The sequence below is a fragment of the Actinoplanes utahensis genome (genome assembly GCF_016862455.1).
GTDB lineage: Bacteria > Actinomycetota > Actinomycetes > Mycobacteriales > Micromonosporaceae > Actinoplanes > Actinoplanes utahensis.
Map to the genome: position 1 here is coordinate 1 of NZ_BOMZ01000084.1, position 55,254 is coordinate 55,254.

Consider the following 55,254-nt stretch of genomic DNA (forward strand, 5'->3'; position numbering starts at 1 on the left):
GGTGACGCCGGCGACGGGTGGCGGAGACCCGCTCAGGGATTGCCGGTGGCGCCGATGTCGTCGCGGGTGAGGACGCCGTCGGCGACCAGGACACGGATCTCCCTGGTGTACGGGACGCCCGGCTCGATCGTGAGGGTGTGGTCGTAGGCGAGCGCGACGCACACGCCGTTGTAGTCGCCGGTGCGGGCGAACCAGCGGTCGTCGCCGGCCAGACCACGGAAGACCAGGGTGTACGCGTCCCGCACGGTCAGGGCCACCCACGGCTCGGCCGAACCGTGCGGTTCCGCGCCGGAGGGGGTGAACGCCACCGCCTCGCCGGCCGTGGCGCGCCAGAAGAAGCCGCCGTAACCCGCTCCGCCGGTGCGGCCGTTCGTCGCGGGGCTGCCGATCACCACCGCGGACTCGCGGGGGGCGCTCAGCTCGTACCGGAAGGAGAGCTCCCAGCCGTGCGGGGCGGGACCGGCCGTGACCGAACGCCGCTCGCGCAGCAGGGTCCGGCCGCCGGCATCGCACCAGCGCAGGCCGTCGCTCAGGCCGCCGGGCAGCGGCGTCCGGCCGTCCGACACGACCCGGCCGTGGTCGTCGCGCCAGATGTAACCCTCGTCACGTACGTAGGTGCGGCCGCCCCAGATGTTGATCCCGTCGACGTCCTGCATGGTCACCGAGGCTCCGAGGTGCCAGGGATGGTCCTGCGGGAACTCGTCGGTGACGACTGTTCCGCCGAGGGTGCGGACCGGGTGCAGGTAGGGCCGTGGCGCCAGCCGGATGTCGACGTCGGGGCTGGTCACGTAGGTGGCGACAGCGATTCCGTCGACCAGCAGTTCGGTCATCCCGCAGACCTTTCTCGGCGTGGCTCCCCACCTGCGGGTAAGCGCTTTCCCGTCGGACGCTAGCCGGGTGCCGGGCAGCTGGCAAGATCACCGCAGGCGATCGGTGACGATTTATTCATGATCATCTCATGGTGAACGAGTGTGCACTGTGGATGCGCCGCGATTCCGCTCGCCGGATCTTGTAGGCGAAAATAGCCCGTGATAAATTCCCCTGGCTCAATGTGCCGTGATCGCACTCGTGAGCTGCTGTTCCCCCCGACAGAGAGAATGTGACTCCGTGGCGACCACCGGCGTGCGCGGTCGACATTGGCTGCGCAAGGCACGGGAATGGTGTTCCCGCTACCTGCCCGCCGAGGCGCTGGGAACCGTGTGCTCAGTCATCGGCGCCTATGCCGCATTCCAGGTCTGGGACAGCCGGGCCGCCGCGGCGCTGGCCGGGACGATCGCCGAGAACGCCGGGTTCTACGGGGTGATGGTGGCCCTGGAGTGGCGGCGCCAGGCCGGCGGCCCGCCCGGCCGGCGCCGGCGCGCGGCACGGACCGCGGGGATGCTGTCGGCCGAGTTCGGACCCGCCGAGGCGTTCGACTCCCTGGCCGTTCGCCCGCTCATGCTCTTCGTCGGCCCCTTCCTGACCGGCGGCATCGTCACCGGCTCCGCGCTCGGCAAGGTCCTCGCCGACGTCGTCTTCTACATCGTGGCGATCATCTGCTACGAGGCCGCTCAGCGGCGCGCCGCGGCCCGGAGGCGCCGGATCGCCGCCGTGGCGATCGCGCCGTCCGGCCCACGCTTCGCCGCCGTGGTCGCCGTCGGCGCGCCACGGCCGCGGCAAGGCAGCACCACCGGCCCGGGCTGAAACGGAGAACATCGTGCGCCGCCAGGAACACACCCCCCGCCTGCTGATGGACCTCGACGCGGTGGCCGCGAGCCACCGGCGGATGACCGCGGCCCTACCCGGCGTCACGCTGCACTACGCCATGAAGTGCAACGACTTCCCGCCCGTGCTGAGCACCCTGAACGATCTCGGCTGCCGGTTCGAGATCGCCTCCGCCCGGGAGCTCGATCTTCTGCTGCCCCTGGGCGTCGACGCTGGTCAGGTGCTGTTCAGCAACCCGGTGAAGGCGCCCGCGCAGATCGCGCGCACCCATGCCCTGGGCGTGCGGCGGTTCGCCTTCGACTCGGTCGCCGAGCTGGACAAGCTGGCGGCCCTGGCTCCGGGCGCCGAGGTGTTCGTCCGGATCGCCGCCCCGGACATCGACAGCGAGGTGCCCAGCGAGGGCAAGTTCGGCGTCGACCCGGGCGCCGCCGCCGCGTTGCTGCTGACGGCTCGCGACCGCGGCCTGCGGCCGTACGGGATCGCCTTCCACGTCGGCTCGCAGATGATGCGCCCGGCCGCCTGGCGGGCCCCGCTGACCGCCGCGGGCGAGATCATGGCGAGGCTCGCCGCGGACGGCATCCGCCTCGAGATGGTCGACCTGGGCGGCGGTTTCCCGGCCCGCTACGACGTGCCACCACCCCCGGCGGCCGAGTACGGCGCGGTGATCGCGGCCGGCCTGTCCACCCTGCCCTATCCGGTACGCGCCGTCGCGGAGCCGGGCCGGGCGCTCGTCGCCGAGGCCGGCACGCTCGTCGCGACGGTGATCGGGACCGCCGAGCGGGCCGGGCGCCGCTGGGTGCACCTCGACGTCGGCGCGTTCAACGGGCTGATGGAGAGCCTGGAGACCGGCAACCGGCTGCACTTCCCGGTGTGGGACTCGCTCGACCGGGACCCGGTGCCGTGCCATCTCACCGGCCCGACCTGTGACAGCCAGGACACGATCCTGTTCGGTGTGCCGCTGTCGCGCGGACTGTCCACCGGTGACCAGGTCTTCATCGGCAGCGCGGGGGCGTACACCTCGGTTTACGCCTCGTCTTTCAACGGCTTCGACACCCCTTTCGTCGAAGCCGTCGGGGGTTCCCGGCCGGATGGGACACACAGGACACTCGCCGTGCACTAAGATCCAGATCGGTCGATTTCGAGGCGTGTTCCCCCTTAATACGCCTATTCGAGTGCCCCCCTATTTTTCTTCACCATTACTCGGTCGACCGCTAAGCATATTTTGACGACGGGATCAGAATTGTGACGCACACCCCGGCCCACGTCGACCAGGCGGACGCGGTCGATCGAGACGAGGGCATCCTCACCAGCAGAATCTTCCGGCAGGCGCGCGTCCTGGTGGCCGGGCTCGGCTTCCTCTACGCGCTCACCACCCTGGCCCCCTTCGCCACCCGCCCGGACCTTCTGGACAACGGCTTCTATCCGGTCGTGCTGATCTGCACCTGCCTGCTGGCGCTGGCCCGCCCACTGCTGGCCCGGCGCAACCGGACCGCCTGGCTGCTGATAGCCCTCGCCGTCACCTCCTGGTCGATCGGCGACATCTACTGGCAGGCGGCGTTCTCCGACGCCGCGGTGATCCCGGTGCCGTCGCTGGCCGACGCGTTCTACGTGGGGATGTACCCGCTCGCCTACCTGGGCCTGATCCTGCTCGCCCGGGCCGGAAGCAAGCGGCTGCCCGCGTCGGTGTGGCTCGACGGCCTGGTCTCGTCGCTGGCCGCCGGCGCGGTGTTCTCCGCGATCGCGCTCGCCGACGTGCTGGCGAAGGCGGACGCCGACAACAGCGCCGCCACGCTGACCAACCTGTCCTACCCGATCGGCGACCTGTTGCTGCTGGTCGTCACGGTGGCCGCGCTGGCGATGGTCCGGTGGCGGCGCGATCCGGCCTGGTGGCTGCTCGGCATCGGCGCCGGGTTCTTCGCCATCGCCGACACCGCCTACCTGTTCAGCCTGGCCAACAACACCTACAGCGACGGCAACTGGGTCGACGGCGTGTGGATGGCCGGGCTGACCCTGATGGCGCTGGCCGGCTCGGCCCGCAGCCGCGGCCCGGTCGAGGAGGCCCGCGCGTTCGCGACCCTGATCGTGCCGATCCTGTTCTCGCTGTGCGCGCTCGGGGTGCTGATCGTCGGCACGTTCGTGGAGATCCACCCGATCTCGATCATCCTGGCCAGTGGCTGCCTGATCGCCGCGGGCGGGCGGACCGCGCTCACCTTCGAGCAGGCACGCGAGCTGGCCCGGACCCAGAAGGCGGCGAACACCGACCTGCTCAGCGGCCTGGGCAACCGGCGGGTCCTCGACGCCGAACTGCCCGCCCTGCTGTCGAAGATCACGCCGGGCAGCCAGCTGGCGCTCACCATCATCACCGTCGACCACCTGCCCGACATCAACGCCATCCTCGGGTACAGCACCGGCGACACGATCATCGACACGGTCGGCGCCCGGCTGCGCGAGAACCTGCCCGAGGACGCGATCCCGGCCCGTCTCGGCGGGGTGGAGATGGCCGTGCTGCGGATGTTCGGGCCGGGCGAGCTCAACAACATCGACGGCCAGACCCGCGCGCTGCTACGCAAACTCGCCACTCCGGTGCCGGTCGGCGAAGGCGCCGTGCAGATCGAGCTGAGCACCGGCATCGCCCTCGCGCCGATGCACGCGAACCGCCCCGCCGACCTGATCCGGTGCGCCGTCGACGCGCTGCGGGTCGCGAAGGAGAACCGCAGCGAGGTGGAGACGTACGGCCGGAGCGCCGACTTCGGCAACGAGTTCGGCCCGTCGGTGTTCCCGGATCTGCTCCGCGCGGTGGAGAAGTCGGAGTTCGCCACCTACTTCCAGCCGAAGATCGACCTGGCGACCGGGCGGCCGATCGCGATGGAGGCGATCCTGCGGTGGCACCACCCGACGCTCGGGGTGATCGACGCCGACCGGGTGCGGCCGCTGGCGGTACGTCTGGGCCTGGCCCGCCAGCTGACCCGGATCCTGCTCGAATCGGCCCTGGCCACCTGCGGCTACTGGCTGCGGCAGGGCATCGAGATGGGCGTGGCGATCGACGTGACGGCCGCCGACGTGCTCGACGCACGACTGCCGTACGAGCTCGGCCCCCTGATCAACAAGTTCGGCCTGCCGTACGGCGCGGTGACCCTGGAGATCTCCGAGGAGGTGCTGCTGATCGACCCGCGGCGCACCTCGAACGCGCTCGGCCAGCTGCGCCACTTCGGGGTCCGGCTCTCGCTGGACCACTACGGCCGGTCGGCGCCGTCGCTGACCCGGCTGCGGTCCACCCCGGTCGAGGAGCTGAAACTCGACCCGGCGTTCGTCACCCCGATCCTGGAGAGCCCGCAGGACGCGGCGGTCGTCCGGTCCACCGTCGAACTGGCGAAATCGCTGAACATCACGACCGTCGTCGAGGGCGTCGACTCCCGTGAGCTGTACGACGCGGTGGTCCAGATCGGCTGCACCGGCGGCCAGGGTTCCGCCCTCGGCCCGATCATGAACGGCGACGAGCTGCACGCCTGGGTCGGTCAGCAGGCCCAGCGGCAGGCCGCGCCCGCCCGGTACTGACCAGCGGCACCGGCCGTGGGCGGGGATCGGTCCCGCCCACGGCCGCGGCCGTCACGGGTGCAGCAGAATCTTGCCGCGAGTGTGGCCGCCGGCCAGCTGCTCGTGCGCCTTGCCCGCGTCGGCCAGCGGGAACGTCTGCGCCACCGTGATCCGCAGGCCCGCGGACGCCAGCTCCGCCAGACCCTCGGCGGTACGGGGACCGTCGGCGGAGAACGGGACGCCGAGCTCCCGCGCGGCCACCCCGTCGGCGATCGTGACGATCCGGTCGGTGCCACCCCGCAGCTCCACCGACACCGGCAGCGCGCCCTGCCCGGCAGCGTCGAAGACCGCGCCGACACCGCGCGGGGCCACCGCACGGACCCGGTCGGCCAGGCCGTCGCCGTACGCCACCGGCACCGCCCCCAGCGACCGCAGATGGTCGTGGTTGGCCGGGGACGCCGTCCCGACGACGGTCGCCCCGCGCGCCACCGCCAGCTGCACGGCCACCCCGCCGACCCCACCGGACGCCCCGTGCAGCAGCAGCGTGTCGCCGGCGCCGACGGCGAGCAGGTCCAGCACCCGCTGCGCGGTCTCACCGGCCACCGGCAGCGCCGCCGCCTCGTCCCAGCCCAGCCCGGCCGGTTTGCGGGCCACCACGGTGGCCAGCGCGTACTCCGCGTAGGCGCCGGTGTCGGTGAACCCGAACACCTCGTCGCCGGCGGCCAGGCCGGTGACGTCCGCGCCGACCGCGTCGACCACACCGGACGCCTCCCAGCCGAGGATCCTCGGGAACGTGGTCGGGAAGACCTGCTCCAGCCAGCCGCTGCGGATCTTGTAATCGACCGGGTTGACCCCGGCGGACCTCACCCGCAGCCGGATCTGGCCCGGTCCCGGCCGCGGCACCTCGGCCTGCGCCACGTGCAGCACCTCGGGTCCGCCGAACCGGTCGAAGACGATCGCCTCCATGACTGCCACCTCTCTCGTCGTCTGGGACGGCACCCACTGTGCGGCGGCGGACGGCCGTTGTGGAGCGGACCGTTCCTCCTGGGATCGGCGGTCCCCCGCCGTCCGGCCAGGACGTTCCCTAGGATCGGCGGTCCCTGGCTCCGGCGCGGCGGCTGCCTCAGGATGGACGGCATGGATCGACGTGAGCTGGCCGACTTCATCCGGCGCTGCCGGGAACGGCTGGGGCCGCAGGAGGTCGGGCTGGCGGCCGGCCCACGCCGGCGCACCCCGGGACTGCGCCGGGAGGAGGTGGCGCTGCTGGCCGGCATGTCCGCCGACTACCTGATGCGCCTGGAGCAGGCGCGCAGCCCGCAGCCGTCCACCCAGCTGCTGCGGTCGCTGGCGCAGGCGCTGCGGCTCGACGACGACGAACGCGACCACCTCTACCTGCTCGCCGGGCACCGGCCGCCGGGCGGGCGGCTGGCCGGCACCCATGTGCGGCCCGGCCTGCTCTACCTGCTGGACCAGCTCACCGGGGTGCCCGCCCAGATCGTCAGCGACCTCGGTGACCTGCTGGCGCAGAACACCATGGCCCAGATCCTGTTCGGCGACATCTGCGTGCCGTTCGACCACGATCACGGCCAGGATCACAACATCGTGTGGCGGTGGTTCAACGACCCGCGGATGCGGGCCGCGTACCCGGCGGAGGAGCACGACTACTGGGCGCGGTTGTACGTGGCCGACCTGCGCGCGGCGGTCGCCCGCCGCGGCTCCGACCCGGTGGCGGCCGCGCTCGTCGCCCGGCTGCGGGCGTCCGGCACCGAGTTCGGCGAGGTGTGGGACCGGCACGAGGTGGCGGTGCGGCGGCACAGCCGGATCCGGTTGCGGCACCCGACGGTCGGGCTGATCGAGTTCGACTGCGAGACCCTGGCGACCCCGGCGGAGGATCAGCGCCTGGAACTGCTCACCGCGCCACCGGGCAGCGACACCGCCGGTCATCTGGAACTGCTGCGGGTGGTGGGCCGGGAGTCCTTCGCCGGATAGCGTCCCCGTGCCGTCGGCTGCTCCTCGGGACGGCGGCCCGGGCGGGTCAGGCGGTCACTTCCCCGATCGGGAACTGGACCTCGGTGCGCAGTTCCTCGGGGGCGACGGTCTCGGGCACGTCCAGGTAGACCTCGCGGGGCGCGCCGTGCGGTCCGGCGCCGTGCTCCTCGATCCACGTCTCCAGGACCTGGTACGCCGGAGAGATCTCCTGGTAGGGGCCGTGGTGGATGGTGGCGGCGACCTTGCCGGCGGGGATCTCGTAATAGCGGACCACACCCTCCGGGAGGGTGGCCCCGGCCGGGACCGGGACGCAGATCTCCACGTCGCCCTCGGTGTCGGCGTCGAGGACCGCGTGGTAGATCACGAACGGCGGCCCGTCCGGGGTGGCGCCGGCCGTGCTGACGGCGCCGATCACCGTGCCGAACCCGTGCTGGATGGCCTCGCCGATGGTGGCCAGGTTCGCCCGCAGGGTCAGGGCGGCCACCGGGCGGATGGCGACCTCCTTGACGGTGACCTCGTACGTCATCGTGTTCCTCCTCGATCGGCGGCGTCCCTTCCAGGGTCAGGCTTCGACCGCCGGAAGAGCCGCCGGTTCGCGAAGTTGACCCGCAAGGAGACACGCCAGACCGGCACGGGAGGGCAGGTGATCCTGTCGTGACCGTGGTGGCACACCGGTGCGGGTGGGCGTCCGCGAGCGCGTTCATCGACGTGTTCCGCCGCGCTCTCGGGCACCCACCCGGCCGGTTCTTCAGGGACGGACGGTGAGCCGGGCGCCGTTGGATCGGGGCGCCGGGATCATGTAGTCACGCTGCGCCTCGCCGGTGGGCGCCGGGCCCTGAAGGGTGGTGAAACCGCAGTTCATGATGGTGTGCTGGCGCACCAGCATGGACGTCGGCACCGGCGCGATCTCCCGCCAGGCGAAGCATTCGCGGATGATCTGCGCGTGCGCGCCCATGGTCAGCTCCCGGTCCGCGTCCAGGATCGCCCGCAGCATGCCGTGGTAGGTCAGGAAGTCCGCCGAGATGCTGCTGTAGGTGATGGCGAGGAGCCGGCCCAGGTAATCGCGGGCCATCAGCAGCGACTCCTTGAACGCCGACTCGTTGCCGGCGTACGCGGTGGCGAACTCGCCCTGGATCTGCCGCAGGTCGGCCTCGTTGCCGGGCAGGTGGGTGGACCGGTTGCGCAGGTCCTCGGTGATCAGTTTCCGATCGACCAGATCCTGCTGGAACACCTCCACCATGGTGTCGAAGATCGCTCCGGTCAGCGGCAGCGACCGCTCGTGCGGCTGGTCGCTGACGTCCGACATGCGCCGCGAGTTCAGCGCCACCCGGATCTCCCGGCTGTTCGACAGCTCACCCACCCGGTCCAGGCCGTTGACGGTGAGCAGGTTGCCCTTGGTGGAGTCGAGCAGCTGGTCGACGAGGGAGTGGAAGTGCAGCGACGCCACGATCGCGACCAGGTCACCGGCCGACTCGTGCATGCCGCCGTAGTCGACGCCCTCGTCGAACGGGCTGGCCGGCACCCCCACCTCGGCGAAGATGATGCTGTGGCCGAGCTCGTGGGCCAGCACGTCGAAGTTCTCACAGAACGGCCGGTCGTGATCGATCGTGCCGTTCTCCTTGCGCCCGAACCCGAATTCCAGGAATCCGTAACCGGACTGGGCGTTGTCCCATTCGATCAACGGGATCAGTTCGAGGCGGGCGAAATCAGACTCGAAATGCCATTGGATGGTACGGCCGAAGTAGTCCTCCCAGATGTCGAGGACCCGGCGGACGGTCGCGTACATCGTGGCCGCCTTGAATTCCCGGCTGTCCGGGTCGAGGTGATCGAAATGGCCGTTCTCGGCCGGCCGGACCGGTGGCCGCGCCGAACCGCGGAAGGGTGGGCGGAAGAAACTGTTGTAGGGCTGCTTGCCGATCGCGTCGACCACGAACATCCGGTCGTCGGCGGGTCCGGGCTGCATGGCAGCCGGTTCGACGGAGAGCACCACGACCTCGGGCTCCGCGAAGAGCGGCTCGTCGGTGCCTTCCTTGGTCAGGAAGCGGGGTTGCGGAAAGATCCGGAATTTGGTGCCGGACTCCGCGAGTCGACGATCCAGTTCCACTGACATGTGACCCTCCGGCCGCCGTTGGAATTGTCAGAACTCCAATGGATGCCTCATGAATGCCGAAGTCAACGCAGCTGTCCAAGAACCATCCGAAAGACACGGGACGGATATGATCGGCAGCCGTCGGCCGGATGATCGGTGGGCGCAGGACCCGGCGGGACGGGGCAGTGTTCTTCGCCCCGCCGGATCCTGCGCCGGCGACAACCGTACAAAAAGGTCGTCCCCTCCTGGGGGTGAAAGTACGGTCAGCTATCCGACGCGGTCAGGACGCCGATCTCGGCCGGGAACCAGCGCGATGCACTCGTTTGTCACTGATAGCCAACATGCCCGCCGTAGGTTCCCGGCTGTCGGAACATCCACGGGAGGTAGTCATGTCCAAGCCGGTCGTCGTCCTGGTGCACGGAGCGTTCGCCGAGTCCGCGAGCTGGAACGGTGTCGTATCGCTGCTGGCCGAGGCGGGTGTCACCACGCTCGCGGTGGCCAACCCGCTGCGCAGCCTCTCCGGTGACGCCACCTACGTCCGGGACGTGGTCGCCTCGCTGAACGGCCCGGTCGTCCTGGTCGGGCACTCCTACGGCGGTCAGGTCATCACCCAGGCCGCCGCCGGGAACGACGCGGTGAAGGCGCTCGTCTACGTCGCCGCGTTCACCCCGGAGGCGGGCGAGAGCGCCCTGCAGCTGTCCGGCAGGTTCGAGGGCAGCACCCTCGGCGGAGCGGTCGTCCCGCGCACGCTCACCGGCGGCGGTGTCGAGCTGTCGATCGAGGCGGGTAAGTTCCCGCAGCAGTTCGCCGCCGATGTCGACCCGGCCACGGCCGCGCTGATGGCCGTCACCCAGCGCCCGGTCACCGAGGCCGCGCTGACCGAGGGCCTGGCCGACGGTGAGCCCGCGTGGCGTACCGTGCCGAGCTTCTTCGTCTGGGGCAGCGCCGACCGCAACATCCCGGCCGAGGCGATGGCGTTCATGGCCGAGCGGGCCGGCGGCCGCGTCCAGCGCGAGATCGAGGGCGCCGGTCACGCCCTGCCGGTCTCCCAGCCGGCCGCCGTCGCCGAGACGATCCTGGCCGCGGTCGCCGCCCTCGGCTGACCCGCGCCGGGGTGCCAGGGCGGGCGCTCCCCGCCCTGGCACCGGCACAATGCCGCGATGAGCTGGTCGATGTACGTGATGGCACTGAGCGACGGCATGCGGGAGTTCGCCGACGGAGTGTCCTTCACGCGCGGGCTCCCGGCGGGCCCGATCCCCGCGAATCCGCCGCCCACGGTCGCCGCGGTGCTCGCCGCGTTCCGCGCGGCCGGCTGTCACGGCACGGCCTGGTTCCGGTTGAGCGACGCCGATCCGGCCGCCCACCTGCCGGAATGCCCGAATCCCAGCGCCTGCGACGGCCTCGACCTGGGCGAGATCAACATCCACGCCGGTCAGGTCATCGACCTCGGCACGCCGGTGGATCACCTGGCGTTCCGGAAACCGCACCCCGCTGCCGTCCTCGCGGCGGCCTGCGCCCTGGCCGGGACCTGCGGACCGCGACTGGTCTTCGACGACTCGTGCGAGGACTTCTTCGCCGTCCACCCCGGCGAGACCGCCGCCGCCTTGCGTGCCGACTGGCCGTGGTGATCCGTCAGACGCCGAGGACCCGCAGGAAGGCGCCGGTCAGATGCTCGGCGGCGTCCTCGACGGTCCAGCCGAGGGTGCCGGTCAGGTCGACCACCACCCGCTCGTCGAAGATCGTCAGCCACATCAGGACCGCGAACCGCACGTCCTGCGCCGGCGCCGCGCCGTCGCGGATCGCCGCCTCGACGAGCCGGTCCAGCCGCTGATAGAGGCCACCGACGAACGGATCACCCCGCCGCGCCAGCACGCCCCGCGGCGACCGGATGTGCACGGCCGCGGCGCCCCAGCGGGACGCCCGCGCCACCCATTCCCGGCACACCGCCTGGATGTCGGCGATCGGATCGGCCCCGGCCGGGAGCCGGTCGAAGGCCTCCATCAGCTCGCCGGTCAGCTCACCGAAGAACGCGTCGACGGCACTCGCCGTGTCGGAGAAGTTCCGGTAGGCGGTCGCCGTGGAGATCCCGGCCAGCTCCGCCGCCTCCGCCAGCGAGAATCCGGGCCCGCGCTCGGCCAGCAACTCCCCCACCGCGGCCAGCAGAGCCGCCCGCCGCAGCCGCGCGTCCCCGCGCCGCTGCCGTTCTCCCGCACCCGCCGCCATCCTCCGGATCTTAGGGACCGGCGTCAGCGGCGGACGTCGAGTGGCAGCTTGTCGACGCTCACCGTCATCCACGGGTTGCGGTGCTCGATCGGTGCGTCGGTGGCGGCGATGTCCCGGTAGCGGTCGAGCAGGAAACGCAGCGCCACCCTGGCCTGGAGCGACCCCGGAGCACCGATGAGTTGCGGGCCGTCGGCCGGTCTACCGGAGAAGCAGACCGACGGAAAGGATCACCATGCCCACCGTTCAAGCAATCGTCAGCACCCCGCACATCGACCGCCAGATCGCCTTCTATCAGGAGCTCCTCGGTGCCGTGGAGACGAATCGGCACCCCGCCGAGGGGCCGGTCTTCTTCGTCAGCCTGCGGCTGGGCGACTCCGAGTTCGGCATCGTCGGCAACGCCGACACCGACGTGTCCCGCCCCTCGCGGACACTGCTGAGCATCGAGGTCGACGACGTCGACGCGCTGCTGCCGCGGGTGGAGGCGGCGGGCGGGCGGCTGCTCGGCCCGCCGAACGACATGCCGTGGGGTCAGCGGGTCGCCCACGTCCACGACCCGGACGGCAACATGGTCAACCTGACATGTCCCGTCCCGGCGCGTGAACCGGCCGCTCAGCAGTAGCCGGAGGGGCACTCCCCGCTGGCGAGCAGCTGGTACTGCCGGCAGGTGGGGCAGATCGCCGGCTCGGGACGGACCGCGGGCTTGGGCTTCGCCGGGGCCGCGGCCTTGCGGGCCGACGGCGCCTTGGTGGCCGTGCTCCGTGCGGCGGCGGGCGGCTTCGGCGCGGCCTGCGTCTCGACCGCTTTGACGGCGGCGTCGAGCAGGGCGTCGTAGTTGACGTCGATCCAGTCGGCGTCGAGGGAGACCAGGCTGGCCGGGTCGTCGGGGTCCTTCAGGTAGGAGCCCTCGACCGACTCCAGGAAGGCGGCTGCGCTCTCCCGGTCGATGGCGACGTCGACGCCGCCGGGGTGGATGTGGACCGCGATCCGGTTGGCGCCCTTCGGCCGGACCTGCAACGTCCGCCCGAAGGGCTTGACGTCGACGTTCGTCCGGCCGCGTAGTTCCAGCAGCAACCGGGCGACTGCCGGGGCAGCCCCGATGGGATCAGGTTCGTAGGTGTCCATCAAACCTCCGCTCCAACGGCGAACAGGGATACTCCGCACGGATCGGCGATCACGCCGATCGTGTGGACGCCGTGCGTCGAGCAAGGCACCCGACGACGATACCGTTCGCGGAGGCGGCACCGGACATCACCGCCGCCTCCCGGTGTTCAACGACCCGGCGGAACGGTCGGCACGACCGTGGCGGGGTGACCGGGACCCCGCCACACCCCGGTGGCCGCGTTCCGGCCGCGGCCGTCGCCCACCTCGCGTGGACTGCCACGGGACGGGTTCACGGTGGGCGGGTGCGGCGCACGGCGTACAAGAAAAAGGTTGTGAAGGGCAGTCTTTGTGATCGATGCCGCGGTTTCCCGCGGCGTAACGAAGCCGAAAAAGATCTCCCGCAGACTGAGAAGTGAGAAAACATTCTCAGTTACTTCGGGAGGCAGGTTCATGTCCACAAGACGGACCCGCGTCGCGGTGATCGGGGCCGGCGCGGTCGGTACGGTGGTCGCCGCGGCTGCGGTGGATGCCGGGCACGACGTGGTGGTCTGCGCGCGGCGGCGGTTGGAACGGCTGGTCGTCGAGCGGGCCGACAGCGTGCGCGAGCTGGACGTCCCGGTGCTGGTCGACCCGACCGAGGCGACCGAGGTCGACTGGGTGCTGCTGGCCACCAAGGCGCAGGACGCGGGTGGCGCGGCGGCCTGGTTCGGGCCGCTGATCGGGCCGAACACGACGGTCGTGGTGCTGCAGAACGGTGTGGATCACGCCGAGCGGATCGGGCCGCTGGTGCCGCACGGGACGCGGGTGCTGCCCGCGCTGGTGTACGTGGCGGCGGAGTCGCTGGCCCCGGGGCACACGCTGCACCGGATGGGCGCGCGGATCACGGTGCCGGGCGCGCCGGGGACGGCCCCGGACGGCGCGCGGGCGACGTTCGACTCGCCGGTCCCGGGCTCCGCGGTGCGGGCGAACGCGACCGCGACGGATCCGGCGGAGCGGTTCGCCGCGCTGCTCGACGGGTCGTGGCTGCACGTCGAGCGGGTCGCCGACTTCCCGACGGCGGCGTGGCGCAAGCTGCTGACCAACGTCGGCGCGAACCCGGTGACGTCGCTGACCATGAAGCGGATGTCCGTCATTCAGCACGATCCGGCGGTCCGGGAGCTGACGAAGGCGCTGCTGGACGAGGCGATCGCGGTCGGCAAGGCGGCCGGAGCGCGCCTCACCGAGGCCGATGTCGATCACACGCTGGAGATCTACGACGGGTTCGCCGGGGACGACGGGACCTCGATGCTCTACGACCGGCTCGCCGGGCGGGCCACCGAGCACGAGCTGATCACCGGCGCGGTGGTGCGCCTCGGCGAGCGGCACGGTGTGCCGGTGCCGCTCAACCGGGCGATCCTCGCGCTGATGCACGGCGTCAACCACAAGTGATCCGCCCGGCGCCGCCGGCCCGCGTCACCGCACCCGCACGGAGAGGGTCGCGGGGATCGGGCCGGCGGTGACCAGGGCGACCTCGCCGGTGTCCAGGTTCCAGCTGATCAGGCCTTCCAGGTCGGTCTGGGCGAGGACGGTCCGCTCGTCGATCCAGTCGAGGACGGCACAGCAGCCCTTGCGGCGGGTGCCGAGGTCGCCGAGGTCGAGGATCCGGTCGACGGAGCCGTCCCGGGTGTCCACCACGGCCATCATCTCGACGCCCTCCATGGACCCGCCGTTCGGGCCGTTCAGCGGCTTGTTGCCCCAGCCGAACGCCGCGACCCGGCCGTTCCCGTCGTACGCCCCCGCGCCGTACCACTCGTTGATGCGGAAACCCCCCGGCAGATCGCTCTCGGTGAGCCCCGCCTGCCGGACCGGTCGCGCCGACCCTGCCTGCCAGACGCGCACGATACGATCACTGCCCAGTTCGGGCAGCTCACCGGCGGCGGTGTCGGTGCCCAGGCCGCTCCAGGCCGAGATCCCGGCCGATTCCGCCGTGACGGTCGCGGCTCGCCAGTCGACCCGGACCACCCCCGGCCCACCCGCGCCGACCAGCACGATGTCGTCGCCCCACCACATGACCTGCTCGTTCAGTCCAGGAACGGGGATCCGGAACGCCTTCCCCGTGGTCAGGTCGATCACCACGAGAGCCTGCGGCTGGGGAACGGCGACGCGACGCCGGTCCGGGGAGAGGGAGGACTCGCGCAGCGGGTCCGCCTGGTTTCCACCCCCGTCATGGGTACGCACCAGAGCGCCCACGTCGACCCGGACCCACCGTCCCGTCGTGTCGAGCACGTGCAGCGGCCGCATCTCCCCCTCGTGATTGTTCTCCTGCGCGACCGCTACCGCCTCGGTCACCGGATTCGCCGAGAGCGCCGGCGCGTCGTCCGGGATGTTCCACGTTCCCGGCAGTCCGGCGACGGGCTGCCGGTGGAGCAGACCGGGGATGCGCGCGACGGGGCCGGCGGAGATCGACGGGGCGACGACCGGGATGGTCCGCTCGGGTCGCTGCTGGAGGATCACCACGGGCGTGGCGGCTGCCACCAGCACGGCGACGCCGGCCGCGACGATCCGCCGGCGGCGGCGCACCCGGCCCGCCTCCGCCCAGGCCGTGGCGGCGAACTGCGGCGGGGTGAGATCCGCCGAGGTCTGCTCGAGGAGTTCCGTGAGCCGGTTGGTTCCCATCGTCATCCCTTCCCCACCATCTCGCCGAGTTCCGGCGCCAGTTCCCGCAGTTTCCGCAGGCCCGCGCTGGCCTGGCTCTTCACCGTCCCGACCGTGACCCCGAGGATCTCCGCGGTCCGAGCCTCGGTGAGGTCGTCGAAGTAGCGCAGCACCAGCACCGCCCGCTGCCGCGGTGGCAGCCGCCGCAGCGCCGCCTCGAACATCAGGCGGCCCGGCACGTCGTCGGCCCGTTCCGGGCGTTCCGGCGGGGCGTCGCGCAGGTCCTCCCGGCGGAACCGGCGCCACCAGGAGATCGCGTCCCGGTACACGACCGTGCGCAGGAACGCCTCGGGGTCGCCCTCGCGGACCCGGTCCCAACGGAGGGCGAGCTTGACCAGCGCGCCCTGTAACAGATCCTCGGCGAGATGATGGTCGCCGCAGACCAGGTACGCCGAGCGCAGCAGCCGATGCTGGCGGGCCTCGACGAAGGCGGCGAACTCGATATCCACATCACTCCAACGCGCGGCCACCCCTGGATGGTTGGGCGGCGCCCCGACAAAGATGTCAGGATGAGAATCGTCGATGCCCGGGTGATCGTCACCTGTCCCGACCGCAACTTCGTCACGCTCAAGATCGTCACTGAGGACGGGGTCAGCGGAGTCGGGGACGCCACGCTCAACGGGCGGGAGCTCGCCGTCGCCTCCTACCTGACCGACCACGTGGCGCCCGCGCTGATCGGGCGGGACGCGTCCCGGATCGAGGACACCTGGCAGTACCTGTACCGGGGCGCGTACTGGCGGCGGGGACCGGTGACGATGACGGCCATCGCGGCGGTGGACACCGCGTTGTGGGACATCAAGGGCAAGGTGGCGGGGCTCCCGGTGTACCAGTTGCTGGGCGGCCGGTCCCGGGACGGGGTGACGGTCTACGGCCACGCCAACGCTCTTACCGTGGACGGCGTCCTGTCGGAGATCTCGACATATCTGGACCTGGGTTATCAGGCGGTTCGGGTGCAGACCGGGATCCCCGGGCTGGAGAGCACGTACGGCGTCGGCAAGGACCGCCTGTTCTACGAGCCGGCCGACGCGGCGATCCCCACCGAGAACGTCTGGTCCACCGCCCACTACCTCGACCACGTGCCGCAGGTGTTCGAGCGAGTCCGCGAGGAGTTCGGGCCGACCCTGAAGCTGCTGCACGACGTGCACCACCGGCTCACCCCGATCGAGGCGGCCCGGCTCGGCAAGAGCCTGGAGCCCTACCACCTGACCTGGATCGAGGACCCGGTGCCGGCCGAACTGCAGGAGGGGTTCCGGCTGATCCGGCAGCACACGACGACGCCGATCGCGGTGGGTGAGGTGTTCAACTCGGTCTGGGACTGCCAGCAGCTGATCACCGAGCAGCTCATCGACTACATCCGGACCACCGTCGTGCACGCGGGCGGCATCACCCACCTGCGCCGGATCTTCGACCTGGCCGCCCTGTACCACGTGCGCAGCGGCTCGCACGGCGCGACCGACCTCTCCCCCGTGTGCATGGCCGCGGCGCTGCACGTCGATCTCGCGATCCCGAACTTCGGGCTGCAGGAGTACATGCGCCACACCGAGGCCACCGACGCGGTGTTCCCGCACGGGTACACCTTCGCCGACGGATATCTGCACCCGTCGGAGGAGCCGGGGCTCGGGGTGGACATCGACGAGGAACTGGCGGCGCGGTACCCGTACCGCGCCGCCTCTCTTCCGGTGAACCGCCTGGCGGACGGCTCCATGCACCACTGGTGATCAGGTCAGATTCCTGCTGGTGACGGTCCACTGCCCGGTGGACCCGAGACCGGTGATCACCGCGCGGGCCGCCTGGTCGCCCTTGAGGTGCCACTTCAGCCAGGCGGCACCGACCCGGCCGTACTCACCGCCGTTGACCTGCGAGAACGTGCCGTAGTGACCGACCGGCAGGTGGGCGAGGTAGGCCGGCAGCCCGGCGGGCAGGCGGGCGTAGTCGTCGACCGCGTTCGGGTACGCGATGTCGTCCGGGCCGCCGGTGATGTAGGCGACCGGGGCGTGCAGCCGGGCGAGCCGGAAGTTCTCCCGGTCACTGAGCAGCCCGCTGTTCCAGAACACGGTCGTGTCGACGCGGGCGTCCGCACCGGCTTCGACGGCCTCCAGGCCGCCGCACGACTGGCCCATCACGGCGACCTTGCCGGTGCCGATGCGGCCCCGGTACTTGCTGCCGGCCCGGGAGTTCTCCGCGACGGCCCAGTCGATGGCCTCGGTCAGCATGCCGGCGTCGGTGCTGCCGGTGCCGCCCGGCCTGCCGTTCGCGATGACCAGGAACCCGTGCGAGGCGAACTCCTTGAGAATGTTCTGGAACCAGGTGCCGTCGGCGCGGCAGGCGCCGTTGCCCCAGACCACGATCGGCAGGGTGAGGCCGGCGGGGATGGTGGACGGGCGGTAGACGGTGTGGTCGTAGAGGCGGATCGTGGTCTCGTAGTCGGCGGGGTACGGTCCGGAGCCGCCGGGCGCGGCCTGCGCGGCGCCGGGATGCACACCGATCGCGACCAGGGCGGCAGCGAGCGCCGTCACGAGGATTCGGTTCCGCATCTCAGATTGCTCCCTTCTCGTCGTTCTCCCGTGGGGGACGGGCTTCCGACGATGCCCGAGCATCGACAGACGTGAATCGGTGAAATCGCCTGCGGTGCTCGCCGGGATCGCTACATGGCCGCCTTCATCGCGTACCCAGATCAGTGCCGGTCATCCGGCCTCCCACCAGGTGGTTCTCCGGGTCGGCGGGATCGGGTTCGCCCACCTCGGCGGCCCACGGCTCGGCGTCGTCGAGAGGGTGATAGCCGATCGCCTGTCCGCCGGCCGCCGACCACCAGCGCCGGGTGTTCGCGGAGACACCCCACACCAGCCGCCAGCCGGTCGCCGTCAGCGATGCCTCCACCAGCCGGGCCGCGTCGTCCGGCGACAGCCACGTCGCCAGGTCCCGGGGCGCCGACGGCTTCTCCGCGCACTTGCCGATGCGCAGGCAGACGACGTGCATCCCGTACCGGTCGTGATAGAGCCGGCCCAGCGACTCCACCGCCGCCTTGCTCCAGCCGTAATAGGTGTCCGGCCGCGCCTCGACATCATCGGGGAGCCCATCCGGCCCGGCCACGTCACGCGACTGCAGCCCGACGGCATGATTACTGGAAGCGATGATCACCCGTGGCACGGCCGCCCGGTGCGCCGCCTCCAGCACCCGCTCCGTTCCGCGTACGTTGACCGCCAGCAACCGCTCGAACGGCGCCTCCGCGGCGATCCCGCCGAGATGCAGAATCGCGTCGGCCCCGCGGGCGGCCCGCTCGACCGCGGCCCCGTCGGTGACGTCGAGAGCCGCCACCTCGTCCCCGCCGTGCAGGTCGGTGAGTCGCAGCTGATGATGCCCGAGCCGCTTGCGCAACATCTGCCCGATCCGCCCCGACGCCCCCGTCATCAGAATCACCGCCATGCCACTGGACCTGCCCATTCCTCAGCCGGATCACACCTGACGGAACTCTTGGCGGTGGGCCGTGCTGCGCCGCCGCGCCGATGCTCGGTTCTCCATACCTGCGCCGGCCCTCAGCCGCTGACCACAGCGGATCGAACGCGCCCCCGCGCCCGACACCGCCCTCGGTCCCTCAGCCACCGACAGCGGGTCCAACGCACTCACGCGCCCGACACCGCCCTCGATCCCTCGATCACCGACAGCAGCGGGTTCAACGCGCTCCCCCACCGACACCGGCCTCGGCCCCTCAACCGCCGACCGCAGCGGGTCGGGCGCCGGAACGTTCGGCGCCGATGCCGGCGGCGACGACCAGACCGATCCCCGCAACCGCTGCCAGGTCCGGCACCTGGGCCAACAGGGCGAACCCGACCAGGACGGCGATGGCCGGTTCCAGACTCATCAGGGTTCCGAAGGCGGCAGTCGTCAACCGGCGCAGCGCCAGGAACTCCAGAACGAACGGAATCACCGGCAACAACACCGCCAGGAACAACCCGCCCACCATGATCTCCGGTGTGAGCCGGCTGAACACCGGCGTCCCGGGAACGACCGCGACGGCCACAGTCGCCACCAGCCCGGCGACCGGCATCGAGATCGCCAGCCCGCGGACACCGCTGCTCTCGTCACCGACCTGTTGAGTGAGCAGGATGTAGCCCGCCCAGCACACGGCGGCGCCGAGCGCGTAGGCCACACCGACCGGATCCGTGCCACCGTGCCACGGCGCGGTCAGCAGCAGCACACCCGCTGCGGCGATCAACGGCCAGCGCAGGGTGCGCCCGCGGACGACCGCCACCGCGAGTGGCCCGAGGAACTCCAGCGCGCTCGCGGTGCCCAGCGGCAGCCGGGCGACAGCGGCCATGAACAGCATGGTCATGGTGCCGGTGACCACCCCGAGCGCCACGGCGGGCAGCAGACCGCCCTTGCGGAAGTCCGAGCGCCGCGGCCGTACCACGACGAACAGGATCACCCCTGCCCACGCCAGCCGGATCCAGGCCGCCCCGGCGGTGCCGATGTGTTCCACGAGCCCTACCGAGACCGCGAGCCCGATCTGCACGCAGGCCATCGCGGCAACCGCGAGGGCGGCGCCGCTGCGGGCGGTCCCACCAGGGGACTTGAAGCGTGGGGGTACGGCGGTGAGCGTCATGCCGCCAGTAGAGACCCACTGACCGCTCGCGTCCACGTAACGATCGTGGACATACCGTTCGCGGTTGCTTAACAATGAACCCGTGGACGTGCGCCGCCTGGAAACTCTCCTCTTGCTGTCTCGACGGGGATCGATGCGTGCCGTCGCCGACGAGACGCACACCACCACGTCCGCGGTGTCCCAGCAGATCGCCGCGCTGGCCCGCGAGGCCGGAATCGCGTTGATCGAGCCGGACGGACGACGGGTCCGGCTCACCCCCGCCGGCCGGCGGCTGGCCGAACACGCGGTGACGATCCTGGCCGCCCTGGAGGCGGCACGTCTCGACCTGGACCCGTCCGCCGAGCCCGCCGGCACGATCCGCGTCGCCGGTTTCGGCACAGCGATCCGCCGCTCCCTCATGCCGGTCCTGTCCCGTCTCGCAGCCGATCACCCGAAGGTCCGCGTCCGCATCCACGAACACGAACCCGCCGAAGCCCTGTCCCTGATCGCCGCCGACGACATCGACCTGGCCCTGACCTACGACTTCAACCTGGCCCCCGCCACACCGGACCGGTCCGTGGTGTCACAGCCGCTCTGGTCCACCGAATGGGCCCTCGGCGTTCCCGCCACCGACCCGGTCTCCGGTGACCCGGAGCACTCCGCGGCGGCCGTCTTCGCCCGCTACCGCGATCACGACTGGATCGTCAACTCCCGCGGCGCCGCCGACGAGCAGGTGGTCCGGACGATCGCTTCCATGGCCGGCTTCGAGCCACTCGTCACGCACCGCGCCGACAGTCTGGCTCTGCTCCAGGACCTGGTCGTCGCCGGCCTCGGTATCGGCCTGCTCCCCGCCGATCAGCCGACCCGCCCCGGCGTGCGCCTCCTCCCTCTGCGGAACCCGTGCCCGATCCTGCGCACCTCCGCGGTGGTCCGCGCCGGCCGAACCGGCTGGCCCCCACTGGCCCTGCTGCTGAGCCTGCTCCAGACCGTCCCGGCCCGCGTCTGACCGGCTGGCGCCTGCCCGCCGGCGTTCCGGTCCGTGTCCTCCGGCAGCCCACCAGACCGGCACCGCGACAACCCGGGCACCCCGCTCGCCCGCCTGACCGACACCGCGACAACCCGGGCGACCCGCTCGCCCGCCTGACCGACACCGCTACGCCCCATGCGTCCCGCTCCAGGGCAGGAGGCTCCGGTCACCGACGTCGAGGATGGCCGGATCACGCTTCGTGACGTAGTCCCGCTGGAACGGCCAGCCCCGGTCGCCTTCGAGCAGGAACCGCACGAAGTGCATCACGTCGCTGCCGACGACATAGGCGTAGTCATCGCCCTCCATGGTGTCGAGGAAGTACACGGCGCCCGACGCCGCGTCGAGGACGTAGTAGTTGCCGTTCCCATCGCCCGCGACCGGAATCCGCCCCCGCGCGGGCCACTGCGGGAAGCGGTCGAGCGTCCGCCCCGCCAGTGCCGTGCCGAACAGACCACCGGGCTCGACCATCGAGCCGTTGCACATCCGCAGCCAGGCCACATGGAGCCGTGGCAACGGCATCGGGAAACGGGCCGCGAGCTCGGTGATCTCATCTCCGGTAGCGCCCCGGATCGGCTCGTCGTCCGAGGATCGTGACGCCCTGGCCAGCAACTCCAGAACCTCGGCGTCGCCGGCGTCGGGAACGCCGAGTTCCCCGAAGGCGAGCGTCGCCGTGTGCGCATGCGCGGCGGCCGGGCCGTATTCCCGCTGACGCAGCAACGCCACCGCCAGTCCGTAGTGTGCCCGCGCCACCTCGGGCAGGTTGTGGACGCGGGCCGCGAGGGCCGCCGCCCGCTCATGTTCCTGGACGGCCGGGGCGGGCCGTCCCGCCGCCACGTGCGCCTCGCCGATCCCGTTGGCCGCGGACGGCTCGTCACTGCGATTGCCCATCGCCCGGTAGAGGTCGCCTGCCTGGCGGTGCCGGACGATCGCCTCATCGGGAAGCCCTTGATGGCACAGCACCGTGCCGATCTGGTCGAGGACCCGCGCCTCACCGAGCGGATTGCCGTCCTTGCGGTGCATGGCGAGGGCGAGGTCGAGATGGCGGCGTGCCTCGTCGTGACGGTCCAGCTGGTCCAGGACCATGCCGAGGTCGCCGAGGACGAACCCTTCGCGTGCCCGGTCACCGGCGATCCGGGCCAGGTCGAGTGCCTCTTTCAGGCATCGCTCGGCCCGGCCGGTCTCGCGTCGGCGCTCGGCGACGTCACCGAGCGCGTGCAGGGCCAGGGCCCTGGGGAATTCGTCGGTGGCGATGTCGAGCGCCTGCCCCGCATGGTCGGAGGCCTGCTCGTAGTCGCCGCGCCGCCAGTACGTCCATGCCAGGTCGGCCAGCGCCCGGCCCTGCACGTCGGCGTCGCCGTTTCGCCGGCTGCGCTCCAGGGCGGTGGAGTGCAGGATGACGGCGTCGTCGTGGTGGGCTTGCCGGTCCAGGTACGGCCGGAGCGCGTGGGCGAGGTGACCGACGCACACCTGTGGGCCGTAGGTGACCGTGGTGATGATGTTGCCGCGCTCCGCGTCGAGCCATCGGATCGCCTCGCCCGGCCCGTCGACCGGCTCGACCGGAGTGAGCATCGGCGGGAGCCCTGGCCGGTCACCGATGTTGCCGGGGTAGAGCTGCCGCACCGCCGCCCGCGACCGGTGCAGGTAATGGACGAGCAGCCGCATCAGCGCGCCGTCCTCCTCGGCCAGCGATCGGGCGTGCTCGCGCAGCAGGTCATGCATCGTGTAGCGGCCCTGCTCCCGTTGCACCAGCATGTGCGCGTCGAGCAGGCTCTCCAGCAGGTCCTCGGCGTCGGGCACCGGGAGGTCGGCGAGCGCCGCGGCGGCATGCGGCTCGATGTCGCGACCGGGAGCCGTCCCGAGCAGCCGGAACATGCGCTGCCCGGCCTCGTCGAGCTGCTCGTAGGAGACGGTGAAGGCGGCCGCGACGCTGCGCTCGGGCGTGGCCAGATCGGCGAGCCGCAGGCGGCCGGCCAGGTAGGCGACCGTCCAGCGGGGGCGGTGCCGCAACCGGGCCGCGGCGATCCGGATGGCGAGTGGCAGGTTGCCACAGATGTCGAGCACGTCCCGGACGGCCGCGGGCTCGGCGGTGGCCCGCTCCCCCACGATGCCGGTGAACAGAGTGGTCGCGTCCCCGGGCGGCAGCGCCTCCATGGACAGCGTGCGGGCTCCGTCGATGTCCATGAGCCTGCGCCTGCTGGTGATCAGCATCAGGCTCTCCGAGACACCGGGCAGCAGCGGCCGCACGTGAGCCTCGCCGGCCACGTTGTCGAGAAGCACCAGCACCCGGCGCCGCTGGAGCTCGGTGCGCCACATCGCGCTGCGCTCGGCCTCCCCGCGAGGGATGTCGGTGAGGCCCGACTGCCGCAACAGGATCTCCAGCGCTGCGGTGGCGGACAACGGCTCCTGGCCCGCGGTGTTCGCCCGCAGATCGATGAAGAGCTGCCCGTCCGGGAACCGGTCGGCGACGCGGTGGGCGGCCCGGACCGCGAAGGTGGTCTTGCCGATCCCGGCCATCCCGTCGATGGTCACGATGTTCCGGGGCGAGCCGGCCAGGATCTCGTCGAGCTCGGTGTCACGGCCCGCGAAGTCGGGGATGTCGTAGGGCAGATGATTCCTGCTCTCGGCCACCGGTGAGCCGGCCAGGACCGTCCTCTCCCACTCGGCGAATTCGCGTCCCGGATCGAGTCCCTGCTCGTCGGCGAGGGCCGTGCGGTATGACCGGGCCACCGCCAGCGCGTCGGCCTGCCGCCCCGAGCGGTGCAGCGCCAGCATCAGCTGCCCGGCGAGCCGCTCGCGCAGCGGGTTGGCGGCCACGAGGCCGGCGAGCTCGTCGACGATCCGGGCATGCTCGCCCGCCTCCAGCGACGAATCCATGAGTCGCTCGACCGCGTTCAGTCGCCGGTCGGTGAGCAACGCGCGGGCGTTCGGCACATAGCTCGCGTGGATGTCGGCCAGGGCGTCTCCGTCCCACAAGTCGAGGGCCTCCCGGAACCGCCCGCCCGACACCAGGTCTTCGAAGGTGTGAACGTCGAGCTGCCCGTCCTGGGGAAGAACCACATAGCCACCCGCCCGGGTCTGCAGGATCTCGTCGCCGGCCGGGCCCGCGCCGCCCCCCGCGCTGCGCAAGGCCCGCCGTAGGGCGGTGATCGTGGCGTGGATCTGCGAGCGGGCCGTCTCCGGCCGGTCGTAGCCCCACATCGCATCGATGAGCCTCTCCATGCCGATCACCCGGCCGGCGTGGAGCAACAGATAGGCCAGGACCGCCCGGTGTCTCGGGGCGATGCCAGGCAGCGGCCGGCCGTCATCGACGACCTGCACCGGGCCCAGGAGCCGGAACCGTAGCGCCACGATGCGAATCTATCGCCTCACGGACGGCGGGGACGATCTCCACGGCCCATCGGCTCAGGGACAGCGGGTCGGGAGCCCCGCCGCTCGGTGAGAACAGCATGAATCCCGACGCGCCGAACTCGAGGACGGCCTCGGTCAACTCCTCCGCCCACTGCCCGGCCGAGCCGCCGATCCACCGGCCGTCGCTGTCGCGTGTGGCGGGCAGCGGACGGTCGGTGATGCGGCCGGGAAGATTGAAGATCGTCCGGATCTGTCCCGGGTGTCGGCCGACGGCTGTCGCCGCCTCGTCGATGACCGGGCGAGACGTGCGATATCGCTCGCTGCGCCAGTCAGCCGCATGACCGGGGATCCAGCCGTCGGCGACCCGGCCGGTCGCGGCGAGCGATCGCCGTCCCACCGAACCGGTCCAGACCGGAGGCGCGGGCACCGGGGCGGGATCGATCCGCTCGACCCGGTAGTGCCGCCCGTGGTGGGTGACGGCCGGGCCACCGCCCGACAGCTTGCGCACCAGGAGGATCGCCTCCTCGAAGGCGTCCACCGCCTCGCGGGGAGCGAGCGGCGCGACGCCCATGTCGGCGATGCGGTCCCACAGGCCGCCGGCGCCCATGCCGAGCACCACACGGCCATCGGACAGCGCCGCCAGCGACGTGACCGTGCGAGCCAGCACCGGGGCCGGCCGGGTGGGCAGGTTGGTGACGTTGGCGAACGCCGCGAGGCGGTGAGTGCGGCCGAGGACGAAGGCGATGGCCGCATACGCGTCAAGACGCGCACCCAGGTAAGGATGGTCGGACAGCGAGAAGACGTCCAGACCGTCCCGGTCGGCCTGCTGCGTCATGCGCAGCAGGTCCGGCCCGTCGCCGATGTCGCTGTGTGCTCCGAAGCCGAAGACGATTCTCTCGTTCACGCTTCGAGAGTGCTCCGGTCACCGGCCTTTGTGGAGACCGTGGTGATGGTGGTACCAGCAGGGACACCTTCACGCCCGGCGGCGGCGTTACGGTCGGATGGTGAGCGACAACGAACTCGGACTCTTCTTGCGGACCCGCCGCGCGGCGATCACTCCGGCTCAGGTCGGGCTGCCCGCCGGCCCACGCCGGCGCGCCCCAGGGCTGCGTCGTTCCGAGGTCGCCGCTCTCGCGGGCGTCAGCGTCGAATACGTGATCCGCCTCGAACAGGGCCGGGACCGCCGGCCCTCCCCCCAGGTCCTGTCCGCGCTCGCCGGAGCGTTGCGGTTGTCCGCCGGCGAGCGGGCCTATCTGCTGCGCCTGACCAAGGCTGCCGACCCTGGTCACAACTGCCTGGGCCGCACCCGCCCGGCCCGCACGGTGCGGCCGACCGTGCGCGCCCTGATCGATCGCCTCGAGCCCTCCTCTGCCGTGTTGCTCAACCGGCTCGGTGACATCCTGGCCCACACCTCCGGCTATGAGCGGCTGATGGGGCCGTTCGGCCTCCTGGAGGCGGCCCATCCCAACCTGCCCCGTTTCATCCTCTCCGACGAGCGCGCACGCGATGCCTTCCCCGATTGGGAGCGGATCGCCGACGACGAGGTCGCCGCGCTCAAGCAGGGCCCGTTCCGGGCGGATCCGCATATCGCCGCCCTCGCCACCGAGCTTTCCGTCACCGCCGGTGAAGCCTTCACCCGCCGGGTCGAGACCGTTCCCGGTCTGCCGCGTTCCAATGGCGTGTTCTCGATGGCCCACCCGGAGGCCGGCCTGCTGCGCCTCGCCTTCGAGGTGCTCGAGTTGCCCGACGACGACGATCAGCGGCTGATCGTCCACCTTCCCGCCGATGCGGCGACCGGCGCCGTCCTCGACCGTCTCCATTCCGAACCTCTGAGACTCCTCGCCGGCTGAGGCCGGCAGGAGCGCATCCGAGCCGGCCGGCCCTTCTGTTCCTTGACAACTCCACAGCGCAACCGCAGGCAGCCGGCGACATCTCCGATGCGGGCGGGGTGCGGTGCATCGTGAACGCATCGCGGATGTATCAACCGGGTCCGGCAACCTCGTGGAAAGGACGACAGGACCTACACGAGGAGTGAGACACGATGGCGCAGCGGATGAAGAATCCAGCGGTTCTGGTGCCGGCCGCGATGCAGCCGATCCAGGAGCTGATCAAGGCGGTCCATGCGCAAGGGATGCCGCAGGAGCTGATGGACCTGGTGCACCTGCGGGTCAGCCAGATCAACGGGTGCGGTTTCTGCGTCGACGGCGGGCTCAAGAGCCTGCGCAAGCTCGGCGTGAGCGACGAGCGGATCGGGCTCGTCACGGCGTGGCGGGAGACGCCGTACTACTCCGAGGACGAACGGGCGGCGCTCGGCCTGGCCGAGGCGGTCACCCGGCTCTCCGACAACACGGACGCTGTTCCGGACGATGTGTGGGACGCGGCCGCGGATCAGTTCACCGAGGAGCAGCTCGCCGCGCTGCTGCTGGGGATCGCGGTGACGAACCTGTTCAACCGTCTGAACGCCCCGATCCGCCAGGCCCCCGGATCGTGGTGACGACGATGACGACGGTCCGCACCCACACGTACATGGTCGAGCCCGCCGATCTCGAGGAGTTCCTGGCACGGCGGGCCTCGCTGATCGGCACGGTCCGGGAGGCGCACCCGGGACTCACGGCGACGGTTCTGATCCGGCTCGACGACGAGACGTACACCGACACGTGGCACTGGGCGAGCGGCCCGCAGATGCAGGCCGCGCTCGCCGCCATCGGCGGATTCCCGGAGGCTCCGCTGGCCATGGCCCTGACGAAGGACCGGACGACACGCGACGGCCTCGTCGTCGACCAGCGCTGACGGGACGGACGACCCCGAGCGAACCATCTGAGACGAGGCATCGATGGCGCAGAACGACGACCACGGAGTGCGGCAGCCGTCGGCACGTCGCACGACGAGGTGGACGACACGGTCCCGATGCGGCTGGGGGCCGTTGATGCCGCCGCCCCGCACCCGACTGTCATAATCGATCATGATGAGTCACGACGCGGTGTACCGGCATCATCGAGAGCACCTCAACAACGCGTTGCGGCGGCCGGGCATGTACAGCCGCGACGAGTCGGCCGAGTTCCTTCTCCTCGAGGCGATGGCCGCGGTGGACGGCGGCGTGGAGCGGTGGCGAGCCGAGTACGCCGCGTTGCGCAGCAGCGGATTGTTCACCGCGACCGGCGTGCGGGGCGCCTACTCCGGCATCCTCCCCGCCGGCATGGTCCGGGATGCCGCGGCGTCCGCCTACGCCGGGATAGCCCATCGCCTCGGCTGGCTGGACCTGGACCGGGTGCTCACGAACGCCGAGTACCAGCAGCTCGGCACCGGGATCCGGGAGTGGGTGACGGAGGACCGGACCTGGTCCGACCTGACCGGCGAGTTCGGTGACCCGTCTCTGCGTATCGGCGGTTCCAACGTCCTGTGGTCCAAGACGCTCGCCTACGCCACCGCGGATCCCGCCGACGGCCTGATCTGCGTCCACCTCTGGAACGCCCTCGCCGACACCCTTCCGGGTGAAGGCGTGCGGGGTGTCCTCCCGGAGCCGGTGGTTCTCGCGGTACGGCACGACCACGACGATTTCTCCTTCACCCCTGAGGGACGGCGGCGCCGGCCCACCCGGAGCCCGGATCCGGTCCGGTCCACCGTCTGGGTCTTCAACGGGCCGCGGTCGCGGTTCCCGTCGGCGGTCTTCGCGACCTCCGAGGACGGGCTGGCCTGGGCGGCCGAGCACGGGGTCAGCGGTGTCCTGGCCGAGTACGCCTTCGGCGGCGCCTACGACGCGGCGGTCCGCGACGGCCGGTTCAGCCCGTCGAAGCCGCACCACGGCACCCCGGATCACATCGCCGGATTCGGCCCCGGACTGAACCACATCCATCTGGTCGACGGCCGCCCCGACGCGTGACGGCCCGGCCACCCGAAGGATGGCCGGGCCGAGGAGGAGGCGCCGGATGGCACCGGTCCGGGCCGGCGTGTGACAGGGCCCGGGGCCGACGGTGCCGGCTAACGCCAGCTGTCGTTGAGGGCCACCTGGCCGCTGGACGGGACCGTGGCGGTGCGGTTGCCACCGGATTCCCAGGTGACGCTGCCGTCGGCGTTCTTGCGGATGTACTTGTACTGGAACGCCGTGCCCGCCGGCAGGGAGACCGTTGCCTTCCAGACCGGGTAGGCGGTGGCCGACAGCGGGATCGCACTGGCCGGCGCCCAGCTGCCGAGTGCGGCCTGGTTGCCGACGACGAAGATGTTCTGGCCGTACGAGGTGGCGGCGGTGAGGTTGAAGCCGGCACCGGCCGTGGCGGTGCCCGACGGGGTCGGTGACGGCGAGGACACCGACGGCGACGGGGCGGGGCCGCTGGCGCCGACGTAGAGGGCGACCGCCTCCCCCGGGGCGATGGTGGCGCTGAACTGGCCGGACGCGTTGACCGTGTAGGTGGTGCCGGTGCAGCCGCCGCCGCTGGTCGGGTCGCCGTGCTGCACGTCGCAGTAGGTGCCGGCCGGCAGGGATGTCTGGAAGGTGCGGGTCAGCGAACCGCCCTCGTGATTGATCGCGACGTAGCCCTTGTTGCCGCGGCCGAAGGCGATCTGGTCGCCACCGTTGCTCCACCAGTTGGTGACGGCGGTGCCGCGGACCGTGTTGCGGAAGCCGACCATGTTGCCGATCTGGCGCCACGCGTGCTGGCATTTCCAGCCGTCGGTGTAGCAGGCGTTGACCGTGCCGCCGTTGGGCGGGCCGGCGTCGTGGTTGCTGAACTCGTATCCCGAGTTGACGTCGGGCGCCCCGAACGGCCAGGCCAGCGTGAACACCTGGGCGAGGGTGTAGGCGGAGCCGTCGGTGTAGTTGAGCGTCGAGTCGTTGCGCTCGGTGTCGTGGTTGTCGACGAAGACGGCGGCCTGGTTGCTGGGCAGGTAACCCCAGGAGGCGCCGAGGTTCGACAGGTAGGCGAGGTTCTCGTTGAGGAACACCCGCTTGAGGTCGAAGGCGAACCGGAACTCCTGCACGTCGCCGGAGCCGGTGTACTCCGCCGGCTGGACGGCCTCGCCGGCGCCGTAGATGGCCTCCTGCTTCCAGTAGGCGCCCGGGTTCGTCAGTTTCGCCTTGATGCCGGTCAGGTCGGCGGCGGACATGTGCTTGGCGGCGTCGATACGGAACCCGTCCACACCGAGCGACGTCAGGTCGTTCATGTAGCCCGCGATCTTGCCGCGGACGTAGTCGCTGCCGGTGTTGAGGTCGGACAGGTTGACGAGTTCACAATCCTGGACGTTGGAGCGGTTGGTGTAGTCGTGGATGGCGTTGCGGCACCCGTGGAAGTCGGCGTCGGAGTAGACGCCGGGGTAGTTGTACTTGGAGTAGGCGGTGCCGCCGGTGCCGGTGCCCGAGCCCGCGCTCATGTGGTTGATGACGGTGTCCACGACGACCTTGACGCCGGCCGCGTGGCAGGTGGCGACCATGTCGGCGAAGGCGGTGCGATCGCCGAGGCGGCCGGCGATCTTGTACGACACCGGCTGGTACGAGGTCCACCACTGGCTGCCCTGGATGTGCTCCTGCGGCGGTGAGACCTGCACATATCCGTAACCGAGCGGGCCCAGTTTGGTGGTGCACTCACGAGCGATCGACGCGAACGACCACTCGAACATGACAGCGGTGACATCCTTCTCGCCGGGTGGGGCGGCGAAGGCGTCGGGGCTGCCGGCGATCTGGGCGACACCGAAGCCGCCGAGGCCGAGCGCGAGGGTGGTGGCGGCGAGGATGCGGGTCAGGCGGTGTCGCCTGCGGGGACTGTCCACATCAACCTCCAGGAGGAACGGGGTTTGCAAGCCCTTGCAGCAACAGGCCTGAAACTTTCTGCAAATCTTTGCGGCAAAGATAGATATCAACGAGTGCGCCCGTCAAGACATCTGCCGGAAACAGAAGAAGTGCCGCCCCGAAACGGGGCGGCACTTCAGAAAAGCCGCGAAAACTACGAAGCCAGGCCGTTCTCGGTGAGGAACGCCTTGGCGACCACCGTGATGTCCTTCTTGTCCACCTGCACCTGGGCCAGGTAGGAGGTCAGGTTCTCCGTGGTCAGCTTCGCCGAGACGCCGTTGAGAGCGCCGGTGACGGTCGGGTTGTTCGCCTCGCTGCGCAGCAGCGGGATGATGTTCTGCGAGAGGAACAGGTTCTTCGGGTCCTCCAAGACGACGAACTTGTTGGCCACGATCGAAGAGTCGGTGGAGAAGATGTTGGCGACCTGGATGTCGCCGTCCTTGAGCGCGTTGACGGTCAGCGGGCCACCGGCGTCCAGCGGCTTGAACTCCTTGAACTTCACCCCGTACACCGATTCAAGCCCCTTGAGGCCCTGGTGCCGCTCGGCGAACTCGGGCCCGGCTCCGGCCACCAGCGTCGGGGCGACCGCCTTCAGGTCCTCGATGCTCTTGAGGTTGTTCTTGGTGGCGGTCTCGGCCGTGACCGTCAGGGTGTCCTTGTCCTCGGCGGCCGACTGCTCGAGGACCTCGGTGCCGGCCGGCAGCACCTTCTTCAGCGCGGCGAGCACATCGGCCGGGCTGGAGACGCCCTCCGGCACGCCGCCGGTGGACAGCGACGCGAGCAGCGCGCCGTTGTACTCGGGCAGCAGCGAGATCGAGCCGTCCTGCAGCGCCTTGAGGTAGACCTCGCGGGCGCCGATGTTGAACTTGCGGGTGACCTTGACACCCTTCGCCTCGAGGGCCTGCGAGTAGATCTCGGCGAGCAGCTGGCTCTCCGGGAAGTTCGCCGAGCCGACGGTGACCGCGCCGCCCGCGGCACCCGAGGTGCCGGTGGAGGGCGCGAGCGGATCACTGTCGGTACCGCACGCGGTGAGGGCGAGGGCCAGGGTCACGGCGGTCAAAAACCGTTTCATCAGGAGCCTTTCAATCCGGGTGAGACGATCCAGCGCTGGATGAGCGCCAGGAACAGATCCACGAGCACGGCCAGGCCGGCGACCACGACGGCGCCGGCCAGAACCCTGGAGTAGTCGTTGACGGCGAGACCGTCGATGAGCAGCCGGCCCAGCCCGCCGAGCCCGACCGCGGCCGCCACGGTGGCGGTCGCGACGACCTGCAGGGCGGCGTTGCGGAAGCCGCTCATCAGCACCGGCAGGGCCATCGGCAGCTCGACGCGGGTCAGCACCTGCCAGGAGCGCATGCCCATCCCGCGGGCGGCGTCGACGACCCGGTGGTCGAGCGTGCGCATCCCGGCGTACGCCGAGGTCAGGATCGGTGGGATGACCAGCACGGTGAGCGCGATCAGCACCGGCAGCAGGCCGAGCCCGAGCAGGGTGACCATGAGCATCAGCAGGCCGAGGGTGGGCAGCGACCGGCCGGCGTTGCCCGCGTTGATCGCGATGAACGAGCCCTTGCCGGTGTGGCCGATGTAAAGTCCGACCGGCAGCGCGATGATCACGCCGAGCAGCAGGGCGAGAGCGGTGTACCCGAGGTGCGACAGGATCAGCTGCGGGATGCCGCCCGGTGCGCTGAGGTCCCAGTGGGCCGGGTCGGTGAGATAGGAGAGGTTCATGCGGCACGCGTCCACGGGGTGATCGCCCGCTGCACGAGCACGATGATCAGGTCGGCGAGGCCGGCCAGCAGGACCGACAGAATGATGCCGACCAGGATCGGCTCGATGTAGAACAGCTGGAACCCGCGGGTGAACAACTGGCCGAGACCACCGATGCCGATCAGCGAGCCGACGCTGACCAGGCTGATGTTGGACACCGTGGCGACCCGCAACCCGGCGAGGATCACCGGCAGCGCGATCGGCAGCTCCACCGCGGTGAGGCGGCGCAGCCTGCGGTAACCCATCGCGGTGGCGGCCTGGATGACGACCGGGTCGACGGCGCGCAGGCCGTCGGCGACGGTCCGGGCGAGCAGCGCGACCGTGTAGATCGTGAGCGCGACCACGATGTTGACCGGCGACAGGACCTTGGTGCCGAGGAGGACCGGCAGGAACACGAACAGCGCCAGCGACGGGATCGAGTAGAGCACCCCGAACGTGTTGATCAGCGGGTGGTACAGCCGCGGGAACCGGACCGCGAGATAGCCGAGCGGCAGCGAGATCGCGAACCCGAGCAGCACCGGCAGCAACGCCAGGTACAGATGCTCCTGGAGGGCCAGCCAGACGATCTCGGAGTTGTTCCGCAGATACTGGATCATGAGCGGCGGCTCGCCAGATAGTCGGCGAGGTCATGGTGGCTGACCAGGCCGTCGGCGGCGCCGTCCGGGCCGACCCGCACGGCGATACCGACCGGTGAGCTGATCACCAGGTCGGTCACGGTGCGCAGCGAATCCTCCTTGGTGAACGCGCCGCCGGTGGGCTGCAGCCCGGAGGGGCCGGGCCAGCCCAGCGGCCGGCCGGCGTCGTCGAGCGACAGCCCGTCGACCGGCTTCACCGGCAGCTCCGAGGCCGTGTCGAAGGACAGGCTGCGCAGGCCGCGGTCCCGGCCGACGAACGAGGCGACGAAATCGTCGGCGGGCTCGGCGAGCAACTCGCGCGGCGTACCGAACTGGGCCAGGTGGCCGCCCGCGCGGAGAACCGCGACGTGATCGCCCAGCTTGATCGCCTCGTCGATGTCGTGGGTGACCATCGCGATGGTCTTGCCCAGATCCTGCTGAAGCCGCAGGAACTCCTGGTGCAGCTGCGCCCGGACCACCGGGTCGACCGCGCTGAACGGCTCGTCCATCAGCATGATCGGCGGATCGGCGGCCAGTGCCCGGGCCACCCCGACCCGCTGCTGCTGCCCGCCGGAGAGCTGCGCCGGATAACGTTTCGCGAATTCCGCGCTGAGCCCGACCCGTTCCAGCAGCACGAGCGCCTTGGTGCGGGCGGTCCGGCGGGTCTCACCGAGCAGCACCGGCACGGTGGCGACGTTGTCCAGGACCGTCCGGTGCGGGAAGAGCCCGGCGTGCTGGATGACGTAACCGATACCGCGCCGCAGCAGCGCCTCGTCCTTGCCCGCCACGTCCTCGCCGTCGATCAGGATCCGCCCGGAGGTCGGCGTGACCATCCGGTTGATCATCCGCAGGGACGTGGTCTTCCCGCAGCCGGACGGCCCGACAAGTGTCGTGATCTTGCCGGTGGGCAGCTCCAGGCTGAGGTGATCCACCGCCGTACTGCCGCCGGGGTACACCTTGACGACGTCCTCGAATGTGATCATGGCACTCCCGGTCGATCTTGCGAATCCTGCAATTCATACTCTATGGGTATGATTACCATGTCAATGCGGGTCATGCTTCGACCATGCCAGACCCTATGTCGATCACGTCACCCCGCGACCCGCGTCACAGGACATCGGGTCACCGTGGAGCGCGCCGCTCGCGCTCCATCCCCGGTCCGGCACCGGCGGAAACCAAGATCGGGTACGGCCACCGGAGAACCGTGAGCCACCGCACCGCGCCCCGCCCACCGGGCGAGACGGTGCCCGCCACGGACGCCGGGACGACTCCCCCACCGCACACCATCGGCCGGGCTATCGGGCTCGCCCGCCCTGCCGCGCCTCGGCCGGTTCCGCGTCGGGCCGGCGGCGCAGCGCACCGGTGGCCCCGGCCGTGAGCACACCCGCGATCAGCCCCCAGAACGCGGAGCCGATGCCGAGCATCTCGATCCCCGACGCGGTGGCCAGCAGCGTGACGACGGCCGCCTCCCGCCAGCGGTCACCGCGCAGCGCCGTGCTCAGCGAGCTGCCGATGGTGCCGAGAAGCCCGATCCCGGCGATCCCGAGCACCAGCACGACGGGCAGCGCGCCGAGCAGCGAGGTGATCGTGGCGCCGAGAACCCCGACGATCAGATAGAAGACGCCCGCCCACACGGCGGCCAGGTAGCGGCGGCGCGGATCCGCGAGCGCCTGCGGGCCGGTGCAGATCGCCGCCGTGATCGCGGCCAGGTTGAGACCGAACGCGCCGAACGGGGCCAGCAGCAGGTTCACCGTGCCGGTCCAGGTGATCAGCGGGGACACCGGCACGTCGTAACCGTCGTTGCGCAGCACCGCCACCCCCGGCAGGTTCTGCGACGCCATGGTGACCACGAACAGCGGCACTGCCACCCCGATCACCGCCTGCCAGGAGAACGACGGCATGGTGAAGACCGGTTCCGCCCAGGAGAACCGGACGGCGCCGGGCCGGAACGTGCCGGTCACGGCGGCCACGGTGACGCCGACCAGGAGCGCGGCCAGCACCGCGTACCGGGGCAGGAACCGCCGGCACAGCAGATAGGTGCCGAACATGGCAAGGATCAACGTGACGTCGGTGTTGGCAGAGGAGAACAAGCCCATACCGAAACGGATCAGTACGCCGGCGAGCAGCGCGGCGGCGAGCTCGGTCGGCACCCGGTCCATCACCCGGCCGAACCAACCGGTCACCCCGGTGAGGGTGATCAGCGCCGCGGACACCACGAACGCGCCGATCGCCTCCGGCATCGAGTGGCCGGTCAGGCCGGTGGCCAACAGCGCGGCGCCCGGGGTCGACCAGGCCGTCACGATCGGCGCCTTGTACCGCAGCGACAGGCCGATACAGGTGACACCCATCCCGACGCAGAGCGCCAGCATCCAGGAGGCGAGCTCGGCGTCGTCGGCGCCGGCGGCACGGGCGGCGCTGAACACGATCGCGGCGGAACTCGTGAAACCGATCAGCACCGCGAGGAAACCGGCGTTGACGGCGGGCAGCGGGGCGATGTTCCGTCCGGCCATGAGCGCTCCAGGAACTCGTCGGATCGCCCAGGCGCGCGGCTCAGCCATAGTCGGCAGGCCGCTCCCCGATGGTGCCCCATCCGAACGCCAGTCACGGCCCGCCCTCACCCTATCGGCCACCCACCAGCCGCCCGCCACCCGATAACCGACCGGGTTACCGCCGCAGAGCGGCCGGGGTCGCGGCGAAGCGGCCGGGGTCGCGGCGGAACGGCCGGGGTTGCGGCGGAACGGCCGGGTGGGGCGGGACCACGGCGTCGGAGCGGTTACCGAGGTACGGGGTGCCGACGGAAGTGGACGATCGGGGCGATCAGGACGGTGGCGATTCCGGCGAGGGCGATGGCGGTCGCCGGCGAGGTGACCTCGGCGATAGCGCCGACGATCAGGGGGCCGACGCCCTGCAGAGCCATCAGGCCGGTGGAGAGCAGGGCGAACAGTTGGCCGCGGCGGGCCTCGGGGGCGGCCTCCAGGAACTCGCGCTGGATGCCGATGGAGTAGGCGAAGCCGGTCCCGGCGAGTACCAGCAGGGTCACCGTGACCGGGAGGGGTAGATCGGCGAAGAGCAGCACGAGCGGGGCGCCGAGCAGGACCACGAGCGGGGCGCTGAGACGTTCCCGCAGGGCGGGGCGGACCAGCCGGCCGATCGCGAAGTTGCCGACGAGCATGCCGACCGGGGAGGCCGCCATCAGCAGGGCTCCGGCGCCGGTGGGGAATCCGCGCCGGGCGCCGTACGCGACGAGCAGCGCCTCCGCCCCGGCCGCGAACGCCGACGGCAGCCACTGGACGATCAGCAGCCGCCGGATGATCCGGTCGCCGAGCAGTGCGGTCGCGCCCGTCCAACTGTCCCGCACAGCGCCTCCACGACCGGCGGGGGCGGCGGCGGGCTCGTTCGGCAGACCGATCCGGACCATGAGGGTGGCGAGGATGTGGCAGGCCGCCGCGAACAGCAACGCCTCCTCGGCGCCGAGGGCCGCCACCGCGACACCACCGCCGGCCAGGCCGAGCAACTGGGCGGCGGACGACGACATGCCGGTCAGGGAACGGCCGAGGACGTACGCGTCGCCGGTCAGCCGGTCCGCGATGACCTTCGCCGCCGCTCCGGCGAACACCGGGGTGACAGCGGCGACCACGGCGACCAGCAGCAGGTTCACCAGGACGGGAAGATCGGCCAGGCCGAGTGTGGCGGCGAGCCCGGCCTCGGCGAGGTAGCCGGCGACGATCAGCGGCCGGGCCGGCAGCCGGTCGGTCAGCGAGCCGAGCAGCAGACCGCCGGCGAACTGCGGCAGGAAACCCGCCCCGAACGCGAGGGCGCTCATCAGTGGCGACCCGGTGCTCGCATAGACCAGCACCGACAGGGCGAAGATCTGCAGCGAGTTCGCGCTGATCGCGAGGCTCCGGGCGACGAAGAGGGCGCGGAAGACGGGTTCCGCGAAGACCTCACGATAGGTGGCCTGGTGGTCCGAGACGGTCATGCCGTCAGCCTCGGGCCGGGCGCCGGCCGCACACCAATGTTTCGCCACAGGACGTAAGGTCGGAGGATGTTGCGGTTCGTGGTCGGCGCTGAGGACCTGCTGCGGACCAGGTTCGCGCTGTCCCCCGTCTTCGACCTGCTCAACCTGATCCGTGCCCTGGCCGGGCCGCATCCGCGCGGCATTCCGGAGGCGTGGCTGTCCCGGTTGCGGTCCGGGTTCCGGACTCTGCGCGACGATCCGGCGCTCGAGGCGATCCTCGCCCTGCACACCGAGCAGTCCGGGGCGACGTTCATCTGCCCGCCACCGCGGCGGCTCGGCCAGACGATCGGCGAGGATCTGGCGGCGCTGCGGGCGGCACCTGCCGGCGGCGTGCGCGAGGAGCTCGACTTCTACCTCGGCCACCGCATGCCGGAGTCCGCGCGCGCGTTCCTGACCTCGGCGGACATGCTCGACCGGATCGCCGTCTTCCTGGAGGCCGCGTGGGCGGTCCTGCTCGCCGGCGACTGGCCACGCCTGCGGCTGCTCTGCGAGCGCGACGTCGTGCACCGTTCCGCGGATCTGGGCCGCGCGGGCTGGGCCGCCGCGCTGGCCGGCCTGCACCCGAAAGTGCGCTGGCGGGACGGCGGCATCGATCTGGTGGGCCGCTCCGGCCCGGTCACCGACCTCGGCGGCGCGGGTCTGCTGCTGGTCCCGTCGGTCTTCATCTGGCCGGAGTACGCGGTGTTTCCCGACGAGCCCTGGCCGAAAGCGATCGTCTACCCGGCCCGCGGCGTGGCGACCCTGCTGGAACACGGCCCACCGCAGGCGCCGGAGCATCTGGCCGCGCTGATCGGCCGTTCCCGCGCGCTGATCCTGGCCATGCTCGCCGACCCGGCGAGCACGAGCCACCTGTCCCGCGCGCTCGGCATGGCCGTCGGCGCGGTCGGCGATCACCTCGCCGTCCTGCACCGTTCCGGGCTGGTGGAACGCGCCCGGTCGGGCCGCTCGGTGCTCTACCGTCGCACCCCTCTCGGCGACGAGCTCACCACACCGCGGACACCGGCGAGCCGATGAGCCCGAAGCGGCACGAGGCGGCACGAGGCGGCACGAGGCGGCACGAGGCGGCACCGGAGGCCGACGCCGCGCGGGGCAAGGCGGAGCAGGGCAAGGCGGAGCGGGGCAGGACGGAGCGGGGCAGGACGGGTTCGCACGAAGTCCGGACTGAAACGGGCGGTTGATAGACCGCTGTGAGCGTGATTCACGGCACTCCTATCCTGTACGGGACACAGAGGACCGGAGCCGAGATTGAGTCACGTCAAAGGGCGCAACGAGCAGGTGGAGAGCACCCGGGTCCGGATCCTGGAGACGGCGGAGCGGCTGTTCGCCGTGCACGGTGTGGCGTCGGTGTCGAACCGGCAGGTGAGTGAGGCGGCCGGGCAGGGAAACAACGCCGCCGTCGGCTACCACTTCGGTGGCAAGAACGAGCTGGTTCGCGAGATCATCCGGCGGCACGCGGAGCCGACCGACGTGATCCGGCTCCGGCTGCTGGATCAGCACCGGGACAGCACCCGGCTGCGGGACTGGGTGACCTGTGTGGTCCAGCCGATCACCGAACATCTCGCGGACCTGGGGAACCCCAGCTGGTACGCCCGGTTCGCCGCCCAGCTGATGACCGAGCCGAATCTGCGGGAGCTGGCGGCTGCCGAGGTCGCCGAGGCGCCCGCGTTGCAGGCCGTGTTCGGCGGACTGCACCGGCGGCTTCCCGGCTTGACCGGAGCGGTTCAGGCCGAACGGGACGACATGGCGCACACGCTGATCCTGCACTTCTGCGCCCAGCGGGAACGTACGATGCCGCCCGGCGCCGACGCCCGCGCCGTCTGGGAGGCCACCGCGACCAGCCTCATCGACGCTCTGGAGGGCCTCTACTGTGCACCGGTGACCTGAGTGCCGTACGGCGAACAACGGGTGAACCGGAAGTGGACCGGCCACATCGGACCCCCGGGCTCTCCACAAGTTCAAGCAGTTGCTTTAAATTGGGCGCTTGATCGGATCTGCGCACCGGACGAACCACGCGGAAGGGCCCAGCATGTCCCCCACCATCCCCAGCTCGCCCCATCGCTTCAGCGCCGAGGAACTGGAGGCCCTGCGCGCCCGCTACCGGGCCGAACGTGACCGTCGCATCCGGCCGGACGGGGCCACTCAATACCGGCGTGCGGCCGGCGAGTTCGGTTACTACGCGAAGGACCCCTACACGCCCTTCCAGGAACGGGAGCCGGTGCGGGACCGGGTCGAGGCGACGGTGATCGGCGGCGGCTTCGGTGGCCTGCTGACCGGCGCCAAGCTGCGCGAGGCCGGTGTCCGTGACCTGCGGATGATCGACGAGGGCGGCGACTTCGGTGGCACGTGGTACTGGAACCGGTACCCGGGCATCCACTGTGACATCGAGGCGACCGTCTACATGCCGCTGCTGGAGGAGGTCGGTTACGTCCCGAAGTGGCGGTACGCGCCGGGCGAGGAGATCCGGCAGCACTGCATCGCGATCGCGAAGCGCTTCGAGCTCTACGACGACACCATGTTCCACACCCGGGTGGTCGAGCTGACCTGGGACGACGACGCCGCCGAGTGGACCGTGAAGACCGACCGCGGCGACGAGTTCACCTCCCGGTACGTGGTGATCTCGTCGGGCACGCTGACCCAGCCGAAGCTGCCCGGCATCCCCGGCATCGAGGACTTCCGGGGGCACACGTTCCACACCAGCCGGTGGGACTACGGGTACACCGGCGGTGACCAGTCCGGCAATCTGACCGGTCTGGCCGGCAAGCGGGTCGCCGTGGTCGGCACCGGCGCCACCGGTATCCAGGTGATCCCGCACCTGGCCGAGGCAGCCGAGCACCTGTACGTCTTCCAGCGCACCCCGTCGACCGTCGACTACCGCGGCAACCGGCCCACCGACCAGTCGGTGATCGACAGCGTCAAGCCGGGCTGGCAGCGGGAGCGGATGGAGAACTTCCTGAACCTCGTCACCGGCGGGCACGTCGACGTGGACCTGATCGACGACGGCTGGACGGCCACCGCCCGCCTGCAGCGGCAGATGCTCACCGGCACGCTCGACCCGACGATCTCCGCGGAGGAGCGCGAGTACCTCGACGAGATCGCCGACTTCCGCAAGATGGACCAGATCCGGGCCCGGGTGGACTCCATCGTCGAGGACCGGGAGACGGCCGAGAAGCTGAAGCCGTGGTACCGCTACATGTGCAAGCGCCCCACGTTCAGCGACTTCTACCTGCAGACCTTCAACCGGCCGAACGTCACGCTCGTCGACACCGCGGACCACGGCGGCATCACCCGGATGACCCCGACCGGGATCGTCGTCGGTGACGAGGAGTTCGAGGTCGACGTGGTGATCTTCGCGACCGGGTTCGAGGTCGGCATCTCCGGTGTCGTCTCCGGCACCCTGCCGGTCACCGGGCGGGGCGGCATGCCGCTGCTGGGCCACTGGCGCAACGGGCCGCGGACGCTGCACGGCTTCTACAGCCACGGCTTCCCGAACCTGTTCCACCTGGGGGCGCTGCAGAACGCGGCCGCCGTCAACTTCGTGCACGTGCTGCAGGAGCAGGCGATCCACATCGGAGCGCTGGTCGCCGAGGCGAACACTCGCGGCGCGAAGCGGATCGAGCCGTCGGCCGAGGCGGAGGAGGCGTGGGCGGCCACGATCTTCCAGACCGCCCCGAAGAACTTCGACTTCCAGGCGGAATGTACGCCCGGCTACTACAACGGCGAGGGCAACCCGCGCCCGGTGAACTTCTCGTTCGGCCCGGGCCCGGTCGTCTTCCACGAGCTGCTGCGCAACTGGCGCGCCGACAGCATCGACGAGGTCCTGTCCTAAAGAAGAGACGAGCTGCTGTCCTCAGAGAAGGCGCGGGAGCGGCGGCCACGGACACCGGACCTACCGGGGACGCCGGGCCGCCGTGACCGCCGCCGAGGCGATCCCGACCAGGGCGAAGGCGAGGGCGATCCCACCGGCTCCGATGGTGTCGAGCCAGGTGGTGACGGCGCCCTGGGCGTCCAGCATGGCGGTGACGACCGGATCGTGACGGGCGGTCCGGTCGGTGAGCAGCCGCAGTTCGTACCAGCCGTAGTAGGTGACGTAGAGACCCGCGAGCAGCAGGAAACCGCCGCTGACGCGGGAGATCCAGGGCAGCGCGGCGCGGGTGCGGCGCACGGCCGCCTCGCGCGCCAGGGCCACCAGCATGGCCAGGAGACCGACGATCAACCCCATGCCCACGCCGTACGCCCCGAAGGCGGCGATTCCGGTCGAGATCTCCCCGGCGCCCGTGACGAGCCCGGTCACGGCCAGGAACGGCGCGATCGTGCAGGACAGGGAGGCGACGGCGTAGGAGGCGCCGTACCCGTACAACCCGAGTAGTGTTTGCGACGGCGACCCGCCGGCGAGCCTCGGAAGCCGCACCTCCAGCTCCCGCCCGGCCAGCAACCACCCGCCGAGCAGCACCAGCACGATCCCCATCACCACCGCCGCCCACGGCAGATGCCGCTGGATCGGGACGGTGGTCACGCTGAACAGCACGCCGATCAGCCCGAAGACCGTGACGAAGCCGGCGGTCATGGCGGCGGACAGGCGCAGCGCCCGCGGCACGCCGCCGGGGCCGGCCACCAGCAGCGCCAGGAACGAGGGCAGCAGCGCGAAACCGCACGGGTTGAACGCCGCGAGCAGTCCGGCGGCCAGGGCGAAAGTGATCGTCTCCATCGTCGGGGGAAACGTGCCGGACCGGCCGTCAGTTCACCGGCAGCGCCATCCGAACCTGGAAACCGCCGTCGGCGGTCGGGCCGGACTCCAGCGTGCCGTTCAGCAGATCGGCGCGTTCCTGCAGGCCGACGAGGCCCTGACGGGCGCCGGGCAGCGGCAGTGCGGGCCGGGTCGGCGGGGTGTTGGTGACGGTGACGCCGGCGGTGAGGCCGTTGCGCCAGAGCTCGACGGTGGCGGCGGCGCCGGGCGCGTGTTTGCGGACGTTGGTGAGCGCTTCCTGGACCGTACGGTAGAGCGCTCGTTGCACGGGTGTGCCGACCGTGAGGTCGGGGTCCCCCGTCAGCACCGCCTCGATGCCGCTGCCGGTGACCAGGGCCTTCAGGTCGGCGAGGGTGGGCTGCGGGGCGAGCTGGGTGGTGTCGTCGCCGGCGCCGCGCAGCAGGGCGACCATGGTGCGCAGCTCGTCGAGGGTGCCGACGCTCAGCGACCGGATGGTGCGGGCCGCCTCCCGGGACGGCTCGTCGGGGGCGGCCACCTGGAGCGCGCCGGCCTGGACGGCGATCAGGCTGACCTGGTGCGAGACCACGTCGTGCATCTCCCGGGCGAGCTGGGCCCGTTCCTGGGCGAGGATGGCCTGGGCGTGCAGGACCCGTTCGTGCTCCTTGACCTCTTCGATCTCCTCGATCCGCCGGGACAGGTCGCGGCGGGTCAGCACGAGCTGGCCGAGCAGCACCGGCACGGCGGCGGTGGCGACGCCGTAGGCGAGGTAGACCAGGGTGTCCGAGTCGATCACCGGGTCGTCCTGGAACGGCGACGGCGAGGCCTGTGCCAGGGCGAACAGGGTGGCGCAGGCGGCGAGGAACCGGCGGTCCCGGGATCGCACGGCGAGGGTGTAGAGGGCGACGAACGGCGCGACCAGGGCGGCTTCCAGGAGCGCGCACGGCAGGGTGAGGGCGAACGCGGTCCGGGGCATGCGGCGGCGCAGCAGCAGGGCGGCGCAGCCGATCACGCCGGAGGCGATGCTGACCGGCGCATCGCTCCACAGGTCGATCCAGATGTCGAGGACGGCCAGCCCGATCAGTCCGGCGTCGATGAGCCGCCGCCGCATCGGACCCGGTCTCATCGCACCCCGTCCAGCAGCCCGGCGCGCTGGGCCAGCAGCGCCGCCTGGATCCGGCCGGTCACCCGCAGTTTGGCCAGCAGCGCGCTGACGTGTGCGCGGACCGTGCCGGTGCCCAGGTGCAGGCGTACCCCGATGTCGGCGTTGGACAGCCCTTCGGCGAGCAGGAGCAGCACCTCCCGTTCCGGGCCGGTCAGGCTCTCGAACCGGCAGGGGGTGTCGCCGGGCAGGTTGCGCAGCAGGGTCCGGGACGCTTTCGAGGAGATCGCCAGGCCACCGGCCGACAGGGTGCGCACGAGCTGGGCGAGGTCCTCCGGGTCGGTGTCCTTGAGCAGGAATCCGGCGGCGCCGGCGTCGAGGGCGCTGAGCACGTACTCGTCGGCGTCGAAGGTGGTGAGCATGGCCACCACCGGCGGTGCGGGCAGGGTCCGGATCAGGCGCAGCACGGTCAGGCCGTCGACGTCCGGCATCCGGATGTCGAGCAGCACCACGTGCGGCCGGTGCTCGCGGACCGCGTCGAACGCGCCCGCGCCGCCGGTGGCCGCGACGACCTCGACGTCCGGGGCGGCGTTCAGGATCAGGCTGAAACCGGACCGGACCAGCGCCTCGTCGTCGACCACGACCACCCGGATCACGTCTTCCACCGCCCTCATGCTCGCAACCTGCACCGGCCCAGAACCCTAGAGGCCGCGGCCGGGCGGCTGACTCCGCCTACCGGTGGAGTGTCGTCGCCGACAGGACCAGCCGAGGATCAGGTGTGAAGTCCACCGGCGTGCCGGACACAGACACGGTGTGAGGACACATGGACACTGTTGAGGACCGCTTCACGCGGCTGTACCGGCATCATTATCCGGCTGTCGAGAGATATGTGCGGCGCCGCATCGAGGACGCCGACGTGCGCGACGTCGTGGCCGACGTCTTCCTGGTGGCGTGGCGGCGGATCGGCGACGTGCCGCCGGATCCCCTTCCCTGGCTGTACGGAACGGCCCGCCACGTGCTGGCCAACGAGCGGCGCGGCGCGCAACGCCGCACGTCGCTGGCCGCCCGGGTGGCCGGGCACACCGACGGCGAGTCGGCCGACCATGCCGACACGGTCGCCGGCCGGCTCAGTGTGGCGGCCGCGTTCGACCGGCTCCCGGACGCCGACGCCGAGGCGTTGCGCCTGGTCAGCTGGGAGGGGCTGTCGCTGCGGCAGGCGGCGCGGGCGCTGGACTGCTCGGTCCCGGCGTTCGCCATGCGGCTGCACCGGGCCCGGGCCCGCCTGCGCCGGGAACTCGCCCCGGCCCTGTCCGCCACCACCCTGGAAGGAGAACTCGCGTGAACGTCAGCCGAATCCTGGAATCCCTCGACCCCGCGGCGGGACCACCGCTCGCCGGAGAACCCGATCAGGAAGCCGGTCTGCGGCGGATCATGGCCACCGCGCGGTCCCTGCCGGCGAAGAACCGCCGGCGCCGCCCGGTCGTGGCAGCCGCGGCGGTTCTGGCCGTTCTGCTGGCCTATTTCCTCGTGCCGCGGCCACAGCCCGCCTTCGCGGTCACCCCCGCGCTGCTGACGTACTCGGGCGGCGGCGGTGACGCCGCGGCGCAGCTCACCGCGATCGCCGACCGGGCCGCCACCGCCCCGGCCCCGGGCAGCGGCGACCACGAGCACCTGGCCATCCAGTCCTGGTACCTGTGGACGCGGGTCGACGACGATCTGGTGAACAGCGTCGTCGTGCCGGGTCACACCGAGTCGTGGCGTGGCCCGGACGACTCCGGCCGGCGTACCAGCGGCCACGACGTCCCGGACGAGGGCCGGGTGGCGTGGCTGCTGGAGGGCATGCCCGGGTTGTTCGACCTCGACGACACCGAGAGGTACGGGCCCGGTCAGTTCCCGGGGATGTGGCGGGAGAAGCCGCCGGTGGACGGCATCACCGCATGGCTGCAACAGGGACATCCGGTGGAGAACGGGCCGGCCGAGACCATCGTCGCCGTCACCGACCTGGCCCGGGAGCGGGTGCTCACCCCCGCCGTGCAGGCCGCGGTGCTGCGAACCGTCGCCGCGCTGCCCGGCCTCACCTACGACGGCGTCGTCACCGACCGGCTGGGCCGTCAAGGCCAGGCGTTCTCCCTGCTCTCCGACATGGGTGGGCTGCCGAGCCGGTACACGCTGATCGTCGATCCGGCCACCGGGCGGTTCCTCGGTCACGAACAGATGCTGACCGAGACCGCCGGCAAGCTGAACGTCCGGATCCCCGCGGTGATCGGTTACGAGGCGTACCGGACCGCGGAGTTCAGTTCCGTCCCGTGAGCTGCGCTCTTCTCCACCGAGCCGGCCGTGTCCGGGCCACGTGATCGCGGCGGCCGGGCACGGCGGGTTTCAGCGGGCGTTCAGCCGCGTTCGGCGAGGATTGCCGGATGCGTGTACTGGTCGTCGAGGATGAGAAACGGCTCGCCTGGGCGCTGCGGGCCGGCCTGGAAGCCGAGGGGTTCGCCGTCGACGTGGCCGCCGACGGTACCGACGGGCTGTGGATGGCCCGGGAGAACGACTACGACGTGATCGTTCTCGACCTGATGCTGCCCGGCGTCAACGGCTACCAGGTGTGTGCGACGCTGCGCGCCGAGCGCGACTGGACGCCGATCGTCATGCTCACCGCCAAGGACGGCGAATGGGATCAGGTGGAGGGCCTGGACACCGGCGCCGACGACTACCTGACCAAGCCGTTCTCGTTCCCGGTGCTGGTGGCGCGGCTGCGGGCGGTGGCCCGGCGCGGCGCCCGGGAACGGCCGGTGCAGCTGTCCGCCGGTGACCTTCGCATCGACCCGGCGGCCCGGCGGGTGTGGCGCGGCGACACCGAGATCGAGCTGACCGCCCGGGAGTTCTCGCTGCTGGGCTTCCTGGCCCGCAACACCGGCGACGTGGTCTCGAAACGGCAGATCCTCGAGGCGGTGTGGGACGTCGACTTCGACGGCGACCCGAACATCGTCGAGGTCTACGTCAGGCACCTCCGCAACAAGATCGACCGCCCGTTCGGCCGGGAGGCTATCCAGACGCTGCGCGGGGCGGGTTACCGGCTGGAGGGCAACGGTGGTTGAACGGGCGTCGGTGCGGTGGCGGACCACGATCGCCGCCCTGATCGTGATGACGATCGCGCTGACCGGCGGCGCGATCGCGCTGGTCCTGCTGACCCGGTCCACGATGCGCGCCGGGATCGAGGCCGCCGCGGAGGCTCAGGCGGAGAGCATCGCGCAGCAGCTCGGCTCCGTCCCCGGCGGGGGACCGGTGTTCATCCCCGGCGGCGGTGACGATCTGATCTGGCAGATCTCCGGGGACGACGGCGAGGTCAGCTCGTCCGACCCGGATCTGCGCGCCGCGCCCCTGCGGGACACGGCGCGGACCCGGCTGCCCGGCTCCGACGACCCGTACGTCGTCGTCACCGAGAAGGCCGGGCGCCACACCGTCGCGGTGGCCGCCTCCCTGGAGGAGGTCGACGACGCCACCGAAGCCCTGATCACCCCGCTGCTGACCGGCGTTCCGGTGGTCCTGATCCTGATCGGCGGCATCGTCTGGCTGGTGGTGACCCGCGCCCTCGCCCCGGTCGAGCGGATCCGCCGCGAGGTCGAGGAGATCACCGGCGAACGGCTGGACCGGCGTGTTCCCGAGCCGCCGTCCCGCGACGAGATCCACCGCCTCGCCCACACCATGAACCGGATGCTCGCCCGTCTCCAGGACTCCCGCGACCGGCAGCAGCGGTTCGTCGCCGACGCCTCGCACGAGCTGCGGTCGCCGCTGGCCGGCATCCGGCAGGCCGCCGAGGTCGCCCGCTCGCATCCCGGCGCCCTGCCCGAAGGGGAACTGGCCGAGGCGGTGCTGGAGGAGTCCGGCCGGATGGAACGCCTGGTCGGCCAGCTGCTGCTGCTCACCCGTACCGGCGGCGCCGAGACCCACCCCGCGCACGACGTGGACCTCGACGATCTGGCGCTGGCGGAGGCGAAACGGCTGCGCCGGGCCGGGCTCACCGTCGACACCACAGGCGTCGGCCCGGGCCGGGTCCGCGGCGACCGGACAGCGCTGGCCCAGGTGGTCCGCAACCTCGCCGACAACGCGGCCCGGCACGCCCGCCACACGATGGCGATCGCCGTCCGCCCGTCCGGCGGCGCGGTCGAGCTGACGGTCGACGACGACGGCGATGGTGTCCCCGAGGACCAGCGGGAACGCGTCTTCGAACGGTTCGTGCGCCTGGACGAGGCGCGGGCCCGCGATGCGGGCGGCAGCGGCCTCGGCCTGGCCATCGTGAAGGAGATCGTCGTGGCGCACGGTGGGGCGGTCTCGGTCGCGGTCTCCCCGTGGGGAGGGGCGAGATTCCTGGTACGGCTACCCGAACCGCCTCCCGCGGAGCCCGTTCCACCGCGGCCCTGAACTCGCATCGGGTTCCTGAAAACCCGTTCAGCCGCGTTCAGGTGAGCTTCAGGATCATCGGCGCATGCTGTGGGCGTACCCGATGTTCCCGATTGTGAAAGAGGCAGCAGCCGATGAACACCGCCAAGCTCCGCAGCAAGCGCGTCATCATCGCCGGGGTCGCCGTCGCGGCCGCGCTGGGCGCCGGCGGCACCGTGTGGGCGACCGCGGCCAGCGCCGGCGAGGTCTCCGGCGCCGACCGGGACCGGGCCGTGAACGCCGCCACCCAGGCCGTGCCCGGCACCGTCGTCGAGGTGGAGCAGAGCGACGACCAGGGCGAGGCGTACGAGGTGGAGATCCGCAAGGCCGACGGTGCCGAGGTGACCGTGGTCCTCGACAAGGATCTGAAGGTCGTGGCGCAGGAGGCCGACGACGACGCGGCCGGGCCCGCGCTCACCGCCGAGCAGCGTACCTCCGCCGAGACCGCGGCCCGCGACGCCGTCGGCGGCGGCACCGTCCTGGACGTGGAGGCGTCCGGTGACGGTTACGAGGCCGAGGTCCGCGACGCCGCCGGCAAGGAGTGGGACGTCGACCTGGACGCCGGTTTCAAGGTCGTCACCAAGACCGCCGACGACGAGGACTGACCGGCCGGCGCCACGCCGGGATCACCGCCCCGCGGTGATCCCGGCGTGCCATTCTCCGGTGGAACGACATTGCAGTCCTTGATTCGATTGTCCGTTCTTTCACAGACGCGTCACGATGGAGTACGCGACTGCATCGGGGGAACGCACGTGAACACGAAACGACTGCAAGCCGGCCGAGACGTCCACTGGCCGGTGAACGAGAAGAGATACGTGAGCCGTCTCCGTGCGGCGGATCTTCCGGCCAACGAGTCCTGGCCTGCGCATCTGCCCCCGGAGAAAGGGTGGCCGCCCCGATTCGGCCGGCCGCGGAATTGAGTTCTCACCCGCCCAGGTGCCGCAGCACGGCGAGCACCCGTTTGATGTAACCGCCGTCGTTGGTGAGGCCGAGCTTTTCGAAGATCGCATTGACGTGCTTCTCCACCGCGCTCTGCGAGATGAACAGTTCCTGGCCGATCCTGCCGTTCGTCTGCCCCTGCGCCATCCGGTCCAGCACCTCACGCTCGCGGCGGGTCGGCGTGCCGAGCGGGTCGGCGTGCGCGGGTCATGTCTTCGACGCTAGGCACCGGCGCCGGTCAGACCCATGGGGTACGGCCCAGCATCGACTGTGGTCGACCACAGCTCCCGCAGCGGGTCACTCGGCCGTCAGGAGTGCCGACAGCGGGTCGCCGCGCTCGCCAGATCGACCGCGACGACCCCCGCGTTGGCGGCGCCGACGGCTCGGACCAGCCCGAAGTCGCTCTCCTGCCAGCCCTGCATCTGCTGCTCGAAGGCCAGTCCGGCGAACATGCGCTCGGCCGCCCGCCAGGCCTCCGCCACGATCAGCGCGCCACCGCCGGCCAGCATCACCGCCGCCGCGACGACGATCCGCGGCCTGCCCACAACCGGTCTCCGGTTCCCGTTCCCCGTTCATGAGCGGGAAATTACCGGCCGTTTGTGCGCGAACGGTGATGACGATGAGCCGGTTCGATGGAGTTCCGGCACCCCCGGCTGGTCGTCACGGCTGCCTCAGCGGCCCGGAGACAGCCGTGACGACCAGCCGGACGGGATCTCAGCCGGGTGGGCGGGACGCCTCGGCGATCAGGTGCAGCACCCACAGCGAGGCGCCGGCCCGGGACCAGCCGCTCCAGTCGTCGGCCGCACGGGTGTCCCGGCGGACCTGCCCGAACCGGCGGCGCAGGTCGCTCGCCCGCTCCCACCGGGTGTCGCCGTCCAGGACCGCGGACGCGAGGGCCAGGACGTCCGGGTCGGCGTCCCGTCCCCGGACCGGGCGGCCTGCCGCGGTCCGCCGCAGCACGTAGCCGAGGGCGAACCGGGCGGCCGCGCTCCGGTCGCCGTACCAGACGTCGCCGCGCGGAAGGCCGTCGCGGGGGTGCGGGATGCGGTGGCCACGGCGTTTGGCTTCGGTACGCCGTACCGCGTACGCCCGCATCTCGGCCAGCCACAACCGGCGGCTGGCGTCGAGCGCGCCGACGGCCCGCAGCAGCGCCGCCTCCTCGTGGTGGAACCGGCCGGCGACCTGCCCGAGATAGCCGAACGTGGCCTGGAAACCGATCGGCGCGTACTGCCCCACGCACTGGGCGAGAGCGTTGATCCGGCGCCCGTAGGGCAACGACGGATCCCGCACCTTGCGCACATCGGTTCCGAAACTCACGCGGCGACCTTAGCGTCCGGGCCCGTCCGCGGCGTGCTCGAGTGTCAACCGTTGCGGTTCTGCGGTGACGGCAGGCGGAAGAGGGTGCCCAGTCTGCGCAGGGCTTCGCGGTCGCCGGTCGCGGAGGCGGTGCCGTCCTCGAACGCGTGGGTGAGGGTGAGCTCGTGGCCGGTGATGCGGAGGAACGCGTCCTTGCTGATCGTGATGGTGGCGTCCGGGTGCTGGGCGGGTCCGTGCGATGTCTCGATCGTCCCGTCGTCGACGCGCGCATGGAAGGGTTCGTCGCCGATGCGGAACTCGTACACCGCGCGGAGCCCGGCGGCGGCCTCCGCGTCGAAGCAGGCCTGCAGGCCGAGGACCGCCCAGCCGGGGTGGAACGTCTCGGTCTCGCGCCGTTCCCCCATCGCCCATTTCAGGCCCCACCGGGCGAGCGACAGGACTGCTGGGCCGAGTTCCTCGCCGGCCTCGGTGAGCGCGTACGCCGGTGTGCGGGCCGGCGGCGGAAGCGTGACCCGGCGTGCGAGCCCCTCGTGTTCCAGGTGTTTGAGGCGGGCGGCGAGCAGTCCGGTGCCGAGACCACGCAGGCTCGCCTGGAGGTCACCGAACCGTTTGGGGCCGGTCAGCAGCTCACGGATCAGCAGCAGGGTCCAGCGCTCGCCGATGAGATCGAGGGTGCGCGCGGTCGCGCAGTACTGGTTGTACGTTCGCTGCTCCACTTCATTATTTTAGACTTCGCACTTCTCGCTCTTGAACGGATGCGCCCGCAGGAGGATCCGCGCGAGGGATTGCGGGTCGGTGAGCATCACGTCGTGCGGTCCGTCCAGCGCGATCGTCCGGTACCCCAGGGCTGCACCGAACCGGTCGAAGGGATGGGTCTGCGGTCTGCAGTAGACGGCCGTTCCGGCGATCCGGTCGACGGCCCCGGTCAAGCGAGTGGGCTCGGTGAACGTGCGAAGCGGCTGCGCGACCATGCGCTCGGCCAGCAGGGCTGCGGTGTCCGGATCGTGGATGCCGAACGCCGCCGGTGGTGGGGCCGGTACCCGGTGGCCGCTGCCGAGAGTCTCGGCGGCCGTGCGGACCGCGGCGACGAAGGGCTCGGAGGCCAGGCTGAACAGGCTCGAACCGTCGGGGCCCGCCCATCCGTCCACGAGGACGATGTGGCCGGCGAGGCCGGGTCGCGCATCGGCCGCCTCTCGGACGACCAGGCCCGCGTAACTGTGACCGACGAGCACGATGTCGTCCTCCGCGACGCTGTCGAGGGCGGCGACGACCGTCCGGGTGTGGTCGTGGAGCCCCTGGTCGCCGGGAGCACTGAGATCGGGGGTGAGGGTGCGGGCGCCGGCGGCGTGCAGCAGCGTCACGGTACGGTCCCAGGCCCAGGGGCCGTGCCAGGCGCCGTGGACGAGTACGAAGGTCGTCATCGGGATCTCTCCTTGCGAAGCAGGGGCAGGACTCGGGCGGCGAACTCCTCCAGGTCCGACTCGTGGTCGTCGGTCGCGAGGCGGATCACCAGGTGCCGGGCGCCGGCTCCGACGTATCCGTGCAACCAGTCGGCGGCTTCATCAGCGGTACCGGCGAACATGGCCTGGATCGACGCGACGAGGGGCAGCGGAGCGTTGTAATAGCTTTCGATGCTGTCGCGCAGGCGCTGACGCGCCCGCTGCGGGTCGTCGTCGAGGCAGAGCGTCGCGTAGAGGGCCGGCGTGACCGCCCGGCCGGGCGTCGCCGTCCCACCCTCTCGGATGACGTCGTACTCCTGCGCGTACCGGGTCGCCGTGGGCGGATAGGGCAGCCAGCCGTCGGCGAGACGGGCCACCCGCCCCAGTGCCGGTCCGCCGCTGCCGGCCAGCCAGATCGGCGGTCCTCCGGGCCGGGACGGCCGGGGCACGAGGCGCACGTCGTCGAAGGCGAAGTGCCTGCCGTGGTGGGACACCGCGTCGCCCGACCAGAGCCGCCGCATGGCGTGGATCGATTCCTCCATGCGACTGCCGCGGCCGGTGAAGGCGATGCCGATCGCTGCGAACTGGGCCCGGGTCTCCGCGCTCGGGAACCCGCCACCCATGCCGACGATCAACCGTCCGTCCGACAGCCGGTCCAGGGTCGCCAGTTGATGCGCCAACAGGATCGGATGGCGGAGGGCCGGCAGCATCACCGCCGTTCCGAGCGTCACCCGTTCGGTGGCCTGGGCCACGGCGGCCAGCAGCAGCAGCGAGTCCGCGCGCGGCCGGGAGACAGGACTGTCGCCTGCCCACACCGAGTCGAACCCGGACGCCTCCGCCCGTCGCGCCTGGCCGACCAGCCGACTGGACTCGTGCTCTCCCCCAACGGCCTGGTCGCGTGACGGCAACAAGTAACCGATCTCCAGCTTGGTCATCGCTTCTCCCGTCGTCGTCGCCGAGCCTAGCCGTTGACTTCCTGTTTTTGAAGTGCCAGATTCATAAACAGGTAACGACGGACAGGAGTGCGGAATGACTACACCGCTGTACACGGCCCAGGCGCACGTCACCGGCGGCAGGATCGGGCGTGGGCGCACCTCGGACGGAAAGCTGGAGCTGACCTTGCGGCAGCCCAAGGAGCTGGGCGGCGACGGTGCGGGCGTCAATCCCGAGCAGCTCTTCGCGGTCGGCTACGCCGCATGCTTCGGCACGACGCTCGCCCTGGTCGGCCAGCGCGACGATCTCCAGGCGGATGACGCCGAAATCGACTCGTCCGTCTCACTGATCCCCGACGCCGGCGGCCACATCCGGCTCCGGGTCGAGCTGGACATCGCACTGCCGTCCGTCACCGATGAGCAGGCGGTGGGGCTGGCCCGAGCGGCCGACCAGGTGTGCCCGTACTCCCATGCCACCCGCGGCAACATCGAGGTGGCGCTGACGGTCAACGGCACACGGCTATGAGACCGGACCCGCTCCCCTTTCCCAGGGGAGCGGGCCGGCGCACCGCGCTCAGCCCTGCAGGCGCCGCGCCCGGTAGACCTGGCCGTCGGGACCCATGTGGACCATGGCGAGGGCCTCCGGCCCCTACGGCTTGCGGCGGTGCCACCAGCTCCCGCCGAAGTGCCCACCACCGCCGGGCCGTGCGCGATGCGGAAGGCCGGGGCATGCGCGACATTCAAGCATGTGCTAGCGGGCTGGGCCCTCCCAGCCGGGGCGGTGCGGGCGCAGGCCGCCGCGCGGGTCGCGGTAGCGGTAGACGACGTATGGGCGGGTCAGGTAACCGACCGGGGCGCTGAAGGCGTGCACCAGGCGGGTGAAGGGCCAGAAGGCGAACAGGGCGAACGCCGCGATCACATGGATCTTGAAGCTGGCCGGGACGGCGGTCATCAGGGCGGCGTCGGGCTGCAGGACGAACAGCGAGCGCAGCCACGGGGAAACGGTCTCGCGATAGTCGTAGCCGGAGCCGGCGATGTTGGCGCGAACGGTCGCCCACAGACCGAGAATGATCACGGCGGCGAGGACCACGTACATCGCCTTGTCGTTCTTGGTCGTGGCGGCGAAGACAGGGCCGGTGAGGCGGCGGCGGGCGATGAGCAGGGCCATGCCGATCAGGGTGCACAGGCCGGCGACGGTGCCGACGAACACGGCCGTCAGGTGATAGGCGTGTTCGGTGAGCCCGACGGCCTCGGTCCACGTCTTCGGGATGAGCAGGCCGACGATGTGGCCGATCAGCACCATCAGCACCCCGAAGTGGAACATCGGGCTGCCCCAGCGCAGGATCGTCGTCTCGTAGAGCTGCGACGACCGGGTGGTCCAGCCGAACTTGTCGTAGCGGTAGCGCCAGACGGTTCCGCCGATCAGGACCACCAGCGTGAGGTACGGGTAGATCACCCACAGAAACGTGTTCATCGGGAGCTCCCGAACGGTTGCAGGCCCACCTGTTCGGCGGGTGGGCCGGTGCGGGCCAGGGTGGCGACGGCGGACAGGTCGTCGGCGGTCGGGGCGGGCAGCATGGCGCGGACGGCCTCGACGGCGTGCCGATAGATCGACCGGTTGAGGGATTCGGCAAGCATGTCGAGGCCGATGCGGTGCGACACGAGCAGCCGCCAGCCCGCCTCGGACACGGCGGCCAGGTCGAGCACGGCCGGCAGGTGGTCCGGGATCTCACCGTCGACGACCTCGTACCCGGCGGCCTTGAACTCGGCGGCGAACCCGGCGAGGGCCTCGCCGCGGCGGCGGGTGTCACCGCAGGTGTAGTAGGTGAGGTGCATGGCGGACCGGCGCCGGAAGTCGAAGGTGTCCACGTAGTCGGCGCGGAGCGTACCGGCGGGGGTGGCGGAACGGTGGGCGGCGACCGGCCGCAACTCGCCGGCGACCGCGACCGGCAGCTCGCCCAGGGCGTCGATGATCAACGGCACCGCGGCGAGCATCGCGTCGTCGGGATATCGCAGCAGCAGGGAGGCCGCGCGGGCAGCGACGGGACGCCAGCTCATGTGTCGCTCCGGGGCGGGAAGAGGCCCTCCGGGCGGCCCTTGCCGTCCCAGTTGAGCAGGTTGACGCGGCGCGGTTCGTCGCCGGGGTCGGTGAACTCGTCGGCGGTCTGCCGTTCCCGCAGCATGTGGAAGGTCTCCACCTGGACCGGGACGGGAGTGCCGGACGCCTCGCCGAACGGCCCGGTCTGGTACATGCCGGGACCGCCCTCGTACTCCAGGGAGCACTCGGCGCCGACGGCTTCCAGGCGGTGGGCGTCCTCGGCGTGGGCGGCCGGGATCACATAGCGGTCCTCGTACTTGGCGATGGCGAGGAGCCGGTACATGGCGTTGATCTCGTCGGCGGTCATGCCCACGGCGGCCGGGATCGCGTCGTCGGGCTTCTCCCCTAGGTTGATCCGGCGCTGGTAGGAGCGCATCGCGGCGAGGCGGTTCAGAACCGACCGTACCGGCGCGGTGTCGCCTGCGGTGAAGAGACCGGCCAGGTAGTCGAGCGGGATGCGGAGCGCGTCGACGGCCCCGAAGAGGTTGCCGAGCTCCTCGCCGTCGTGGCCGGTGTCGCGGAGCACGTCGACGACCGGGGACAACGGCGGGATGTACCAGACCATCGGCATGGTCCGGTACTCCGGATGCAGCGGGAGCGCCACCTCGTACTTCATGATCAGATCCCAGACCGGGGACCGCCTCGCGGCGTCGATCCAGTCCTCGGGGATGCCCGCCTTCCGAGCCTCCGCGGCGACCGCCGGGTCGTGCGGGTCCAGGAACACCTCGCGCTGGGCCTGGTAGAGGTCCTTCGGGTCGTCGACGGAGGCATAGAGGGAGACCGCGTCGGCGTCGTAGAGCATCAGGCCGATGTAGCGCAGCCGGCCGACGCACGTCTCCGAGCAGATGGTCGGCTGACCGATCTCGATCCTGGGGAAACAGAAGGTGCACTTCTCGGCCTTGCCGGTGCGGTGGTTGAAATACACCTTCTTGTACGGGCACCCGGTCACGCACATCCGCCAGCCCCGGCACCGGTCCTGGTCGACGAGCACGATCCCGTCCTCGGCCCGCTTGTAGATCGCCCCGGACGGGCAGGAGGCGGCGCAAGCCGGGTTGAGGCAGTGTTCGCAGATGCGTGGCAGGAAGAACAGGAACGCCTTCTCGTACTCCTGCCGCACCTGGTCGGACACCTGTTGCAGGATCGGGTCGGCCTGCAGCACCTCGTTGCCGCCCCCGAGCGAGTCGTCCCAGTTCGCCGACCAGGTGACCTTGGTGTCCCGACCGGTGAGCAGGGACTTGGGGCGGGCCACCGGCAGGTCCTCACCTGCGGGGGCGGTGAGCAGGTGCTCGTAGTCGTACGTCCAGGGCTCGTAGTAGTCCTGCATGGACGGCATTTTGGGGTTGGCGAAGATGCTGAACATCTTCTTGATCCGGCCGCCGGAGCGGGGTTTCAGGCCCCCGGTCCGGGTCCGCACCCAGCCGCCCTGCCATTTCTCCTGGTCCTGGTAGGTGCGGGGATATCCGAGGCCGGGCCGGGACTCGACGTTGTTGAACCACACGTACTCGACGCCGGAGCGGTTGGTCCACGCCTGCTTGCAGGTGACGGAGCAGGTGTGGCAGCCGATGCACTTGTCCAGGTTCATGACCATCGCGGTCTGGGCCATCACACGCATCAGTACTCCACCTCCTGCGAACGGCGGCGGATCACGGTGACCTCGTCGCGCTGGTTGCCGGTCGGGCCGAGGTAGTTGAAGGCGAACGACAGCTGGGCGTACCCGCCGATGATGTGGGTGGGTTTGACCAGCAGCCGGGTCAGCGAGTTGTGGATGCCGCCGCGCCTGCCGTTGATCTCGGCTTTCGGCACGTCGATGACGCGTTCCTGG

General features: G+C 71.1%; 56 protein-coding genes, 1 pseudogene and 1 riboswitch (1 of these 58 only partly in view). Of the genes and pseudogenes, 23 read left to right on the forward strand and 34 right to left on the reverse strand.

All coding sequences use genetic code 11. The features are described from left to right. Positions 1-32: 32 nt before the first annotated feature. Entirely contained in the window at positions 33-830 is a 798-nt protein-coding gene (locus tag Aut01nite_RS29330; RefSeq protein WP_043524246.1) for a DUF6807 domain-containing protein, read from the reverse strand. A gap of 277 nt (positions 831-1,107) precedes the next feature. On the opposite strand from Aut01nite_RS29330, the gene Aut01nite_RS29335 reads away from it, so the two are divergent. The 3 genes from Aut01nite_RS29335 (at position 1,108) to Aut01nite_RS29345 (ending at position 5,259) form a co-directional block, all read left to right on the forward strand. Then, positions 1,108-1,683, forward strand: coding sequence for a hypothetical protein (locus tag Aut01nite_RS29335; RefSeq protein ID WP_204037724.1), 576 nt, complete (start codon positions 1,108-1,110; stop codon positions 1,681-1,683). Between the two features lie 13 nt (positions 1,684-1,696). Then, a complete protein-coding gene (locus Aut01nite_RS29340; protein WP_063958749.1) occupies positions 1,697-2,824 on the forward strand; it encodes a type III PLP-dependent enzyme in 1,128 nt (375 codons plus the stop codon). Between the two features lie 122 nt (positions 2,825-2,946). Then, positions 2,947-5,259, forward strand: coding sequence for a bifunctional diguanylate cyclase/phosphodiesterase (locus Aut01nite_RS29345; protein ID WP_043524245.1), 2,313 nt, complete (start codon positions 2,947-2,949; stop codon positions 5,257-5,259). A gap of 51 nt (positions 5,260-5,310) precedes the next feature. Here the strand turns inward: Aut01nite_RS29345 and Aut01nite_RS29350 are convergent, their stop codons facing one another. Next, positions 5,311-6,204, reverse strand: a complete 894-nt coding sequence (locus Aut01nite_RS29350) for an NADP-dependent oxidoreductase (protein ID WP_043524244.1) — start codon at positions 6,202-6,204, stop codon at positions 5,311-5,313. A gap of 171 nt (positions 6,205-6,375) precedes the next feature. Here Aut01nite_RS29350 and Aut01nite_RS29355 point away from each other — a divergent pair, with 171 nt between their 5' ends. Beyond that, the gene (locus tag Aut01nite_RS29355) at positions 6,376-7,227 is read left to right on the forward strand and encodes a helix-turn-helix transcriptional regulator (RefSeq protein ID WP_236642643.1); all 852 of its coding nucleotides are present in this window, start codon (positions 6,376-6,378) and stop codon (positions 7,225-7,227) included. A 46-nt stretch (positions 7,228-7,273) separates the two neighbouring features. Here Aut01nite_RS29355 and Aut01nite_RS29360 read toward each other — a convergent pair whose 3' ends face one another. Both Aut01nite_RS29360 and Aut01nite_RS29365 read right to left on the reverse strand, forming a co-directional pair. Then, positions 7,274-7,753 (reverse strand): GyrI-like domain-containing protein, encoded by a 480-nt coding sequence (locus Aut01nite_RS29360; protein WP_043524242.1) that lies wholly within the window; start codon positions 7,751-7,753, stop codon positions 7,274-7,276. Between the two features lie 222 nt (positions 7,754-7,975). Continuing rightward, a complete protein-coding gene (locus Aut01nite_RS29365; protein ID WP_043524240.1) occupies positions 7,976-9,337 on the reverse strand; it encodes a gluzincin family metallopeptidase in 1,362 nt (453 codons plus the stop codon). 368 nt (positions 9,338-9,705) lie between these two features. Here Aut01nite_RS29365 and Aut01nite_RS29370 point away from each other — a divergent pair, with 368 nt between their 5' ends. Further along, positions 9,706-10,419 carry an alpha/beta fold hydrolase gene (locus Aut01nite_RS29370; RefSeq protein WP_043524239.1) on the forward strand — a complete coding sequence of 238 codons (714 nt, stop codon included), beginning with the start codon at positions 9,706-9,708 and terminating at the stop codon, positions 10,417-10,419. Between the two features lie 57 nt (positions 10,420-10,476). Beyond that, positions 10,477-10,944: a hypothetical protein gene (locus Aut01nite_RS29375; protein WP_152628621.1), complete on the forward strand. Its 468-nt coding sequence runs from the start codon at positions 10,477-10,479 to the stop codon at positions 10,942-10,944. Positions 10,945-10,948: 4 nt separating this feature from the next. On the opposite strand, the gene Aut01nite_RS29380 is transcribed toward Aut01nite_RS29375, so the two are convergent. Beyond that, positions 10,949-11,539, reverse strand: a complete 591-nt coding sequence (locus Aut01nite_RS29380) for a TetR/AcrR family transcriptional regulator (RefSeq protein WP_052163526.1) — start codon at positions 11,537-11,539, stop codon at positions 10,949-10,951. 23 nt (positions 11,540-11,562) lie between these two features. Next, on the reverse strand, positions 11,563-11,685 hold the full coding sequence (locus Aut01nite_RS44440; RefSeq protein WP_268871698.1) for a hypothetical protein: 123 nt from the start codon (positions 11,683-11,685) through the stop codon (positions 11,563-11,565). Between the two features lie 86 nt (positions 11,686-11,771). On the opposite strand from Aut01nite_RS44440, the gene Aut01nite_RS29385 reads away from it, so the two are divergent. Further along, positions 11,772-12,158, forward strand: coding sequence for a VOC family protein (locus tag Aut01nite_RS29385; RefSeq protein WP_043524237.1), 387 nt, complete (start codon positions 11,772-11,774; stop codon positions 12,156-12,158). Here the strand turns inward: Aut01nite_RS29385 and Aut01nite_RS29390 are convergent. Then, positions 12,149-12,661: a hypothetical protein gene (locus tag Aut01nite_RS29390; RefSeq protein WP_043524236.1), complete on the reverse strand. Its 513-nt coding sequence runs from the start codon at positions 12,659-12,661 to the stop codon at positions 12,149-12,151. The genes Aut01nite_RS29385 and Aut01nite_RS29390 overlap by 10 nt on opposite strands. Positions 12,662-13,090: 429 nt before the next feature. Between Aut01nite_RS29390 and Aut01nite_RS29395 the strand changes: the two genes are divergently transcribed. After that, a complete protein-coding gene (locus Aut01nite_RS29395) occupies positions 13,091-14,068 on the forward strand; it encodes a 2-dehydropantoate 2-reductase (protein WP_043524235.1) in 978 nt (325 codons plus the stop codon). Positions 14,069-14,092: 24 nt separating this feature from the next. On the opposite strand, the gene Aut01nite_RS29400 is transcribed toward Aut01nite_RS29395, so the two are convergent. Further along, a complete protein-coding gene (locus Aut01nite_RS29400; protein WP_152628620.1) occupies positions 14,093-15,301 on the reverse strand; it encodes a hypothetical protein in 1,209 nt (402 codons plus the stop codon). Next, complete coding sequence (locus Aut01nite_RS29405; RefSeq protein WP_173476656.1) at positions 15,298-15,783, reverse strand: SigE family RNA polymerase sigma factor; 486 nt, start codon at positions 15,781-15,783, stop codon at positions 15,298-15,300. The genes Aut01nite_RS29400 and Aut01nite_RS29405 overlap by 4 nt, the downstream gene beginning before the upstream one ends. A gap of 60 nt (positions 15,784-15,843) precedes the next feature. Between Aut01nite_RS29405 and manD the strand changes: the two genes are divergently transcribed. After that, the gene (gene manD / locus Aut01nite_RS29410) at positions 15,844-17,052 is read left to right on the forward strand and encodes a D-mannonate dehydratase ManD (protein WP_043524232.1); all 1,209 of its coding nucleotides are present in this window, start codon (positions 15,844-15,846) and stop codon (positions 17,050-17,052) included. On the opposite strand, the gene Aut01nite_RS29415 is transcribed toward manD, so the two are convergent. From Aut01nite_RS29415 to Aut01nite_RS29425, 3 genes are all read right to left on the reverse strand, one after another. Continuing rightward, positions 17,053-17,868, reverse strand: a complete 816-nt coding sequence (locus Aut01nite_RS29415) for a poly(ethylene terephthalate) hydrolase family protein (protein WP_043524231.1) — start codon at positions 17,866-17,868, stop codon at positions 17,053-17,055. 124 nt (positions 17,869-17,992) lie between these two features. Further along, entirely contained in the window at positions 17,993-18,757 is a 765-nt protein-coding gene (locus tag Aut01nite_RS29420; protein ID WP_043524230.1) for an NAD-dependent epimerase/dehydratase family protein, read from the reverse strand. 283 nt (positions 18,758-19,040) lie between these two features. Next, complete coding sequence (locus Aut01nite_RS29425) at positions 19,041-19,934, reverse strand: EamA family transporter (RefSeq protein ID WP_052163523.1); 894 nt, start codon at positions 19,932-19,934, stop codon at positions 19,041-19,043. 88 nt (positions 19,935-20,022) lie between these two features. On the opposite strand from Aut01nite_RS29425, the gene Aut01nite_RS29430 reads away from it, so the two are divergent. Further along, the gene (locus tag Aut01nite_RS29430) at positions 20,023-20,919 is read left to right on the forward strand and encodes a LysR family transcriptional regulator (protein ID WP_268871699.1); all 897 of its coding nucleotides are present in this window, start codon (positions 20,023-20,025) and stop codon (positions 20,917-20,919) included. Between the two features lie 147 nt (positions 20,920-21,066). On the opposite strand, the gene Aut01nite_RS29435 is transcribed toward Aut01nite_RS29430, so the two are convergent. Then, positions 21,067-24,288, reverse strand: a complete 3,222-nt coding sequence (locus Aut01nite_RS29435; protein WP_063958748.1) for an AfsR/SARP family transcriptional regulator — start codon at positions 24,286-24,288, stop codon at positions 21,067-21,069. Further along, positions 24,242-25,192 carry an LLM class flavin-dependent oxidoreductase gene (locus Aut01nite_RS29440; RefSeq protein ID WP_201775486.1) on the reverse strand — a complete coding sequence of 317 codons (951 nt, stop codon included), beginning with the start codon at positions 25,190-25,192 and terminating at the stop codon, positions 24,242-24,244. Before Aut01nite_RS29440 ends, Aut01nite_RS29435 begins: the two co-directional genes overlap by 47 nt. Positions 25,193-25,289: 97 nt before the next feature. On the opposite strand from Aut01nite_RS29440, the gene Aut01nite_RS29445 reads away from it, so the two are divergent. From Aut01nite_RS29445 to Aut01nite_RS29460, 4 genes are all read left to right on the forward strand, one after another. Next, positions 25,290-26,138, forward strand: a complete 849-nt coding sequence (locus tag Aut01nite_RS29445; protein WP_201775485.1) for a helix-turn-helix domain-containing protein — start codon at positions 25,290-25,292, stop codon at positions 26,136-26,138. 203 nt (positions 26,139-26,341) lie between these two features. Beyond that, entirely contained in the window at positions 26,342-26,782 is a 441-nt protein-coding gene (locus Aut01nite_RS29450) for a carboxymuconolactone decarboxylase family protein (protein WP_236642641.1), read from the forward strand. A 5-nt stretch (positions 26,783-26,787) separates the two neighbouring features. Continuing rightward, positions 26,788-27,078, forward strand: coding sequence for a hypothetical protein (locus Aut01nite_RS29455; protein WP_043524352.1), 291 nt, complete (start codon positions 26,788-26,790; stop codon positions 27,076-27,078). Positions 27,079-27,250: 172 nt separating this feature from the next. Next, positions 27,251-28,168 carry a DUF7710 domain-containing protein gene (locus Aut01nite_RS29460; protein WP_052163522.1) on the forward strand — a complete coding sequence of 306 codons (918 nt, stop codon included), beginning with the start codon at positions 27,251-27,253 and terminating at the stop codon, positions 28,166-28,168. Positions 28,169-28,266: 98 nt separating this feature from the next. Here Aut01nite_RS29460 and Aut01nite_RS29465 read toward each other — a convergent pair whose 3' ends face one another. From Aut01nite_RS29465 to Aut01nite_RS29495, 7 genes are all read right to left on the reverse strand, one after another. Then, entirely contained in the window at positions 28,267-30,048 is a 1,782-nt protein-coding gene (locus Aut01nite_RS29465) for a carbohydrate-binding module family 20 domain-containing protein (protein WP_236642640.1), read from the reverse strand. A 173-nt stretch (positions 30,049-30,221) separates the two neighbouring features. Continuing rightward, positions 30,222-31,139 (reverse strand): ABC transporter substrate-binding protein, encoded by a 918-nt coding sequence (locus Aut01nite_RS29470; protein ID WP_043524225.1) that lies wholly within the window; start codon positions 31,137-31,139, stop codon positions 30,222-30,224. Next, positions 31,139-31,795 (reverse strand): ABC transporter permease, encoded by a 657-nt coding sequence (locus Aut01nite_RS29475; RefSeq protein WP_043524349.1) that lies wholly within the window; start codon positions 31,793-31,795, stop codon positions 31,139-31,141. Before Aut01nite_RS29475 ends, Aut01nite_RS29470 begins: the two co-directional genes overlap by 1 nt. Next, positions 31,792-32,430, reverse strand: a complete 639-nt coding sequence (locus Aut01nite_RS29480) for an ABC transporter permease (RefSeq protein WP_043524224.1) — start codon at positions 32,428-32,430, stop codon at positions 31,792-31,794. The genes Aut01nite_RS29475 and Aut01nite_RS29480 overlap by 4 nt, the downstream gene beginning before the upstream one ends. Next, positions 32,427-33,431 carry an ABC transporter ATP-binding protein gene (locus tag Aut01nite_RS29485; RefSeq protein WP_204037733.1) on the reverse strand — a complete coding sequence of 335 codons (1,005 nt, stop codon included), beginning with the start codon at positions 33,429-33,431 and terminating at the stop codon, positions 32,427-32,429. The genes Aut01nite_RS29480 and Aut01nite_RS29485 overlap by 4 nt, the downstream gene beginning before the upstream one ends. A gap of 312 nt (positions 33,432-33,743) precedes the next feature. Further along, a complete protein-coding gene (locus tag Aut01nite_RS29490; protein WP_043524223.1) occupies positions 33,744-34,958 on the reverse strand; it encodes a benzoate/H(+) symporter BenE family transporter in 1,215 nt (404 codons plus the stop codon). An 18-nt stretch (positions 34,959-34,976) separates the two neighbouring features. Beyond that, positions 34,977-35,063, reverse strand: a riboswitch (ZMP/ZTP riboswitch). Between the two features lie 158 nt (positions 35,064-35,221). After that, a complete protein-coding gene (locus Aut01nite_RS29495) occupies positions 35,222-36,427 on the reverse strand; it encodes an MFS transporter (RefSeq protein WP_052163521.1) in 1,206 nt (401 codons plus the stop codon). A 66-nt stretch (positions 36,428-36,493) separates the two neighbouring features. Here Aut01nite_RS29495 and Aut01nite_RS29500 point away from each other — a divergent pair, with 66 nt between their 5' ends. The 3 genes from Aut01nite_RS29500 (at position 36,494) to Aut01nite_RS29510 (ending at position 40,292) form a co-directional block, all read left to right on the forward strand. Then, complete coding sequence (locus tag Aut01nite_RS29500) at positions 36,494-37,480, forward strand: ArsR/SmtB family transcription factor (RefSeq protein WP_043524347.1); 987 nt, start codon at positions 36,494-36,496, stop codon at positions 37,478-37,480. A gap of 231 nt (positions 37,481-37,711) precedes the next feature. Further along, entirely contained in the window at positions 37,712-38,350 is a 639-nt protein-coding gene (locus tag Aut01nite_RS29505; protein ID WP_043524222.1) for a TetR/AcrR family transcriptional regulator, read from the forward strand. A gap of 142 nt (positions 38,351-38,492) precedes the next feature. Next, entirely contained in the window at positions 38,493-40,292 is a 1,800-nt protein-coding gene (locus tag Aut01nite_RS29510) for a flavin-containing monooxygenase (RefSeq protein WP_043524221.1), read from the forward strand. A 60-nt stretch (positions 40,293-40,352) separates the two neighbouring features. Here the strand turns inward: Aut01nite_RS29510 and Aut01nite_RS29515 are convergent, their stop codons facing one another. Genes Aut01nite_RS29515 through Aut01nite_RS29525 form a run of 3 tightly spaced genes read right to left on the reverse strand, consistent with a single transcriptional unit; the run spans position 40,353 to position 42,944 of the window. Further along, a complete protein-coding gene (locus Aut01nite_RS29515; RefSeq protein WP_043524219.1) occupies positions 40,353-41,171 on the reverse strand; it encodes a cytochrome c biogenesis CcdA family protein in 819 nt (272 codons plus the stop codon). A gap of 28 nt (positions 41,172-41,199) precedes the next feature. Further along, positions 41,200-42,279 (reverse strand): sensor histidine kinase, encoded by a 1,080-nt coding sequence (locus tag Aut01nite_RS29520; protein WP_043524217.1) that lies wholly within the window; start codon positions 42,277-42,279, stop codon positions 41,200-41,202. A gap of 11 nt (positions 42,280-42,290) precedes the next feature. Beyond that, positions 42,291-42,944 (reverse strand): response regulator, encoded by a 654-nt coding sequence (locus Aut01nite_RS29525; RefSeq protein ID WP_043524216.1) that lies wholly within the window; start codon positions 42,942-42,944, stop codon positions 42,291-42,293. Between the two features lie 149 nt (positions 42,945-43,093). On the opposite strand from Aut01nite_RS29525, the gene Aut01nite_RS29530 reads away from it, so the two are divergent. From Aut01nite_RS29530 to Aut01nite_RS29550, 5 genes are all read left to right on the forward strand, one after another. Next, a complete protein-coding gene (locus Aut01nite_RS29530) occupies positions 43,094-43,612 on the forward strand; it encodes an RNA polymerase sigma factor (protein ID WP_043524215.1) in 519 nt (172 codons plus the stop codon). After that, positions 43,609-44,580, forward strand: a complete 972-nt coding sequence (locus Aut01nite_RS29535; RefSeq protein WP_043524214.1) for a CU044_5270 family protein — start codon at positions 43,609-43,611, stop codon at positions 44,578-44,580. The genes Aut01nite_RS29530 and Aut01nite_RS29535 overlap by 4 nt, the downstream gene beginning before the upstream one ends. A 107-nt stretch (positions 44,581-44,687) precedes the next feature. After that, positions 44,688-45,365 (forward strand): response regulator transcription factor, encoded by a 678-nt coding sequence (locus tag Aut01nite_RS29540; protein WP_043524213.1) that lies wholly within the window; start codon positions 44,688-44,690, stop codon positions 45,363-45,365. Continuing rightward, entirely contained in the window at positions 45,358-46,689 is a 1,332-nt protein-coding gene (locus Aut01nite_RS29545) for a sensor histidine kinase (RefSeq protein ID WP_043524212.1), read from the forward strand. The genes Aut01nite_RS29540 and Aut01nite_RS29545 overlap by 8 nt, the downstream gene beginning before the upstream one ends. A 113-nt stretch (positions 46,690-46,802) precedes the next feature. Next, the gene (locus tag Aut01nite_RS29550; RefSeq protein ID WP_052163520.1) at positions 46,803-47,312 is read left to right on the forward strand and encodes a PepSY domain-containing protein; all 510 of its coding nucleotides are present in this window, start codon (positions 46,803-46,805) and stop codon (positions 47,310-47,312) included. A gap of 319 nt (positions 47,313-47,631) precedes the next feature. Here Aut01nite_RS29550 and Aut01nite_RS29555 read toward each other — a convergent pair. The 6 genes and pseudogenes from Aut01nite_RS29555 to Aut01nite_RS29580 all read right to left on the reverse strand — a co-directional run. Next, positions 47,632-47,811: pseudogene (locus tag Aut01nite_RS29555) on the reverse strand (response regulator transcription factor); the annotation flags it as partial. A 143-nt stretch (positions 47,812-47,954) separates the two neighbouring features. Further along, a complete protein-coding gene (locus Aut01nite_RS29560) occupies positions 47,955-48,191 on the reverse strand; it encodes a hypothetical protein (RefSeq protein WP_043524211.1) in 237 nt (78 codons plus the stop codon). 169 nt (positions 48,192-48,360) lie between these two features. After that, the gene (locus Aut01nite_RS29565; protein WP_152628617.1) at positions 48,361-48,963 is read right to left on the reverse strand and encodes a hypothetical protein; all 603 of its coding nucleotides are present in this window, start codon (positions 48,961-48,963) and stop codon (positions 48,361-48,363) included. A 44-nt stretch (positions 48,964-49,007) separates the two neighbouring features. After that, the gene (locus tag Aut01nite_RS29570; RefSeq protein WP_043524210.1) at positions 49,008-49,679 is read right to left on the reverse strand and encodes a winged helix-turn-helix transcriptional regulator; all 672 of its coding nucleotides are present in this window, start codon (positions 49,677-49,679) and stop codon (positions 49,008-49,010) included. 9 nt (positions 49,680-49,688) lie between these two features. Continuing rightward, positions 49,689-50,384, reverse strand: a complete 696-nt coding sequence (locus Aut01nite_RS29575) for an alpha/beta fold hydrolase (protein WP_043524209.1) — start codon at positions 50,382-50,384, stop codon at positions 49,689-49,691. After that, entirely contained in the window at positions 50,381-51,337 is a 957-nt protein-coding gene (locus Aut01nite_RS29580; protein WP_043524207.1) for an LLM class flavin-dependent oxidoreductase, read from the reverse strand. Before Aut01nite_RS29580 ends, Aut01nite_RS29575 begins: the two co-directional genes overlap by 4 nt. 94 nt (positions 51,338-51,431) lie before the next feature. Between Aut01nite_RS29580 and Aut01nite_RS29585 the strand changes: the two genes are divergently transcribed. After that, complete coding sequence (locus Aut01nite_RS29585) at positions 51,432-51,860, forward strand: organic hydroperoxide resistance protein (RefSeq protein ID WP_043524206.1); 429 nt, start codon at positions 51,432-51,434, stop codon at positions 51,858-51,860. A gap of 225 nt (positions 51,861-52,085) precedes the next feature. On the opposite strand, the gene narI is transcribed toward Aut01nite_RS29585, so the two are convergent. The 4 genes in view from narI to Aut01nite_RS29605 are tightly spaced (each overlapping or abutting the next) and all read right to left on the reverse strand, a layout consistent with a single transcriptional unit that may run on beyond the window. Beyond that, on the reverse strand, positions 52,086-52,808 hold the full coding sequence (gene narI, locus Aut01nite_RS29590; RefSeq protein ID WP_043524205.1) for a respiratory nitrate reductase subunit gamma: 723 nt from the start codon (positions 52,806-52,808) through the stop codon (positions 52,086-52,088). Further along, positions 52,805-53,392 (reverse strand): nitrate reductase molybdenum cofactor assembly chaperone, encoded by a 588-nt coding sequence (narJ, locus tag Aut01nite_RS29595; RefSeq protein ID WP_043524204.1) that lies wholly within the window; start codon positions 53,390-53,392, stop codon positions 52,805-52,807. Before narJ ends, narI begins: the two co-directional genes overlap by 4 nt. Then, positions 53,389-55,044, reverse strand: a complete 1,656-nt coding sequence (narH, locus tag Aut01nite_RS29600; RefSeq protein ID WP_043524203.1) for a nitrate reductase subunit beta — start codon at positions 55,042-55,044, stop codon at positions 53,389-53,391. The genes narJ and narH overlap by 4 nt, the downstream gene beginning before the upstream one ends. Further along, positions 55,044-55,254 carry the end of a nitrate reductase subunit alpha gene (locus tag Aut01nite_RS29605; RefSeq protein ID WP_043524202.1) on the reverse strand. It continues 3,395 nt past the right edge of the window, so 211 of the gene's 3,606 nt are visible here — the last part of the coding sequence; its start codon lies off the right edge, out of view; the stop codon is at positions 55,044-55,046. Before Aut01nite_RS29605 ends, narH begins: the two co-directional genes overlap by 1 nt.

What these genes read in the sequence shown, in the direction of transcription:
- Aut01nite_RS29470 (WP_043524225.1), bottom strand. Translation starts at nt 31,139, where the DNA reads ATGAAACGGTTTTTGACCGCCGTGACCCTGGCCCTCGCCCTCACCGCG.
- Aut01nite_RS29460 (WP_052163522.1), top strand. Translation starts at nt 27,251, where the DNA reads ATGATGAGTCACGACGCGGTGTACCGGCATCATCGAGAGCACCTCAAC.
- manD (WP_043524232.1), top strand. Translation starts at nt 15,844, where the DNA reads ATGAGAATCGTCGATGCCCGGGTGATCGTCACCTGTCCCGACCGCAAC.
- Aut01nite_RS29530 (WP_043524215.1), top strand. Translation starts at nt 43,094, where the DNA reads ATGGACACTGTTGAGGACCGCTTCACGCGGCTGTACCGGCATCATTAT.
- Aut01nite_RS29415 (WP_043524231.1), bottom strand. Translation starts at nt 17,868, where the DNA reads ATGCGGAACCGAATCCTCGTGACGGCGCTCGCTGCCGCCCTGGTCGCG.
- Aut01nite_RS29360 (WP_043524242.1), bottom strand. Translation starts at nt 7,753, where the DNA reads ATGACGTACGAGGTCACCGTCAAGGAGGTCGCCATCCGCCCGGTGGCC.
- Aut01nite_RS29520 (WP_043524217.1), bottom strand. Translation starts at nt 42,279, where the DNA reads ATGCGGCGGCGGCTCATCGACGCCGGACTGATCGGGCTGGCCGTCCTC.
- Aut01nite_RS29475 (WP_043524349.1), bottom strand. Translation starts at nt 31,795, where the DNA reads ATGAACCTCTCCTATCTCACCGACCCGGCCCACTGGGACCTCAGCGCA.
- narJ (WP_043524204.1), bottom strand. Translation starts at nt 53,392, where the DNA reads ATGAGCTGGCGTCCCGTCGCTGCCCGCGCGGCCTCCCTGCTGCTGCGA.
- Aut01nite_RS29490 (WP_043524223.1), bottom strand. Translation starts at nt 34,958, where the DNA reads ATGGCCGGACGGAACATCGCCCCGCTGCCCGCCGTCAACGCCGGTTTC.
- Aut01nite_RS29575 (WP_043524209.1), bottom strand. Translation starts at nt 50,384, where the DNA reads ATGACGACCTTCGTACTCGTCCACGGCGCCTGGCACGGCCCCTGGGCC.
- Aut01nite_RS29375 (WP_152628621.1), top strand. Translation starts at nt 10,477, where the DNA reads ATGAGCTGGTCGATGTACGTGATGGCACTGAGCGACGGCATGCGGGAG.
- Aut01nite_RS29455 (WP_043524352.1), top strand. Translation starts at nt 26,788, where the DNA reads ATGACGACGGTCCGCACCCACACGTACATGGTCGAGCCCGCCGATCTC.
- Aut01nite_RS29445 (WP_201775485.1), top strand. Translation starts at nt 25,290, where the DNA reads ATGGTGAGCGACAACGAACTCGGACTCTTCTTGCGGACCCGCCGCGCG.
- Aut01nite_RS29500 (WP_043524347.1), top strand. Translation starts at nt 36,494, where the DNA reads ATGTTGCGGTTCGTGGTCGGCGCTGAGGACCTGCTGCGGACCAGGTTC.
- Aut01nite_RS29370 (WP_043524239.1), top strand. Translation starts at nt 9,706, where the DNA reads ATGTCCAAGCCGGTCGTCGTCCTGGTGCACGGAGCGTTCGCCGAGTCC.
- Aut01nite_RS29395 (WP_043524235.1), top strand. Translation starts at nt 13,091, where the DNA reads ATGTCCACAAGACGGACCCGCGTCGCGGTGATCGGGGCCGGCGCGGTC.
- Aut01nite_RS29485 (WP_204037733.1), bottom strand. Translation starts at nt 33,431, where the DNA reads ATGATCACATTCGAGGACGTCGTCAAGGTGTACCCCGGCGGCAGTACG.
- Aut01nite_RS29540 (WP_043524213.1), top strand. Translation starts at nt 44,688, where the DNA reads ATGCGTGTACTGGTCGTCGAGGATGAGAAACGGCTCGCCTGGGCGCTG.
- Aut01nite_RS29385 (WP_043524237.1), top strand. Translation starts at nt 11,772, where the DNA reads ATGCCCACCGTTCAAGCAATCGTCAGCACCCCGCACATCGACCGCCAG.
- Aut01nite_RS29420 (WP_043524230.1), bottom strand. Translation starts at nt 18,757, where the DNA reads ATGGCGGTGATTCTGATGACGGGGGCGTCGGGGCGGATCGGGCAGATG.
- Aut01nite_RS29390 (WP_043524236.1), bottom strand. Translation starts at nt 12,661, where the DNA reads ATGGACACCTACGAACCTGATCCCATCGGGGCTGCCCCGGCAGTCGCC.
- Aut01nite_RS29350 (WP_043524244.1), bottom strand. Translation starts at nt 6,204, where the DNA reads ATGGAGGCGATCGTCTTCGACCGGTTCGGCGGACCCGAGGTGCTGCAC.
- Aut01nite_RS29515 (WP_043524219.1), bottom strand. Translation starts at nt 41,171, where the DNA reads ATGGAGACGATCACTTTCGCCCTGGCCGCCGGACTGCTCGCGGCGTTC.
- Aut01nite_RS29425 (WP_052163523.1), bottom strand. Translation starts at nt 19,934, where the DNA reads ATGACGCTCACCGCCGTACCCCCACGCTTCAAGTCCCCTGGTGGGACC.
- Aut01nite_RS29480 (WP_043524224.1), bottom strand. Translation starts at nt 32,430, where the DNA reads ATGATCCAGTATCTGCGGAACAACTCCGAGATCGTCTGGCTGGCCCTC.
- Aut01nite_RS29355 (WP_236642643.1), top strand. Translation starts at nt 6,376, where the DNA reads ATGGATCGACGTGAGCTGGCCGACTTCATCCGGCGCTGCCGGGAACGG.
- Aut01nite_RS29380 (WP_052163526.1), bottom strand. Translation starts at nt 11,539, where the DNA reads ATGGCGGCGGGTGCGGGAGAACGGCAGCGGCGCGGGGACGCGCGGCTG.
- narI (WP_043524205.1), bottom strand. Translation starts at nt 52,808, where the DNA reads ATGAACACGTTTCTGTGGGTGATCTACCCGTACCTCACGCTGGTGGTC.
- Aut01nite_RS29495 (WP_052163521.1), bottom strand. Translation starts at nt 36,427, where the DNA reads ATGACCGTCTCGGACCACCAGGCCACCTATCGTGAGGTCTTCGCGGAA.
- narH (WP_043524203.1), bottom strand. Translation starts at nt 55,044, where the DNA reads ATGCGTGTGATGGCCCAGACCGCGATGGTCATGAACCTGGACAAGTGC.
- Aut01nite_RS29450 (WP_236642641.1), top strand. Translation starts at nt 26,342, where the DNA reads ATGAAGAATCCAGCGGTTCTGGTGCCGGCCGCGATGCAGCCGATCCAG.
- Aut01nite_RS29365 (WP_043524240.1), bottom strand. Translation starts at nt 9,337, where the DNA reads ATGTCAGTGGAACTGGATCGTCGACTCGCGGAGTCCGGCACCAAATTC.
- Aut01nite_RS29510 (WP_043524221.1), top strand. Translation starts at nt 38,493, where the DNA reads ATGTCCCCCACCATCCCCAGCTCGCCCCATCGCTTCAGCGCCGAGGAA.
- Aut01nite_RS29550 (WP_052163520.1), top strand. Translation starts at nt 46,803, where the DNA reads ATGAACACCGCCAAGCTCCGCAGCAAGCGCGTCATCATCGCCGGGGTC.
- Aut01nite_RS29330 (WP_043524246.1), bottom strand. Translation starts at nt 830, where the DNA reads ATGACCGAACTGCTGGTCGACGGAATCGCTGTCGCCACCTACGTGACC.
- Aut01nite_RS29580 (WP_043524207.1), bottom strand. Translation starts at nt 51,337, where the DNA reads ATGACCAAGCTGGAGATCGGTTACTTGTTGCCGTCACGCGACCAGGCC.
- Aut01nite_RS29585 (WP_043524206.1), top strand. Translation starts at nt 51,432, where the DNA reads ATGACTACACCGCTGTACACGGCCCAGGCGCACGTCACCGGCGGCAGG.
- Aut01nite_RS29400 (WP_152628620.1), bottom strand. Translation starts at nt 15,301, where the DNA reads ATGACGATGGGAACCAACCGGCTCACGGAACTCCTCGAGCAGACCTCG.
- Aut01nite_RS29525 (WP_043524216.1), bottom strand. Translation starts at nt 42,944, where the DNA reads ATGAGGGCGGTGGAAGACGTGATCCGGGTGGTCGTGGTCGACGACGAG.